This is a genomic window from Almyronema sp., from assembly GCF_052168255.1.
GTDB classification, from domain to species: Bacteria; Cyanobacteriota; Cyanobacteriia; order Phormidesmidales; family Phormidesmidaceae; genus Sphaerothrix; species Sphaerothrix epifaneia.
The window spans coordinates 13563-56398 of record NZ_JBQLZL010000099.1 but is presented as its reverse complement, the minus strand read 5'-3'; the positions used below and the strand labels follow the sequence as shown (position 1 = coordinate 56398).

General features: G+C 53.3%; 39 protein-coding genes. 24 read left to right on the top strand and 15 right to left on the bottom strand.

Annotation, left to right across the window (positions count from 1 at the left end; translation table 11 throughout):
* The coding region (locus tag ACTS3T_RS20705) for a hypothetical protein (RefSeq protein WP_462935545.1) at positions 1 to 320 on the top strand (320 nt) is incomplete at its 5' end.
* 177 nt (positions 321 to 497) lie between these two features.
* On the opposite strand, the gene ACTS3T_RS20700 is transcribed toward ACTS3T_RS20705, so the two are convergent.
* A complete protein-coding gene (locus ACTS3T_RS20700; protein ID WP_462935544.1) occupies positions 498 to 1301 on the bottom strand; it encodes an MIP/aquaporin family protein in 804 nt (267 codons plus the stop codon).
* Positions 1302 to 1485: 184 nt separating this feature from the next.
* Entirely contained in the window at positions 1486 to 2289 is an 804-nt protein-coding gene (locus ACTS3T_RS20695; protein ID WP_462935543.1) for an SDR family NAD(P)-dependent oxidoreductase, read from the bottom strand.
* A 591-nt stretch (positions 2290 to 2880) separates the two neighbouring features.
* Between ACTS3T_RS20695 and ACTS3T_RS20690 the strand changes: the two genes are divergently transcribed.
* The 5 genes from ACTS3T_RS20690 (at position 2881) to ACTS3T_RS20670 (ending at position 9930) form a co-directional block, all read left to right on the top strand.
* Positions 2881 to 4011 carry an ATP-binding protein gene (locus ACTS3T_RS20690; protein ID WP_462935542.1) on the top strand — a complete coding sequence of 377 codons (1131 nt, stop codon included), beginning with the start codon at positions 2881 to 2883 and terminating at the stop codon, positions 4009 to 4011.
* A 15-nt stretch (positions 4012 to 4026) separates the two neighbouring features.
* Positions 4027 to 6312, top strand: coding sequence for a DUF5682 family protein (locus tag ACTS3T_RS20685; protein ID WP_462935541.1), 2286 nt, complete (start codon positions 4027 to 4029; stop codon positions 6310 to 6312).
* A complete protein-coding gene (locus ACTS3T_RS20680) occupies positions 6309 to 7490 on the top strand; it encodes a VWA domain-containing protein (protein ID WP_462935540.1) in 1182 nt (393 codons plus the stop codon). Before ACTS3T_RS20685 ends, ACTS3T_RS20680 begins: the two co-directional genes overlap by 4 nt.
* A gap of 237 nt (positions 7491 to 7727) precedes the next feature.
* On the top strand, positions 7728 to 8672 hold the full coding sequence (locus ACTS3T_RS20675; RefSeq protein ID WP_462935539.1) for an MBL fold metallo-hydrolase: 945 nt from the start codon (positions 7728 to 7730) through the stop codon (positions 8670 to 8672).
* 52 nt (positions 8673 to 8724) lie between these two features.
* Positions 8725 to 9930 (top strand): BMP family ABC transporter substrate-binding protein, encoded by a 1206-nt coding sequence (locus ACTS3T_RS20670; protein WP_462935538.1) that lies wholly within the window; start codon positions 8725 to 8727, stop codon positions 9928 to 9930.
* An 88-nt stretch (positions 9931 to 10018) separates the two neighbouring features.
* On the opposite strand, the gene ACTS3T_RS20665 is transcribed toward ACTS3T_RS20670, so the two are convergent.
* Complete coding sequence (locus ACTS3T_RS20665; protein ID WP_462935537.1) at positions 10019 to 10153, bottom strand: hypothetical protein; 135 nt, start codon at positions 10151 to 10153, stop codon at positions 10019 to 10021.
* 57 nt (positions 10154 to 10210) lie between these two features.
* On the opposite strand from ACTS3T_RS20665, the gene ACTS3T_RS20660 reads away from it, so the two are divergent.
* From ACTS3T_RS20660 to ACTS3T_RS20650, 3 genes are all read left to right on the top strand, one after another.
* The gene (locus tag ACTS3T_RS20660) at positions 10211 to 10834 is read left to right on the top strand and encodes a CHRD domain-containing protein (RefSeq protein ID WP_462935536.1); all 624 of its coding nucleotides are present in this window, start codon (positions 10211 to 10213) and stop codon (positions 10832 to 10834) included.
* A gap of 70 nt (positions 10835 to 10904) precedes the next feature.
* Entirely contained in the window at positions 10905 to 11483 is a 579-nt protein-coding gene (locus ACTS3T_RS20655; RefSeq protein WP_462935535.1) for a sigma-70 family RNA polymerase sigma factor, read from the top strand.
* Positions 11484 to 11490: 7 nt separating this feature from the next.
* Positions 11491 to 12258 (top strand): anti-sigma factor domain-containing protein, encoded by a 768-nt coding sequence (locus ACTS3T_RS20650; protein ID WP_462935534.1) that lies wholly within the window; start codon positions 11491 to 11493, stop codon positions 12256 to 12258.
* Between the two features lie 406 nt (positions 12259 to 12664).
* Here ACTS3T_RS20650 and cas6 read toward each other — a convergent pair whose 3' ends face one another.
* Positions 12665 to 13804: a CRISPR-associated endoribonuclease Cas6 gene (gene cas6 / locus ACTS3T_RS20645; RefSeq protein WP_462935533.1), complete on the bottom strand. Its 1140-nt coding sequence runs from the start codon at positions 13802 to 13804 to the stop codon at positions 12665 to 12667.
* A 518-nt stretch (positions 13805 to 14322) separates the two neighbouring features.
* On the opposite strand from cas6, the gene ACTS3T_RS20640 reads away from it, so the two are divergent.
* The 7 genes from ACTS3T_RS20640 to ACTS3T_RS20610 all read left to right on the top strand — a co-directional run bounded on the left by ACTS3T_RS20640 (position 14323) and on the right by ACTS3T_RS20610 (position 23926).
* Positions 14323 to 15645, top strand: coding sequence for a glycosyltransferase family protein (locus ACTS3T_RS20640; RefSeq protein ID WP_462935532.1), 1323 nt, complete (start codon positions 14323 to 14325; stop codon positions 15643 to 15645).
* Between the two features lie 153 nt (positions 15646 to 15798).
* Entirely contained in the window at positions 15799 to 17046 is a 1248-nt protein-coding gene (locus ACTS3T_RS20635) for a glycosyltransferase (protein ID WP_462935547.1), read from the top strand.
* A gap of 3 nt (positions 17047 to 17049) precedes the next feature.
* The gene (locus tag ACTS3T_RS20630; protein ID WP_462935531.1) at positions 17050 to 18246 is read left to right on the top strand and encodes a glycosyltransferase family 4 protein; all 1197 of its coding nucleotides are present in this window, start codon (positions 17050 to 17052) and stop codon (positions 18244 to 18246) included.
* Between the two features lie 171 nt (positions 18247 to 18417).
* Positions 18418 to 20271 (top strand): ABC transporter ATP-binding protein, encoded by a 1854-nt coding sequence (locus ACTS3T_RS20625; protein WP_462935530.1) that lies wholly within the window; start codon positions 18418 to 18420, stop codon positions 20269 to 20271.
* A gap of 30 nt (positions 20272 to 20301) precedes the next feature.
* Positions 20302 to 21303, top strand: a complete 1002-nt coding sequence (locus ACTS3T_RS20620; protein WP_462935529.1) for a phosphotransferase — start codon at positions 20302 to 20304, stop codon at positions 21301 to 21303.
* A 473-nt stretch (positions 21304 to 21776) separates the two neighbouring features.
* Positions 21777 to 23240 (top strand): sensor histidine kinase, encoded by a 1464-nt coding sequence (locus ACTS3T_RS20615; RefSeq protein ID WP_462935528.1) that lies wholly within the window; start codon positions 21777 to 21779, stop codon positions 23238 to 23240.
* 11 nt (positions 23241 to 23251) lie between these two features.
* A complete protein-coding gene (locus tag ACTS3T_RS20610) occupies positions 23252 to 23926 on the top strand; it encodes a response regulator transcription factor (protein ID WP_462935527.1) in 675 nt (224 codons plus the stop codon).
* Between the two features lie 26 nt (positions 23927 to 23952).
* On the opposite strand, the gene ACTS3T_RS20605 is transcribed toward ACTS3T_RS20610, so the two are convergent.
* Together ACTS3T_RS20605 and ACTS3T_RS20600 are read right to left on the bottom strand one after the other, a co-directional pair.
* Positions 23953 to 24672, bottom strand: a complete 720-nt coding sequence (locus ACTS3T_RS20605; RefSeq protein WP_462935526.1) for a hypothetical protein — start codon at positions 24670 to 24672, stop codon at positions 23953 to 23955.
* A gap of 14 nt (positions 24673 to 24686) precedes the next feature.
* Positions 24687 to 24917, bottom strand: a complete 231-nt coding sequence (locus ACTS3T_RS20600; protein WP_462935525.1) for a hypothetical protein — start codon at positions 24915 to 24917, stop codon at positions 24687 to 24689.
* A gap of 200 nt (positions 24918 to 25117) precedes the next feature.
* Between ACTS3T_RS20600 and ACTS3T_RS20595 the strand changes: the two genes are divergently transcribed.
* From ACTS3T_RS20595 to ACTS3T_RS20570, 6 genes are all read left to right on the top strand, one after another.
* Positions 25118 to 26434, top strand: coding sequence for a sensor histidine kinase (locus ACTS3T_RS20595; protein ID WP_462935524.1), 1317 nt, complete (start codon positions 25118 to 25120; stop codon positions 26432 to 26434).
* A gap of 56 nt (positions 26435 to 26490) precedes the next feature.
* Positions 26491 to 27225 carry a Crp/Fnr family transcriptional regulator gene (locus tag ACTS3T_RS20590; protein ID WP_462935523.1) on the top strand — a complete coding sequence of 245 codons (735 nt, stop codon included), beginning with the start codon at positions 26491 to 26493 and terminating at the stop codon, positions 27223 to 27225.
* Positions 27226 to 27238: 13 nt separating this feature from the next.
* Positions 27239 to 27973: a Crp/Fnr family transcriptional regulator gene (locus tag ACTS3T_RS20585; RefSeq protein WP_462935522.1), complete on the top strand. Its 735-nt coding sequence runs from the start codon at positions 27239 to 27241 to the stop codon at positions 27971 to 27973.
* 181 nt (positions 27974 to 28154) lie between these two features.
* Positions 28155 to 28610, top strand: a complete 456-nt coding sequence (locus ACTS3T_RS20580; RefSeq protein ID WP_462935521.1) for a response regulator — start codon at positions 28155 to 28157, stop codon at positions 28608 to 28610.
* Between the two features lie 55 nt (positions 28611 to 28665).
* Entirely contained in the window at positions 28666 to 30171 is a 1506-nt protein-coding gene (locus tag ACTS3T_RS20575; RefSeq protein ID WP_462935546.1) for a sensor histidine kinase, read from the top strand.
* Positions 30172 to 30229: 58 nt separating this feature from the next.
* Positions 30230 to 32176, top strand: coding sequence for a hybrid sensor histidine kinase/response regulator (locus ACTS3T_RS20570; RefSeq protein ID WP_462935520.1), 1947 nt, complete (start codon positions 30230 to 30232; stop codon positions 32174 to 32176).
* A gap of 26 nt (positions 32177 to 32202) precedes the next feature.
* Here the strand turns inward: ACTS3T_RS20570 and ACTS3T_RS20565 are convergent, their stop codons facing one another.
* The 9 genes from ACTS3T_RS20565 to ACTS3T_RS20525 form a co-directional block, all read right to left on the bottom strand.
* Positions 32203 to 33645 (bottom strand): NAD(P)/FAD-dependent oxidoreductase, encoded by a 1443-nt coding sequence (locus ACTS3T_RS20565; protein WP_462935519.1) that lies wholly within the window; start codon positions 33643 to 33645, stop codon positions 32203 to 32205.
* A gap of 31 nt (positions 33646 to 33676) precedes the next feature.
* Positions 33677 to 33991: a hypothetical protein gene (locus ACTS3T_RS20560; RefSeq protein WP_462935518.1), complete on the bottom strand. Its 315-nt coding sequence runs from the start codon at positions 33989 to 33991 to the stop codon at positions 33677 to 33679.
* A 45-nt stretch (positions 33992 to 34036) separates the two neighbouring features.
* The gene (locus ACTS3T_RS20555) at positions 34037 to 34714 is read right to left on the bottom strand and encodes a cytochrome c oxidase subunit 3 (RefSeq protein WP_462935517.1); all 678 of its coding nucleotides are present in this window, start codon (positions 34712 to 34714) and stop codon (positions 34037 to 34039) included.
* Positions 34715 to 34746: 32 nt separating this feature from the next.
* Positions 34747 to 36399 (bottom strand): cytochrome c oxidase subunit I, encoded by a 1653-nt coding sequence (locus ACTS3T_RS20550; protein WP_462935516.1) that lies wholly within the window; start codon positions 36397 to 36399, stop codon positions 34747 to 34749.
* Positions 36400 to 36417: 18 nt separating this feature from the next.
* Positions 36418 to 37359 (bottom strand): cytochrome c oxidase subunit II, encoded by a 942-nt coding sequence (locus ACTS3T_RS20545; protein WP_462935515.1) that lies wholly within the window; start codon positions 37357 to 37359, stop codon positions 36418 to 36420.
* Between the two features lie 45 nt (positions 37360 to 37404).
* Complete coding sequence (locus tag ACTS3T_RS20540; RefSeq protein WP_462935514.1) at positions 37405 to 38013, bottom strand: DUF2231 domain-containing protein; 609 nt, start codon at positions 38011 to 38013, stop codon at positions 37405 to 37407.
* Complete coding sequence (locus ACTS3T_RS20535; protein WP_462935513.1) at positions 38010 to 38504, bottom strand: DUF2231 domain-containing protein; 495 nt, start codon at positions 38502 to 38504, stop codon at positions 38010 to 38012. Before ACTS3T_RS20535 ends, ACTS3T_RS20540 begins: the two co-directional genes overlap by 4 nt.
* 1001 nt (positions 38505 to 39505) lie before the next feature.
* Positions 39506 to 40366: an RNA polymerase sigma factor gene (locus ACTS3T_RS20530; protein ID WP_462935512.1), complete on the bottom strand. Its 861-nt coding sequence runs from the start codon at positions 40364 to 40366 to the stop codon at positions 39506 to 39508.
* Between the two features lie 5 nt (positions 40367 to 40371).
* Positions 40372 to 40947, bottom strand: a complete 576-nt coding sequence (locus tag ACTS3T_RS20525) for a peptidoglycan-binding domain-containing protein (RefSeq protein WP_462935511.1) — start codon at positions 40945 to 40947, stop codon at positions 40372 to 40374.
* A 269-nt stretch (positions 40948 to 41216) separates the two neighbouring features.
* Between ACTS3T_RS20525 and ACTS3T_RS20520 the strand changes: the two genes are divergently transcribed.
* Both ACTS3T_RS20520 and ACTS3T_RS20515 read left to right on the top strand, forming a co-directional pair.
* Entirely contained in the window at positions 41217 to 41708 is a 492-nt protein-coding gene (locus tag ACTS3T_RS20520) for a hypothetical protein (protein WP_462935510.1), read from the top strand.
* Between the two features lie 44 nt (positions 41709 to 41752).
* Complete coding sequence (locus ACTS3T_RS20515) at positions 41753 to 42028, top strand: NfeD family protein (protein WP_462935509.1); 276 nt, start codon at positions 41753 to 41755, stop codon at positions 42026 to 42028.
* Positions 42029 to 42836: the final 808 nt, after the last annotated feature.

The following is a 42836-nucleotide window of genomic DNA, read 5'->3' as shown; positions in this document are numbered from 1 at the left end:
GTCGCAACCCCCAATTACCCCGCAAGGGGATTGAAACAAAATCCAGTCGCTGTTTGCTGTTCGACAAAAACATCCGGTCGCAACCCTCAATTACCATGCAAGAAAGCAGCATTGAAAGCCGAGAAGCAGCAACCCAAGCCTTTCAAAAACTAGGCACTGGAAGCCTTGAAAGACTGCTAATTTACGTCCCTGCCAAACTCCCCATTACCGATGAGCAGAAGCAGGTTGACCCCTTTCTCCTTTACGCTGAATGCGGTGCCCCAGCTCTCAAATTCGTTAGCAGACAGCGACGAGTCTCCAAATTTGTGCCTGAAGGCTAAACCAAAATTCAGTGCTGAACGCCGGCAAACTTTTAAGGACGATCCCTCTGCTTTTGCGATCGCCAATGCAGTAGATGGCAAGCTAAACTTTCCTCAACTACAGGCAACCCTCAAAGCAGAATCTTCGATCGACAAGCTCCTGGCACTTGCCCCCTTGAAGATGACCTGGAAACCTGTCTACGCCTTTAAAGCTTCCATACAGGGGCAGGTGGTACAGAGGCAGGGAGTTTCGGTGTTAGGACATAGCTTGCCGCAGATATCGCGCGATCGCCGTCCTGTCACCCGTTGATAGACCTCAGCCGCCGCTACCATCGCTAACGGTGGTACAAAGTAGTAAATCCAAAAGGCCGTCCAAATATGAGCGGAAAACGCCGATGCAAACGTGCGGGCAGGATTGATGCTCATGCCTGAAATGGGTGCGGCAAACGTGACGAACAAAGCGACCAGAATGCCCGCAAAAATCCCCGTACGTTGGTACAGCTTGGGATGGTTGGACACCACCAACACCATCGACATCAGCCCAAACGCCAGCAGTGCTTCGGTGACGACGGCTCCGAACCAGCCCCAAATTCCAGGAACCGTGACAATGTAGTTTACCGGAAGATTCGTAAACGGTTCCCCAATGATGGCAGCTACCAGGGATATGCCGATTGCCCCGCCGATGAACTGAGCCAGGATATAAAACAGCGCGTCCCACGGGGTTAGCTTACCCAACCGAAAAAAGGCCAACGTGACGGCTGGGTTAAAGTGTGCCCCTGATCGTTTGCCCCAGGGAGAATAGACGATAGCGATCGCTGTTGTTCCCGCCGCTATCCCCATCAATGCGCCCCGAAGGAACAGACTCGGAATCCACGTTGATATCGGTAATGTAGGAGAGAACAAGACCGTCGCCAAGCTACCTACCACCAGCATAAAGATGCCGAGTTCAGCTCCCTCCATGAAATATTCAGGCCAATGCGACTTCAAAGATTTCAGCATCATGCTTCCTTTGCCGAAGGCCGGGAAAATGACAGAACTTATTTCGCCTGAGTAGAGCCATGCGCTCAACTGCATTGCAGCATTCTGGTGAGCCAAAGCAGCGCCGCCAAAAGCGCCCAAAACGGCCAGTATCGGTTGCCTGAGCCTCTGCTGTCAGCACCTCCGACTCGCCTATCCAATCATCGAGCTACTGTTCCTGGTAGTTCCAGGTCAAACCGCCATCAACGAAGAAGGTGGTGCCAGTAATGTAGCCAGCATCGTCGGAAGCCAAAAATTCCACCAGCCCCGCCACATCACCGGGTTGACCCAATCGCCCCAGGGGAATGTTCTTGAGCAAAGCACTGAGTTTGGTAGGGTCGTTCAGCAGTTGGGTGTTGATGGGTGTTTCGATCGCCCCTGGAGCCACGTTGTTGACAGTAATGCCGTAGGGCGCTAGCTCTACCGCCAGGTCGCGGGTTAGCATTTTCAAGCCTCCCTTGCTGGCACAGTAGGCAGCAAAGTTGGGAAAAGGCAAATCTTCGTGGACAGAGCTGATGTTGATAATTTTGCCGGGGCGCTGAGTTGCCATCAAATGCTTAACAACCGCCTGAGTTGCAAAGAAAACCCCTTTCAGGTTGACATTGATGACAGCATCAAAAGCCTTCTCCTCGACTTCCCAAAAGGGAGCATGTTTCTCAATTCCGGCGTTGTTGACCAGAATGTCAAGTTGGCCAAAGTGGTCGATGCTTGCCGCCACCAGACGACGGACATCATCCACCATGCCCAGGTCTGCACCCACGCTATAGCCGCGTTCGTTATTGCAGAAACCTTCGGCCATATGGCATTTGCCACCTAGGGCGTTCACCCGCTGGACGGTGGCTTCAGCGCCCTCTGGGTGAGAGCGATAGTTGATGACCACCTTGGCTCCGGCTTCTGCCAGTCGAATGGCGATCGCTTGTCCAATGCCCTGACTACTGCCTGTGACTAGAGCCACCTTACCCTCAAGTTTCATGCTCAACTCCCCTAGTTGCCAGTAACGACCGTTATGCCATCCAGATTAGGCAGACAGCCTCTCGTTGTCTGTATGGAAAAATCGTTTAATAGCATTCAAAAGAGCTAAGTTGATAGCTTTTGTGAAGCCAATGCCGCTTTTTATCGAAGCAGTCTTGTTTGACAGGGGTTGATCCGGTTGCTTCTGTTGCGGGTGAGGCGATGAAATAGATACTGTGTTTGCCCGGTTGCGAGCGGCAGAAACAGCAGCCCACAGGCTAAAGCATTGCCGACAAAACTCAAGGCGCTGCGGCAGCAGATTGACCCAGCCAGGTTTTCAAGGCATTGTAGAGGCGGGCGTTTTTCAGGGCATTCAGGGTTTTGTTCAGGGTTTTGAGGGGTATCTGAATTCTGAGGCGGCTGGCTCTCTTTAAGCTTTGTTAATGCTTCAAAACGTTTGCTAATCAGCCGCTCAGCTAATTGAATCTTGTTTTTTGTTAGTCAACCCGTAAAAATGAAGCATTTTGAACCCTGCTAGCGGTGCAAGCGCCTGTTGCTGCCTCTCTACAGAACCGCTTATTTGCCTATCTGCTCTCGTTCTGTCGCTAAATTTATGTCAGCCACTCAACCCAAATCCACCCGCTCGAAAGCAACCGCGCCCGATCCGATTAAAGCTATTTTGCGTCAGCACGCTGAAGACCAGTTTGCTAACGAACTCGCCGCCCTAGCCGCCGCTGACGATCGCCAAAGACCACCGAACTGGCAGTTGTCGCCTTGGGCTGTGGCCACTTACCTGATGGGCGGTACGGTGGGCGAGACTGAAATTTCACCCAAATATGTGGGGCAGCGACGGCTGATGGAAGTTGCGATCGCCACCTTAGCCACCGATCGCGCTCTATTGCTCTACGGCATTCCCGGTACGGGCAAATCCTGGGTATCAGAACATCTAGCCGCTGCCATTTCCGGTAATTCTACCCTGCTGATTCAAGGCACCGCTGGCACCAGTGAAGAAGCCATTCGCTATGGCTGGAACTACGCGCAGCTTTTAGCCAAAGGCCCCTCTCTGCAGGCGGTTGTGCAAAGTCCATTAATGAACGCGATGGCCGCAGGCAAAATTGCTCGGGTTGAAGAATTGACCCGCATCCCCGCTGATGTGCAAGACACCCTTATTACTGTGCTGTCTGAAAAGACGCTGCCAATTTCTGAATTGGGCACAGAAGTGCAGGCGGTTAAAGGCTTTAACCTGATTGCGACGGCCAACAACCGCGATAAAGGCGTCAACGAACTTTCTAGCGCCTTGAAGCGCCGTTTTAATACGGTGATTTTGCCCGTTCCCAGTCAAATTGAAGAAGAAGTGCATATTGTGCAAAAGCGGGTTGAAAGCTTAGGCCGTGCCTTAGAGCTACCTGCTGAAGCGCCTGCGCTGACTGAAATTCGCCGTATTGTCACCATTTTTCGAGAACTGCGCAGCGGCGTTACTGAAGACGGTAAAACTAAGCTTAAATCTCCTAGCGGGACGCTGAGTACGGCTGAGGCCATTTCTGTCGTCAGTAGTGGCATGGCCTTGGCGGCTCACTTTGGTGACGGTAGCCTCAGCGCTGAAGACCTCGCAGCAGGGGTATACGGGGCAGTGGTCAAAGACCCGGTGCAAGATGCTGTGGTGTGGAAAGAGTATTTAGAGACGGTGGTAAAAGAGCGGGATGGCTGGCGCGACATTTACCGCGCCTGTCGGCAGTTAGCCTAAGCGAGAGCCTAGACGATGAGCGTGACCGTTTTTGGCATTCGGCATCATGGGCCTGGATCAGCGAGAAGTTTGCTGCGATCGCTGCACTCGCTACAGCCTGATATTGTACTGGTTGAAGGCCCGCCAGACGCCAACGACGCTATTGCGCTGGTGGCTCACCCAGAGATTATCCCCCCAGTGGCGTTGCTCGTCTATGCTCCCGAACAGCTCAATCAAGCTGCTTTTTACCCCTTTGCCTGCTTTTCTCCTGAGTGGCAGGCGATGCGCTACGGCTTAGAACAGGGCATCCCCGTACGGTTTATGGATTTGCCGCAAGCCTGCAGGCTGGCCTTGAGCGCCGCAGAACCCAACCCCGAAAACAAAGACGTTGCCGAAACCGCCCCCGAAAGCCATCAGCCACAACGCGATCGCCCCACCGACCCGCTAGCCTGGTTGGCTGAGGCAGCAGGGTATAGCGACAGTGAGCGCTGGTGGGAACACCTCGTTGAGCAACGCCAAGACAGCACCGCCCTCTTCGACGCTATTTTGGCAGCGATGAGCGCTCTGCGGCAAGCCGTCGAACAAGCCCACCCCCCCAACTTAGAAAACTTTCAGGATTGGCAAGAAGCTCTGCGAGAAGCCGCGATGCGTCAGAGCATCAGGCAGGCACAAAAGCAGGGGTTTGCGACAATTGCTGTCGTCTGTGGAGCTTGGCACGCGCCCGCCCTGAGTGAACCGCTGCCTGCCTCAAAGGCTGATACTGCCCTGCTGAAAGGACTGCCCAAGCTCAGCGTAAAATCAACCTGGATTCCCTGGACCTACGGGCGGCTATCGAGCAGCAGTGGCTACGGCGCAGGCATTCCCTCGCCAGGATGGTATGAGCATTTGTGGCAGTCGGCGGCGGTGCCCCACCCCCCCAACCAAACCGTGATTCGATGGATGACTCAGGTAGCGCGACTGTTGCGCCAAGAAGACTTAGAGGCATCGTCGGCTAGCGTCATTGAGGCGGTGCGGCTGGCAGAGACGCTGGCTGCCCTGCGAGAATCGGCTATGCCCGGTTTAACGGAACTCAACGAGGCTGCCCAAACGATCTTTTGTGGGGGTGATGCCACGCCCATGCAGCTAATTCAGCGGCAACTGATTGTTAGCGATCGCTTGGGGCAGGTGCCCGTCGAAACGCCGCTCATACCGCTTCAGCAGGATCTCCAGCGGCTGCAAAAAAAGCTGCGGCTACAGCCTCAAGCGAATGAGAAATTGATCACGCTGGATCTGCGCAAACCGACAGACTTAGCGCGATCGCACCTGCTTTACCGCCTGCAACTGCTTAAGATTAACTGGGGCACCCTCAAGCCGATCAGCGGCAAAGGTACCTTCAAAGAAGCGTGGGAATTGCGGTGGTATCCAGAGCTAAGTTTGAACCTAATTGAGGCAGGCCACTGGGGCAACACGGTGGCAGACGCAGCAGCAGCCTGTGCCCAAAACCAAGCAAAAACAGCGACCAACCTGGCGGCTTTGACTGCTTTGCTCGACCAAGTGCTTTTGGCCTCGCTGCCTACCGGGGTGGCTTACCTGCTCACTCGGCTACAGTCAGTCGCAGCGGTGGCGCGGGACGTCACCCATCTGATGGCTGCGTTGCCGCCGCTGGTTAACGTGCTGCGCTACCGCGATGTCCGCCAAAGCGATCAATCAGTCGTCGCTCAGGTCGTAGACGGCCTGATTACTCGCATTTGCATTGGCCTACCGGGGGCTTGTGCCTCCCTCGATCAAGACGCCGCCGCCGCCATGCTCAAGGCGATTAATCAAACTGACAGCGCTATCCAACTGCTTCAGCAAGAAAGTCAGCTCAAAAGCTGGTTAGCCGTCCTGCTGCAACTGGCCGATCGCCCCACATTGCCCGGTTTAGTGGCGGGTCGATGCTGTCGGCTACTGCTGGATAACGGCAGTTTGTCGCCAGCAGAGGCCGCTACCCGTCTGGGGTTAGCCCTTTCGTTGGCGACCGAACCCGCCCAGGCCGCTGCCTGGATAGAAGGCTTTTTGCAAGGTAGCGCTTTGCTGCTCATTCACGATGACGCTATCTGGCCAGTGCTAGATGACTGGGTCACTCAGCTCACACCCGAGACGTTCACAGCCTTGCTGCCCCTACTGCGACGCACGTTTGCTTATTTCTCGGCGGCTGAGCGGCGACAGATGGGAGAGCGGGTACGGCTGGGGCGGCTAGAGCAAGCCCCAATGGCTAGCGAGTTTGATAGCGATCGCGCTGATAGCGTGCTCCCCCTGATTGCTCAACTTCTCGGCCTTGCAACTTCCCAGGTAGCGCCATGACCTCACTGAACAACCAGAACTGCGAACGACTGCGCCGCTGGCGTCTGATTCTAGGTGGCGGTGAGGCAGACGGCATCGGCGGCGAGGCTGACGGTAAGGGCGATGTCTTGCTAGGGGCTAATGAACTAGCCATGGATCAAGCGCTGGCTGCCCTCTACGACAATAGCCCAGAGCGGCAGGGTGGCTTAGGCAAATCAGCGCCGACTGTCGCCCGCTGGCTCGGCGATATTCGCACCTATTTTCCCAACTCGGTGGTGCGAATTATGCAGCAAGACGCCTTAGAACGGCTGAATCTACAGCAAATGCTGTTAGAGCCAGAGTTGTTGGCAGCCGTTGAAGCAGACGTGCATCTAGTCGCCAATTTAATGGCGCTGAGCAGAGTCATTCCTGAACGCACCCAAGAAACAGCTCGATTGGTTGTTCGCCAGGTGGTAGACGAACTTATGCGCCAGTTGCAAACGCCCCTGCAACAGGCTGTTATCGGTAGCCTCAACCGTAGCCAGCGGCACAATCGCCCTCGCCACGCTGAAATTGACTGGAACCGTACCCTTCGTGCTAACCTACGCCACTACCAGCCTGACTATCAAACCATCATTCCTCAGCGGCTAATTGGCTATGGCCGCAAACGATCTGCCCTCAAAGAAATTATTTTATGTATTGATCAAAGTGGCTCGATGGCGACCTCTGTGGTTTACGCCAGCATTTTTGCGGCGGTGCTGGCCTCCATCCCGGCTGTTAGCACACAAATGGTCGTGTTTGACACGGCTGTCGTTGACTTGAGCGATTTGTTGACAGACCCGGTGGCTGTGCTCTTTGGCACCCAACTCGGCGGCGGCACCGATATTAACCAGGCACTTTCCTACTGCCAGGGTTTGGTGCGTCAACCGCAGGAAACGATTTTAGTGCTGATTAGCGATCTCTATGAAGGCGGTAATCAAGCCGCGATGCTCAAACGCGTGGCGGCTCTGGTTGCCCTAGGTGTACAGATGGTGGCATTGCTGGCTCTTAATGACGAAGGGGCACCCAGCTTTGACCATGCCAATGCTGCCGCTTTCGCTAGCCTGGGTATCCCTGCTTTTGCCTGTACGCCTGACCAGTTCCCCAGCTTGATGGCTGCTGCCATTAGCCGCAGTGACATCGGTCAATGGGCTGCTCAGCAAGATATTGTCACCGCTTGAGCACCTTTTTCACCAATCAAGCCGAGGCTAAAATTAGCGGCTAGATCAGAATTTAACCTGCTCAATCGGGTCGGCATCGCTATAATCACGTCTTATACCGATTCTTCAAAAGAAAGGTACAGATGAGACTGACGAAACGGATGCAGAGCCAAGACTGTTCAATTCAAAATCGAAAATCCAAAATCGAGAATTGATACTATAGTCGTGCCCTGCCTTAAATTCAAGAGATAAGCGCTGATGGCCTCTTCTACAGCAATCAATCCAATCACGTTTGATCTGCCGACAGCAGCCCCCGGCAACCTGGATGTGTGCTGGATTCACGGTTCGGTTTCACCGAAGCACAACCTAGATCCCGACATTCAAGTGCACCTTTACAACGAACACACCATTATCTTGCGGCAGAACATGGCGGTGCATCCCGAAGCCCCCTTCATGTTTTTGCTATTTGGCAACGATCGCGCCATTTTGCTAGATACGGGTGCCACGCGATCGCCAGACTTCTTTCCCCTGCGGCAAACCGTAGATGAACTCATTGAGCAATGGTTAGCCCAGCATCCCCGTGAAAACTACGGCCTAGTTGTGGCCCACACCCACCTGCACCGCGACCACTTTGAAGCCGATTCGCAATTTTTAGATCGCCCCCATACGCTCATCGTTGACAAAACCCTAACCGCCACGCAAGAGTTTTACGGGTTTCAAGACTGGCCGCACGATCAGGTGAGGTTTGACTTGGGCGGGCGATCGCTGCAGGTACTGGCCACCCCCGGTCACGAAGAAGCCGAAGTCTCTATTTATGACCCTTACACCCAGCTTTTGTTCACAGGAGATTTGGTCTATCCCGGTCGGCTCTATATTCGAGATTGGGCCGCTTTTGTGGCCAGTATTGAGCGGCTGATTGCTTTTTGCGACAGCCATCCTATCAGCCATATCCTCGGCTGCCATATCGAAATGTCTATCTATCCCAAGCTTGACTACTTAATTCGTACCAGCTATCAGCCCTACGAACGCCCTCTCCAAATGACGGTGGCGCAGCTAACGTCAATGCGGCAGGCGATCGCGGAAATTGATGGCCGACCAGGGACGTATATTTTTGACGATTACATCATCTATAACGGCGTGCCCGATCGCTACTTTAGCTACGAAGTCATGCATCCTGAAGCTGAACCTGGCGATCTCTGTTGACCCCCATAGCTTAGCCCTAACCGCTGACCCACCCTAACCCAGGAAAAAACACATGCATCCTCAGCGTCCGTTTCATCTTCGTCGCCGCACCGTGGTCAGAGGTTTGCTATCGGTCGGCGCTTTTGGCCTCACGTCTCAGTTTTGGACAGCCTGTTCCCCAAGCGCCTCCGAATCTGCGAGTCCCTCTGAGGCGTCTAGCGCTGATGATGGCTCCCAGGCGATGGATACGCCCATTACAGTCGGTTTTATCTATGTCGGGCCTAAAGATGACTTTGGCTACAACCAGGCTCATGCTGAAGCAGCGGCGGCCATGGCGGCCAATTTCCCCAATATCAAGATTGTAGAAGAAGCCAGTATCCCTGAAACCACAGCGGTACAGGAAACGATGCGCAACATGATTGAGCAAGACGGCGCTACAATCATCTTCCCGACCTCCTGGGGCTATTTTGACCCTCACAGTTTGCAACTAGCCGCCGAATTTCCCGATGTCCAATTTTTTCACCCTAACCATCCCCTAGAAGAGAACCATCCGGCCAATGTGGGGTCTTATTTTAGCTCGTTAGTCGAACCTGCTTATCTAGCGGGTATTGTCGCCGGGAAGACAACCCAAAGCGGCAAACTCGGCTTGATTATTCCCAAGCCCATTCCGGTGGTGCTGCAAGAGATGAATAGCTTTGTGCTAGGAGCCCGCAGCGTCAATCCTGAAATTATCGCTCCGGCGGTGATTACCGGAGATTGGGCTTTGCCGATTAAAGAGGCCGAAGCGACCAATAGCTTAATTGACCAGGGCGCAGACGTGATCATTACGCGGGTGGACAGCCCTAAAGTGGTGATAACCACGGCTCAGGAACGGGGCGTCTACTGCTGTGGCTATCACGTTAATCAAGCCGCGATCGCCCCTGACTATTACCTAACCGGGGTGGAATGGAACTGGCTAAAAGCCTACTCGACCTACGCTGAAATGACCCAGGCGGGTAAAACCTTGATGAATGGCGGCATTCCCAAAGCTCTGGCAGGGGGGCTAAAAGAAGGGTTTTCTAAAAATTCACCTTACGGGGCGGCGGTTTCGGCAGAAGCGCAACAGGCAGTAGCAGAGGCCAGTGGCTTGTTGGCGACGGGTGAACGCGTCATTTTTGCCGGAGGGCTAAAAGATAACCAGGGCAATGTAGTGATTCCGGTAGGAGATGCCTTCAAGCTGGGAGATCCCCGGTTGAATACGCTTGACTGGTTGGTTGAAGGTATTCAAGCCAACTCCTGAGTCGGTGGCTAAGGGCAGAAGGAAGAGGGCTGAGGGCAGAAGGAAAGCTTTGGCCTCTTCCTTCAAGCCTTGCGGCTAGTTGAGGGTTTCAACGCGGGGGGCTACAGCGATCGCTTTTGACGGGGGGTGCCACCGATAAAAATTGAATTGCGGTGGAAAGCGATGCATCTAAATCAGTCAGCCAATCGTATAGCCAATAAGCGCTGACAACAGCGCTACTCAATCAGATTGTAATGACTGAATTCAAGAAGGAAGTTCTATGCACCCCCTGACAAAGACAATGCGACTTTTGCTGCTCGGTACGCTGAGCTGCTTGCTGTTAACTGGTTGGTTGAGTCCCCTTTGGGGAAAAGCCACAGCGGCTTTATCGTTGGCTTCGCCGCCGCTGGCTCAACAGGTAGAGGCTGATTTGTTTCTGGGTCAAACCCTGACGACTGATTTAGCCGCAGCGCGGACGACACTCTTAGCGCAAAGCGCCAGCCCGCTGCTGCAGTCTTACGTAGCCGTAATGAGCGAGGCCAACGTCGTCCCTGATGCGCCCGAAACAATGGCGCGGGGGGCGGTAGGGGCTGTGCTATCAGCCGATAATCGCTTGGTGGTTCGCGGCAGCTTCAAAAATCTGTCTAGCCCGATGCGTGATTATGCTACCGATCCCGTCAATCCCCCCAATCCCAACATCACCTCGGCGTTTCATATTCACCAAGGCAATCCGACTGAAAATGGCCCGTTTCAATATGCGCTGGATGTGATGCTAGATGAAACCGGGCGGGGCGGCAGCGCTAGTGGGGAATATACGCTAACGCCTGAGCAGGTACAAGCCTTGGCGGCTGGACGTTTGTATGTAGATATTCACACCACTCAAAACCGGGGCGGCGAACTGCGGGCTATCTTAATGCCCTACTAAATTGGGCGATCGCCTGTCAGTCAGCTTCGATTCCAGCGAATGATATCCAGTGTTGGTGTACGCTACATCTATGGATTCAACGCCAGCGAGTGTCAGTTCTGACCAACCGTTGTCTGATGCAGAGCTTTGGCTAGCTTTGCATCAGGGTGATACGGCTGCTTTAGGGCAGCTATACGATCGCCATGGCGGGTTGGTCTATGGCATTGCCTTGACTTTGCTGGGGCAGCAAGAGGCGGAAGATCTAACCCAGGATATTTTCTTGAAGCTGGCTGCAGGCGGTAGCTATGATCCGACGCGGGGATCGTTGCGAACGTATCTGGCTATTCTGACGCGATCGCGTGCTTATGATCGCTTGCGATCGCGGCGCAACCAGGCTCATTCTCTAGCGCGGTTGAAGCGCCACCATCCCGCTAGCCACCCTGAATTACCTGTCGATCATTTGTTTACAGCCGAGCAGTCAGCGGAGGTAAAGGCAGCCCTAGCTGAGCTTTCCGAGTCCCAGCAGGAGATTTTGCGGCTGGCTTATTATGAGGGGCTGACTCAAGCTGCCATTGCGGCTAAGCTCAATACGCCGTTGGGTACCGTCAAGGCTCGTGCCAGACGGGGTCTGCTAAAACTGCGAGCAGCGTTGCAAGACTATTGGGATTGAGACAGTTATGACCGGGTCGATGCCTTCTGAAGAACAGCAAATCTTGATAGCCGGATACGTTTTGGGTCACCTCGATGCTGAAGAAGCCGCCGCCTTTGCCCAACAGATGGCTGATAATCCAGCATTGCGGCAAGAAGTTCAGCGTCTGCAACTCGCTTTAGAAGCTGGGTTTGCGCCACCTGAGGTAAAGCCGCCTGCCCATTTACGTCAGGCTATTTTGCAGGCTGCCCAGTCACCAGTTGTCGCCCAGCTTAGTCCTGAGGCAATCAGCTTGCCGCCCCAAACGGTGCAACCTGCGGCGGTAAAAGCGTTAGGGGCGATCGCGGCTGTCGTCATTGCTGCACTCTCCCTCAGTAATTTTCTCCTCTGGCGCTCTTTGCAGAATTTACGCCTAGCGACAGCGCCACCACCGACACTCCAGCTTGACCTAGAACCCACAGAAGCCACCCTTTCTGCCAGCAGCGCTACTGTTCTTGTTGCCCTAGATAGCCTGCAAGCTACTTTAACCGTCGAAAATTTGCCGCCTTTGCCCGCCGATCAGGTGTACGTTCTCTGGACGGTGCTGGTGGCCGATGCAGCCTATACAACAGATGCTAAAAATGCCATTTTGACTCAAGTGTTTACGGTCAACGAAGCGGGCGATCTGTCTCAACCGATTGTGGTACCGCCAGCTTTTCGCGATCGCACGCTGATTCAAGCGGTAGCTATCACCGTCGAAGCCGCCGCCGCCCCACAGCGCCATCAGTCTGCCCCCATTCTCATCGAACGGCTTTAGCGAATTAATCGCGGCTGTTTACTCCCTTCGCTAGCGCTGCCGCCGCCCAAATAGCGCAGGGTGCTTTTCCTATTGACCTGCGATGACGCATAGGGACAGGTGTGCAGCGAGTTCGCTTTTGACTTGCTGGAATTTGCAACACTTGTAATACCGATTCTTTAAAAGAAAGGTACAGATGAGACTGACGAAACGTATGCAGAGCCAAGACTGTTCAATTCAAAATCGAAAATCCAAAATCGAGAACTGATATAACTGCGCCCATCAGCACAGAGAGAGCGACCTGCCTCGCAATATTGATCAACGAAGCCCATGGTCTGTTAGGCAAGGCGGCGTGTCGCTGTCGTTGGCTTAACCAGGCTGAAATCATCGTTTTGGGCCTGGTGTCAAATGGCGATCGCCCGCTTGCTCAAGCTTTAGCCGCTGAGGTATTGATTTCTCGCAGCGATCGCCGCGCCAGCTTACTGTAGGTTTTCACCGTTTCATAGGGCATTTCTAGATCCGCCGCAATTTCCTGAAGCGAATCGCCCAGTTCTCGTCGTGCCAGCACCGTCGCCCAGGTTTCTGCAATGTTTTGAGCGCGATCGCCCCCTTGTCGCTTCCGCTGAGCCGCAAAAGTTTCGGTTAGTTCAGCAATGCGCTCTGCTAGCAGCGCTTCGATGGAAGAAGTTTCTGGCAGAGTCAGGGTAGACTGCCAGCCCAGCCGGGTTTGCCCTAGCCCAAACGTGGTTTTGTGCCCGGTGCCACAGTAGGGCGCTAGCTGCGTCAGCGTATAAAATAGCGCTTCAAAATCGGGCTGATCTGCCGCTGGACGAGCCAAACTATAAGCGATCGCCCCCACAAATCCAGTGACCGAGCCGCGCTTGCCCGCAGCAACCTTTTGAGATTCTAGGTGGTGCCGCTGGACAATGACGTAGTTATCAATCCAGTCGAGAAAGGCGTCTTGATCGACACTCTGGCCGGAAAAGTGGTTCCAGCGGCGCAGATAGCTGTGGAAGACATTGGCAGGCCAAGGCAGCGGCAGGTGGTGCCCTTTGCGCCGAAAGCTGGTAGGACTGAGAAAGCTGAGGCTAACGCTGCCAGATTGGGCTTGCCCTTGCTGATCAAGCTGGGCGTAGGTCGTAGGGGGATGGGCAATTTGAATATTTTTAATTTGTAGCGGCGCGTTCTTAAGCGCCACCTCATCTGGGATTTGCCGCAGCCAGCGTTCTAGGCCAGCTACGGTACGAGCAGAGAGCGCATTGAGGTGCCACTGATAGGTTTTACCCTTTTGCAACTGTAGTTCGCGGCTGTGGGAGACAAACTGACCGCTCAGTCCTGAAAGGTTAAACGGCTTTTCTGATTCCCCGTCGTGCAGGTAAGCAGACAGTTCGGCGTCGAATTGCTGAATCTGCTGCAAAAACCAGGCGTGTAAGCCAATGGTGTATTGCGGGTAAAGGGCACTATCGGCGATCGCCTGTAGGTTAAACACCAGCCCGACCAGTTCGGTTTTTTGAGGCCAGAGCGTTTTAGCGGTGAGATCGAGGGCGGTTGATTTGGCGCGAGGCATAGGCGCAAGCAGGATAAGCTAGCAGAGTTGCCTATTGGCTGATAACCGTAGAAGCCAACAGTTTCCTCAGTATAGTCTTAGTCCCCCAGTGGGGATATCAAGAATGACATATTTCTTCAGCATCCGCCTGACAAAAATATAATTCTTCTCTAGCTAGACACCGCCCTTCAGCCAGGATATAGACGCTGCAAAAACCGCCTTTTGAAAGGCTTGTTTTATCTTCCTTAGCCCGCAAGCGGATGAAAACGATCTCAGGAGCTGATTCCCAGTAGAGCGGGAACCTAAACATGAAAACTTTCTCACGATAAGTTCACCCAAGCTTTAAACAGGGGCGTCACACTAGCAACTGTTAATCAAAGCTTAACCAAGTTAGCTGAGAGGCGATTTTTAGCAGCTTAAGAGGCTATCGTCGTTTTCTCAGATTAAGCCGAGGTTAAGCCATGAGCTGGCAACGATATTTCAAGCGACTTGAGCTGTCGGCGACCAGCTTTTTTGCGGATAAAAAGGCAGGAGTCCCCTTGTTCTCACTCAAACCCACAAAACCCGCTTTGCTAACCCGAAGGCGGTTGCCCCGACCTGACCAAGCCGCTGCTAGCAGCAGCCCTGGTCAACCCCGTACCTCACTCGGCAGCCCCACTAACCAACGTCGCTGGCGCGTGGCGCTGTATTCTCACGACACGATGGGATTAGGGCATAAACGCCGTAACCTATTGATTGCCCAAACGTTGGGTGTTTCCGCTTTAGAAGCCGATATTTTGTTGATCAGTGGTATGCGCGATGCCAGCGATTTGCCCACCCCCGACGGCATCGACAACCTAACGTTGCCTGCTTTGTATAAAAGGGCGGATGGTCAATACCAGTCTCGGCGGATGGCTTTGGCGCTAGAGGAAATGATTAGTTTGCGATCGCAGCTAATTTACACCGCGATCAAAAGCTTTCAGCCCGACGTGCTGATTGTAGACAACGTCCCTCGCGGCGCTGTGCGTGAACTCGACCCTACTTTAGCCTTTATTCAGTCGCAGCCTCAGATTCGCTGTGTTTTAGGACTGCGCGACGTGCTAGATACCCCTGCTGCTGTCCGGCGCGACTGGCAACAGGCCGATAACGAAGCCGCTATCCGCCGCTACTACGATGCTATTTGGGTTTACGGCGACCCCGCTATTTACGACCCCCGCCAAGAATACAATTTGCCTGCCGATATTGCTGCCAAAATGGTGCCCTTGGGCTATCTTGACCAGCGATCGCGGTTGTGCCATACCAGTTCTGCGGGGCGATCGAGTCTAGACGCACTAGCGCTACCGTCTGAAAGGTTAGCCCTTTGCCTGGTGGGGGGCGGGCAAGATGGGGCGGCGCTGGCCAGTGCCTTTGCCCAGGCGACCTTTCCTGCAGGTATGACGGGGGTGTTGTTGACCGGGCCGTTTATGCCTCCTCCGGTGCAGCAGCAACTTTACGATTGGGCTGCGACCCGACCTCAACTACGGGTGGTTGATTATTTAGAAGAACCGACGCTGCTGCTAGAACGTGCCAGCCGGGTGGTGGCAATGGCAGGCTACAACACCACCTGCGAAATTCTTTCTTTTCAAAAGCCAGCGCTGTTAGTTCCTCGCGTCACCCCGCGCCAGGAACAGTGGATTCGAGCTGAACGCTTGCAGCAAAAAGGGCTGGTTGACGTGCTGCATCCTGACGCAGTGAGGGCTGAAGCGCTAAGCCAGTGGTTGCAACAGCCGCTAGCGGCTCAACGACCCCGGCCTATGGTTAACCTAAACGGTTTAGACAATCTCTTATGGGAGCTACAGCAGCTTTTGGTCGCTACGGCTGTGACCACCCCCCAGGCTTCTTAGCGCTGGCGCTGGCAAGGGTGGTTAACGGCAAAAGGCAGCAGGCTTACTGTCAGCGACTTTCAGCCATTTAAGGGGTTCAATCCTGTTGGCTACCGCTATCAACCATTCACGGTCATTTTTCGTTTTCGACAACCTCATTTATACATGCAGAAAATGCGCCTGGCTTACATTGTTAAACGCTATCCTCGCTATTCAGAAACTTTTATTGTCAATGAAATTTTGGCTCACGAAGCCGCTGGCCTAGACCTGCATATTTTTGCCTTGCGCCCCCCCTCCGATACCCATTTTCAAGACAAAATCTCCCAGGTGCGGGCAGCGGTCACTTACCTCCGCAAGCCCTCTCAGGGGCGCTGCCACCCTCACCTCAATAGCTTAAACCCAACGGCGGCTAGCTATTTTTGGGCTGAGTTGCAGGCGGCGGCTCAAACGATTCCTAATTTTTGGCCTAAGTTGGCTGCTGCCACCACCGAGCGAGCCAGCGTCGTTTACCAGGCGGCTTGGTTGGCGCAAGAAATCCGGCAGCGGCAGATTACTCACCTGCACGCCCACTTTGGCAGCGTGGCGACCAGTGTGGCGCGGCTAGCCGCCTATTTTGCTGAGGTGCCCTATAGCTTTACAGCCCATGCTAAAGATATTTTTCACGCAGGCGTAGATCGGGCTGATTTGCAGCGCAAACTGCAAGATGCGGCAGCGGTGGTGACGGTGAGCGACTATAACGTAACGTATTTGCAGCAGCAGTTTGGCGCAGCAGCGCAGCGGCTACGGCGAATTTACAACGGTTTAGATTTGGCTGAACTGACCTATCAGCCGCCCCTCAGGCGATCGCCTTGTATTCTTTCTGTTTGTCGTTTGGTCGAGAAAAAAGGGTTGCCTTTTCTGGTTGAGGCTTGTGCTTGGCTGCGGCGGTGGGGGTGTGAGTTTACCTGCCAGATAGTCGGAACGGGGCCAATGGCGGCGGCGTTGCGATCGCAGATTGAAGCGTTGCAACTGAGCGACTTGGTGGAGCTAGTGGGGCCTTTGCCGCAAAAAGAAGTGTTTGCCCGCCTGCAGAGGACGGCTGTTTTTGCCGCTCCTTATGTGATTGGGGCAGATGGCAACCGCGACGGCTTGCCCACCGCTTTGCTAGAGGCCATGGCCTTAGGAACGCCCTGTGTCGCCACTGATGTGACAGGCATTCCTGAAATTATTCGCCCTGAAGAGACGGGGTTGTTAGTGGCTCAGCGGGATGCGTTGGGTTTAGCCCAAGCCCTGCAACGGTTGCTGCGATCGCCTGCATTAGGTCAGCGTCTTGCGGCTCAAGCGCGTCAGCTCATCGAAAGCGAGTTTGACAGTAGCTGCAATACGGCACAGTTGCGATCGCTGTTTCAGCCGCAGTTTGCCGTTGAGCTACAGGAGGTCTAGACCATGCGAGTGGCTTATGTCTGTGCCGATCCCGGCATTCCGGTATTTGGGCAAAAAGGGGGGTCTATCCATGTGCAAGAGGTGATTCGCGCTTTGCGGCACCAGGGAGCTACCGTAGAGCTGTTTGCCGTGCGCTTAGGCAACTTTCCCCCCGCCGATCTGATTGATTTAACCGTACATCGCCTACCGCCTGTTCCTAAAGGGGCGGCGGCGCTGCGAGAAAAAGTGGCGATCGCGATCAATCCTGACTTGCAGCGAGAGCTAGAACTAGCGGGTGCGTTTGACTGGGTTTATGAGCGCTATTCGCTCTGGAGCTACAGCGCCATGGAATTTGCTCAGCGAGTCGGCATTCCTGGTTTATTAGAAGTTAATGCCCCTTTGATTGAAGAACAGGCGCAGCACCGCAGCTTAGTGCATCGCGACCGGGCTGAACAGGTCGCTAAAAAAGCGTTTCAGGCGGCTCACGGACTGATTGCCGTTTCGCCAGCAATCAAAACCTATCTGAGCCAGTGGGTAGCGGCAGACAAAATTCAGGTCATTGCCAACGGTGTTAACCCCTGTCGCTTTAGCGCCTGTCGCCCGCCGCTGCCGCTGCCGCGCGATCGCCAGATGTTTACGGTGGGCTTTGTCGGTTCGCTGAAGCCCTGGCATGGTCTGACCCATCTGGTGAATGCTTTTGCTCGGCTCCATCAGCGCCTGCCCCAAACTCGGCTGCTCATTGTAGGAGACGGGCCGCAACGTCTAGAACTGCAAGCTGAGCTGGCTCAGCGCGGTTTGCGAAGCGTTACCCAGTTGACCGGAGCCGTACCGCCTGAGCAAATTCCTCGGCTGTTGGCTGCGATGGATGTTGCGGTGGCTCCTTATCCCGCCAGTGCTGATTTTTACTTCTCGCCATTAAAGGTAGTGGAATACATGGCCGCTGGACTGCCAGTGGTGGCTAGCCAAATCGGCCAGCTTAACCAACTGGTGCAAGACGGCACGACGGGGCTGCTTTGCCCACCGGGCGACGAAACGGCGCTGGCGCTGGCGCTAGAGCGGCTGTGGCACTCTGCCGACCTGCGGCACCGTCTGGGGCAGGCGGCGCGGCACTATGTTTTGACCCACCACACTTGGGAGGCGATCGCCCAACAAATTCTAGCGATCGCCCAATCTGCCCCTGCTGCGCCCCGCTCAGCCCAACGCTCAAGCCCAGGGGTCTAGCTTTTGGGTTCACGTTCTGCCTCAACGCTTTGCTTCTGCCCTCTGCATTCTGATTTCTGCCTTATATCAATTCTCGATTTTGGACTTTCGATTTTGAATTGAACAGTCTTGGCTCTGCATCCGTTTCGTCAGTCTCATCTGTACCTTTCTTTTGAAGAATCGGTATTACCCATGAACCGCTCCTCTCCCCTTGCTCAAACCGTCCCTGGTCTGGGGCGAGTTGTCCACGCCTTCTGGCCGACCATTCGCCCGCAGTGGCCTTTGCTTAGCGTTTCCGGTGTGGCTTTGCTGGCCGATGTGGGGCTACGGGTGCTAGAACCCTGGCCGCTCAAGCTGATTTTTGACTATGTGCTGGTTCCGGCGGCGGGCGATCGCCTGCAACCTCTGCCCGCGCTGGCGACGCTTGATCCAGTCGTGCTGTTGACAGCCGCCGCCATCAGTGGGGTGGTGATTACCGGATTGCGGGCGATCGCGGCCTATTGGAGTACGGTTAGTCTGGCGATGGTGGGTAGCCGCGTCATGACCCAGGTGCGCAATCAGCTTTATCGCCATTTGCAGCAGTTGTCATTGGGCTATCACCACCAAGCTCGTAGCGGCGACTTGATTGTGCGGGTCAGCAGCGATGCCAGCCGCCTGCAAGAAATTTTGTTAACGGCGGCGCTTCCCCTCGTGGTTAGCCTGTTAACCCTGGTCGGTATGGTCAGCGTCATGGCCTGGTTAGACCTCAGGCTGACGCTCTTATCGCTGGTGACTTTTCCTTTGTTTGGGTTAGCGGCTACCCGCTTGAGTCGGCAAATTCGGACCGCCTCTTTGCAGCAAAGACGGCAAGAGGGAGCCGTTGCCGCCACGGCTGCTGAGTCTTTAGCGGCGATCAAGCTGGTACAGGCTTTGTCTTTAGAAGCAGCCTTTGCCGATTTATTTGCCCAGCAAAACCAGCAGAGTCTAACAGAAAGCGTTGAAACCAAGCGGCTGGCGGCTCACCTGGAACGCACGGTAGATGTAGTGATTGCCCTGGGGACGGCGCTAGTACTGTGGTATGGGGCGCGGCTGGTGGTTAGTGATGCCCTTTCGGCAGGCGATATTCTGGTCTTTTTGACCTACTTAAAAACTGCGTTCAAACCCGTGCAAAATTTTGCCAAGTATACCGGACGCTTAGCCAAAGCCGCTGCCTCAGGGGAGCGCATTCTCAATGTGCTAGCGCAGACGCCAGCGGTTCGCGATCGCCCGCAAGCCTATCCAGCCCCGATCCTGAGTGGAGCAGTACGTCTAGAAAACCTGCACTTTGCCTACCAGAGCGGACACGAAGTGCTGCGCGGCATCAACCTCACCGTTTTGCCGGGAGAGCAAATAGCCCTGGTTGGCCCTTCGGGCAGCGGCAAATCAACGCTGATGAACCTGCTGCTGCGGCTATATGACCCCACCGTTGGACAGGTAATTATGGAGGGGCACGACATTCGTGACTACACGCTGGCCAGTCTGCGACCCCAGATCAGCGTCGTCCTCCAAGATAGCCTGTTGTTTGCCGCCAGCCTGCGGGAAAATATTGCCTACGGCGTTGCCGGAGCCAGTGAAGCCGACATTGAAGCGGCTGCCCGACTGGCTAATGCTCACGAGTTTATTACTGCCCTACCCCAGGGCTACGATACAGTCGTTGGCGAACGAGGAGCGACCCTCTCAGGCGGGCAACGACAGCGAGTGGCGATCGCCCGCGCTGCCCTGCGCCGGACACCTATTGTGATTCTCGACGAACCTACCAGCGGCCTAGACAAGGCCAACGAACAGGCCGTGATTGAGGCTCTACGGCGTCTGACCCGCGATCGCACCACTTTTTTAATTACTCACGATTTACACCTGGCAACGCCCGCCGATCAGATTCTTTACCTGGAACAAGGGCAAGTACTAGAGCAGGGCAGTCACCGCCAACTGATGCAGCGCAACGGGGCTTATGCCGCTTTGTTTCAAATGCAGTCTGCCGTTCGCGCTCCGGCGGCTCCGGCGGCTTCAACCCCAACGGCTCGCCCTTAGCGCCTCACCCCTGTTTCAAAACGCTTTGCCATGATAGACGCCAAAATGCCGTTTTTAGCCGCTGCCTTAGACTGTGACCAGGTTCAAACGCAACTGCGTCCTATTCGGCCTGATATTCAACGGGTCATGGCGGCGCTGCTGGTACGCCACAAACCGGGTCGCCGTGCCCTGATTGAATATCGGTTAGCAACCCCGACCGGGCCTTTAACCCTGTTGGGTAAAATTCGCGCTAAAGGGACTCACTGGGCGAGCTACCGTTTGCAGCAGGCTCTTTGGCAACAGGGGTTTGACGCCGCTAGCGCTGACGGCTACTCGGTGCCAGCGGTGGTAGGTTGTTTACCCGTCTGGCAAATGTGGCTACAGCAAAAAGTCTCCGGTATCCCGGCAACCGAAGTGTTGCCCACGGCTGCCGGGGTAGCGCTGGCGCAGCGAATTGCGGCTCTAGCCCACAAACTTCACCGTTGCGCCGTCATCCCCGAAAAAACGCATACGCTAGCTGACGAACTGCGGATTTTGCACCAGCGTTTGCTGCCGTTAGCGCAGGCTCATCCTCACTGGCAAAGCCGTTTGGCCTGGGTGCTAGAAAGCTGTGATGCCCTGGCCGCTAGCTTTCCGGCAGGGGCTGGGCAAACCAGCATTCACCGCGATTTTTACAGCGATCAGATTTTGGTCGATGGCGATCGCCTGTGGCTCGTCGATCTAGACTTAGCTTGCCAGGGTCATCCCAGTCTGGATATTGGCAACTTCATCGCCCACCTCAGCGAACAAAGTCTGCGACAGTTCGGCCATGCGGCGGCTCTAAGCCAGCAAGAAAAGGCTTTGCAAACAGCCTTTGTTGAAGTCTGTTGTGCGGCTGAGACGGGAACAGCCGTCGCTGGTTTAGCCGAGCGACTACACGCCGAAATTGAGATTTACAGCCTGCTATCGCTGGTACGTCATATTGCCATCAGTCAGCGTCTTCCGGCGCGTCGAGCCTATAGTGAAGCCATTTTGCAGTTGTGTGAAGCCCGTCTACAACTGCTGTCACTGTAGCCACCTGCGCTGAAACACTTCAATGGCTAAAAGCCGCTGACAGAAAAGCTTTCCTTCTGCCCTCAGCCCTCAGCCTTCTGCTTTTGGCTGTAGCTGTAGTAGCCCAGGGGGGCTTGCCGTAAGCGCCTGCCAATTAGCCATCAGACGGGAACGCTTCGTTTTGAGCTGTTTAGACGGCTGACATCAAGGCCAACCCGCCGCTAACGTTTGCTGTTAAAATGCTTCACAATTAAGCGACGCTTCCGTATTGCCAAGGGCAGAGGGCTAAAGGCAAAATGAAAGGCTTGCCGCTGTCTTTTGCTTCTGCCTTTCGCTGTCGCTCTATGGCCTGCTTGCCTAGGTTTTCTCGGTTCAGGCGAGCTGAGGCTCGCTATTGGCAACACACCGCTGCCAAGGCGAGAGCCAGAGAATATAAGGGCGTGAGGCCATGTTGCCAACCTGCCAGATTTGATGGCTAACCCAGAGAGAATATCTTGCACCCTCCTTCGCAGCAGTTTGAATCCAACAGTTGGCAACAGATGTTTGGTGAAGCCCGGACGCGGATCTTAATTTGCTATTTGGTGCTGATGTCAATTTCAACTTTGATGTCAGTTTTGGTGGTCAGACACATTTTGTTAGCGCGGCTCGACGAGCGAGTGCAGCAGTCCTTACGCCAAGAAGTTGAAGAGTTTCGCCAGTTACGCAACGGCAACAACCCCAATACAGGCCAACCCTTTGGCGACGACGTTGAAGCCATTTTTGATGTTTTTTTGTCGCGCAATATTCCTGAAGATGGCGAATTTTTGCTGGCGATCGCGGATGGTCAGTTTTACCGCGCCAGTTCTCTGGCTTTGCCGACAGCGCTGCAACCGGGTAGTTCGCTGATGCGGCGCTGGCAAAGGGTAACCCAGCCTCAGCACGGCTTTGAGATAACGGCTACAGATATGATTTTGTATCGGGCAGAGCCACTGCGCATTCATTACCGAGCCGAACCGCTCCCTACGGCCGGGGGCGCAGGCGGAGTTTTTGTTGTGGCGTATTTGACCACGGGAGAACGCTCTGAAGTCGATGAAGCTGTGCGGATTGTGGCTCAGGTGTCGCTGGCTGTGTTGGCGATCGCCTCGCTGCTGGCCTGGTTAGTGGCGGGTAAAGTGTTAGCGCCGCTGCGGCTGCTGAGCCAAACCGCCCGCTCAATTAGCGAATCTAACTTAACTGAGCGCATCCCGGTGCGGGGCAAAGGTGACATTGCCGAACTGGCGCTCACGTTTAACGACATGATGGATCGTCTAGAAGCTACTTTCAACAGCCAGCGTCAGCTGCTTAACGATGTGGGGCATGAACTGCGCACACCCATTACCATCATTCGCGGGCATTTAGAGCTAATGGGGTCAACCCCTGAAGAACAGCAAGAAACCCTGGATATCGTTTTAGATGAGCTAGATCGCATCAGTCGGTTTATCAACGAGCTAATGCTGCTGGCTAAAGCCGAGCGACCCGACTTTTTGCAACTCGAAACCCTTGAACTGACTCCTTTTACCACCGAACTCTACGCCAAAATTACGCCGCTGGCTAATCGTTGCTGGCAGCTAGAAGCCACCGGAACAGGTTGCTTCATTGCCGATCGCCAACGGCTGACAGAGGCTATTTTTAACCTGGCTCAAAATGCCGCTCAGCATACCGAAGTAGGCGACGTGATTGCCCTTGGCTCGGCTCAAAGGCAAGATCAGGTTTATCTGTGGGTGTGCGACACGGGGGCAGGCATCGCCCCTGGCGATCAACAGCGCATTTTTGAACGCTTTGTGCGCGGCAGTCAGGGGTATCGCCGTTCAGAAAATTTGGGCTTGGGGTTGTCGATTGTGCGGGCGATCGCGCAAGCCCACGGAGGCCGGGTAGATCTCTCTAGCTATCCGGCTCAAGGTTCTACCTTTACGCTGGTTTTGCCGCTGCAACCGCTTTAGCAGGTGTCGCCATGAATCGAATTTTAATCATTGAAGACGAACCTCGAATTGTCTCTTTTTTAGAAAAAGGCTTACAGGCCAATGGCTTTACCACAACCTATGCTAGTGATGGCCACAGCGCTCTCAACCTGGCATTGAGTAGCGAATTTGACCTGATTATTTTAGATTTGGGTTTACCCGACCAGGATGGCATGACGCTGCTGAGCGATTTGCGCGGTCAAGGACTCACCCAGCCCATTATTGTGTTGACTGCGCGAGATGACATTCACGACAAAGTAACAGGCTTTGAAGCGGGTGCTGACGATTATGTCACCAAACCCTTTCGCTTTCAGGAACTTTTGGCTCGTATTCGGGCTAGACTGCGCAGTTTTCAGCCCTCAACCAGCCCAGCCGACCCTATTCTCACCATTGGCCCCATTGCCCTTGATCTCTATACCCGTCAGGTGCAGGTGGCTGGTCAACTGATTGATTTGTCCGCCAGAGAATTTACCTTAACCGAAATTTTTATGCGCCACGCGGGGCAGGTGCTCAGCCGGGAACAGTTGCTAGATTTGGTTTGGGGCTATGACTATGATCCGGGATCCAATATTGTTGATGTTTATGTCGGCTATCTGCGTAAAAAGCTGGGCAGTCATTGCATTGAAACGGTGCGGGGCATGGGCTATCGCATGAGCGATGAGCTTTAGCGCTACTTTCTGCTCACCTGATAGGGCTAAATGCCAGCGATCGCCCGTAGCTCCTCCAACAGCAGCGGTTTGCCGGGGGGCAAATGGCCCGTTGTCGATTCCCAGGCCAGCACTTCGCCGCCTGCCAAAATATCTAGCGACCAGATAACCGCCTCATCGCGATAAACCCGAATCCACTGACCGTCAAAGTCTACGCTAACCTGGGGGCGAAAGCGGCCATTAGCCACGTCAATGCCCATGAAAAGGAGCTGATCTGGCCCATAAGGGCTAATCGGGTGGGCTTCACCCGTGAGCAAGTTAGGGTCAAACTGAGCATTGCCCAATTCGTCGGATAGCGGCTGGCCGCTGGGGGGGCAGCTCAGCGGATGACACCACCCCAACTTTTCGATCACCTGCAGCCCCCAAGCCCTGGCTCCAAACTCATCCGGCGTTGGATCTAGCTGGTAACGAGCGACATGATTAAAGCGAATAGACTGCTGGCGACCATCAGGCCAGCGCACCAGGGCATTAGCGGGCAGCAGCAGCACTTCGTCTGCATTAGGAATTGAGTGAACCGGAATTAAAGGGGCGTAAGGCTGAATTTTATCGAGGTAGCGATGGATGTAACCGGATGGCTTAACGGCCCAGTGAGCCAGTTCATGCAAAGCACTCGCCCAATCCAGCATTTGATGTACCCAAGCGGGCAAGGGAATGTTGATGTCGGCGGCAAGCTCAAAGACATCGTCGATGGTTGGCACAATGGGCATGAAAACCTCACGGGTCAGCAAAAAAGACGCTTAAAGCTCAAAATCATCTCACACAAAGGGCAACTTTGCCGCCAAAATTTGTCAACCGTAAAACGGAGCCAATGACAACGGGTAGAGCGGCGGCAAAGTTGCTCTCCAGAACGGCTACCGTGCGATCGCCCAGCGATCGGAAACTTAGCCGATTGGCTAGGGCGTCGGCTGAGATCGGGTGAAGGGAGTGTCTGCCAAGGCGCGGAATTCGGCATCAGAATCCCGCTGGCGGGGCAGGTGATGGGGCTGGCGATCGCCTGTTTCTGCCAAGTGATAGGGGTTCAAATCCCCCCAATGAACGAAGCTACTTGCGATTGGGCGGGTTATTCTGCAACTAAAGTCAGGGATCAGCCCTTGGGTAAAGCCCTTTGGGGCTGCCACAGGTGGGCTGAGCCAAACGTCGTTTAGAGATAACATGGTTGCGGATGTGACAGAGCAAGAGGCGGCAGAAGTTGCCTTGACCCATCAACTCAGGCAGCAGGCTGGCGTTGCTCAGCTCAGTCAGTCCGCTTTGCTGGGTTTGCCCCTGGCAGCTTTGTTTGATCAAACCACGCAACTGGTGGCCGAAAGCTTAGGGGTTGAGTACGGCAAAATTTTAGAACTGCTGCCCAGTGACCAATCGCTGCTGCTCGTTGCGGGTGTTGGCTGGCAAAGCGGTTGGGTCGGGCAGGCCATTGTCAGCGGCGATCGCCACTCTCAAGCTGGCTATACCTTACTGTCGCAGCAACCCGTCATTGTTCAAGACTTACGCACTGAAACGCGCTTTCAAAGCTCCCCCCTACTAACGCAGCACGGGGTCGTTAGCGGTATCAGTCTTCTCATTGCCGGTAAGGGCGATCGCCCCTTTGGAGTGCTAGGAGCCTATTCCCGCCAGCGCCACTCCTTTACCCCCGATGACGTTAACTTTTTACAGGCGATCGCCAATTTACTGGCCGCCGCCATAGAACGCAAACGCACCGAGCAAGCCCTTTATCAGCTCAATCTCACCCTAGAGCAGCGCGTACAAGAACGGACGCAAGCGCTGAACGAAGCTATGCATGAAATGGAAGCGTTTTCCTACTCAGTCGCCCACGATTTGCGGGCACCTTTACGCGCCATTCAAGGCTTTGCCCAGGTGCTAGAAGAAGACTACCAGGGCGCACTAGACGACTTGGGCCGAGACTATGTTCGTCGTATGGCGACCTCGGCTGAAAATCTAGACGTTTTGATTCAAGATTTACTAGCCTATAGTCGTCTGGGTCGAACTGAAATTCACCTGCAGCGAGTTAACGTTACCAACTTGATCCAAAAAGTGCTGGCTGATTTAGCTCCCCTGCTGCAAGCCAATCAGGCCAGCGTCGAGATTGCCCCCAACTTACCGAGCGTTTGTGCCCAGCGCAGCGTCCTCAGACAGGTCTTAAGCAACTTAATGGGCAACGCCCTCAAGTTTGTGCCGCCCAGTGGGCGACCGTGCATTCGGGTGTGGGCCGATACGAGCACCGTAGCAACAGCGCCCCCTCCTGCCCAGCGAGTGCGGCTTTGGGTAGAAGACAACGGTATTGGCATTGCACCCCGGCATCAAAAGCGCATCTTTAAGCCGTTTGAACGGCTGCATGGAGTAGAGACTTATCCCGGCACGGGGATTGGGCTAGCGATTGTCAAACGCGGGGTCGAGCGGATGGGCGGCCAGGTAGGGGTCGAGTCAGCCGTTAGCCAGGGCAGTCGGTTTTGGATTGAGCTAGCGAAGGCTTGACGCCTGACCTGGTACTGACGTGGATAAAACCGTTGATAAACCTCTGACCAGCAACTATGGCAACCAACTTACCGAGGCGCGATTTAGCTTTAGAAAATCGATTGCTGGCGGCTTTACCAACGGCAGACTACCAGCGTCTACGTCCCCATTTAGAGCTAGTCACTCTTTCGTTGGGTCAAATTCTTTATCGCGTTGGCGAACCCATTACCCACATTTACTTTCCGCTAGATGCGCTCGTTTCGCTGATTAGTGCGGCGCTAGAACGCTCTGAAGCCGAATTTGGACTCATTGGCAATGAAGGACTGGTGGGGCTACCCGCTTTGCTGGGGGGAGAGTCTACGATTAGTCAGGCGCTTGTTCAGGTCGCCAATCGAGCGATGAAGATTGAAGCTCCCGTGCTCAAAGCCGAGTTTGAGCGCGGCGGGGCGCTGCAAAAACAGATATTACTCTATCTCCAGCTTTCGTTGACCCAGACGGCGCAAAATGTAGCCTGCCGAGCGCACCACTCGGTTGAACCCCGGCTGGCTCGCTGGCTGCTATCGATTCAAGAGCGGTTGCGGTGTGACGAAATTCCCATGACGCAAAAATATATTGCCCTGCTGTTAGGGACGCGACGAGCCACCATTACCGAAGCAGCTGGTCATCTCCAGCAAGCGGGGCTAATTCGCTATCACCGGGGGCAAGTGACTATCCGCGATCGCGCTGCTCTAGAACAAGCAGCCTGTCAATGTTATGCTCTGTTGCAGACTGAGCAAGCCCGACTCCAGGCGATTAGCCAGACCCTTCGTTAAGCCCTGTTCACGCATGTCTTTGCGCCATAAATCAAACTTAGCCCAAGCCGAACAGCTTAACCGTTTGCTATTGGCCTTGCCGGAGGCTGATTATCAGCGGCTAGTGCCCCATTTGAGAACAGTGCAGTTTTCGCTGGGTCAGATCTTGTATGAACCAACCGAACCCGTGGCCACGGTTTACTTTCCCAATCAGGCCATGGTGTCGCTGGTGCAAATTATGGAAAATGGCGCGACGATTGAAGCGGGCATCATTGGTAATGATGGTATCGTCGGCTATGCTGCCTATCTGGGGGGAAGCTTTACCTCCAGTCGCGCCATTGTGCAAATTGCTGGCAGCGCTGTCGCCTTAGATGCTGCCGTCCTCAAAGCCGAGTTTCAGCGGGGCGGGGCTTTACAAGACCTCTTGCTGCGCTATACCCAGGCTCTACTGGCTCAGGTAAGCCAGACGGCGGCTTGCAATCGGTTTCATCCCACAGAAGAACGTCTAGCCCGCTGGCTTTTGCAGTCTCAAGACCTGGCTTGTTCGGCTGTTTTGGAGCTAACTCAAGATTTTCTCTCTAGTATGTTAGGGACGCGGCGAGCCAGTATTACGGTGGCGGCGGGCACGTTGCAAAAAGCCGGACTGATTGATTACAGTCGCGGCCAAATTCAAATTCTCAATCGAGCAGCGCTCAAGGGAGCGGCTTGTGAGTGTTATGACATTGTCAAGGCGGAGTATCAGCGGTTGCTTGACAGGCCAGCTCGATAGCTGAGAGGCTTAAATCGGTACTTAAGTACGCTATCGTACATAGCGATTTTAGCGGCTGTGACATAGTGAGAACGGAGAGCGAAAATTACTTAAAAATCCCTGGGGGAGGCAACAACTGAGCCTGTCGCAGTTGAACAAAAGACGAATGTGTAGGCAGTAAAGTGGGGGCTTGAGCGGAGGAATGGCCATCAATGGACATAGCATTCTCCTAGTCGAAGATGACTCGAATGATATTTTGTTTGTAGAGCGAGCTTTCCGTCAGGTAAATGCCGTCAATCCGATTCAAATTGTCAAAGATGGCGATGCAGCAGTAGATTATTTGGCCGGTGTCGGTGCGTATATTGATCGCGATCGCTATCCTCTGCCCGCCTTGATTTTGCTAGATTTGAAGCTGCCGCGCCGTTCGGGTGTCGAAGTTTTAGCCTGGATTAAACAGCAGCCAGGGTTGAAGCGGATTCCCGTGGTAATTTTGACTTCTTCGCGCGAAAATTTGGATGTTGAGCGCTCTTATGACTTAGGCGTCAGTTCTTATTTGGTAAAACCTGTTAGTTTTAAGGCGTTAGCTAAGATGATTGCTACCGTAGATGACTACTGGCTGCAACTGAACGAATATCCGTCTATTTCGGTTGCCAGCTAGCGCTAGAGTCGTCATGGCATCGCCAACTCTGCAGTCAGTTTGAGTCTTGAAAGTTATGGCGTTAGAGCGATCGCTGCAAACAGTGTTGCTGATTGATGACAATCCTAACGATCGGCTGCTGGCAGTACGAGAACTCAGCCGAGAGTTTCCTCATCTCCAAATCCAGGAAGCTTTTGATTGGGCTGCCATTGAGCGGGCTTTTGCGGCTGACGAATTTGATCTGGTGATTACCGACTATGAGCTGCACTGGGCGACGGGATTAGACGTTTTGCAGGCCGTCAAAGCCCACGACCCCAATCGGCCCATTATTATGTTTACCGATTCGGGCAGTCAGGAAGTAGCCGTAACCGCTATGAAAGCGGGCTTAGATGACTATGTGCTCAAATCGCCTAAGCACCTGATCCGTCTGAGTCAGGCTGTGCGATCGGTTTGGGAAAAAGCCCAGATTCGCTCTAAAGCTTCAGACTTAGAGTTACGACTACAATTTTTGCTCAACGAACTAGAGGTCGGTGCTTTTCGCTCATCGCTAGAGGGAAAGTTGCTAGAAGCCAGCGACGGTTTGCTGCGGCTGTTGGGACTGAGTTCGTTGGCGCAAGCGCAAGCTTTTTTTCAAACCCAGTTGGCGCTACAGGCCACCGATCGCCTAGATGACAAACGGTGGCAGCGAGAGGTAAAGCTGAAAAATGCGGCGGGTAAACCGCTGTGGCTGCAAGTGCGGGCAACGCTGATTCAGTTTAAGGGGCAGTCGGTGATTGAAGGGTTGGTTAGCAATGTTACTGAGCAAAAAGAAACCGCAGCGGCTTTGCGATCGCTCAATCAAACCCTAGAACAGCATGTTCAAGAACGAACGACGCGTCTAGAGCGACTCAACCACGAATTAGAGATGTTTGCCTTTTCGGTGTCTCACGATCTGCGATCGCCCATTCGCCAGATTGACGGCTTCGTTAGCTTTCTTAAACCTCAACTGCAATCCATCACCACCGACGAAACCCTGCTGCACTACCTGCAGCAAATCAGCGAACTGACTGAGCGCTCCGGCAAAATGATTGACGACTTGCTCCAGTTTTCTCGCACCGGACGGGTAGAAATGCAGTTCATTGCCGTGAATATGGAGCGGCTGGTGCAGGAGGTGAAGCGCCAAGTAGCACCTGCAGGGGCGGGTCGAGCCATTGACTGGCAGATTCAGCCGTTGCCTACTGTCCAAGGCGATCGCAATTTGCTGCGACAAGTCTGGCAAAACCTGATTGAAAATGCGGTTAAATACACTAGCCTGCAAGCGCAAGCTGAAATCGTGATTGGCAGCTATACGATACCTGGAGAAGTGGTCTTCTTTGTCGGCGACAACGGCATTGGTTTTGACATGAACCATGCCCAGCGCCTCTTTAGCATTTTTCAACGTTTGCCCAATGCCCAGGCGTTTAATGGCGTTGGTATTGGCTTAGCCAACGTGCAACGCGTCATTCACCGTCACGGCGGGCGGCTGTGGGCAGAAGCCCAGCTCAACCAAGGGGCTACTTTTTACTTTTCCTTACCTTTGGTAGATACTGACGCTATTGCCTAATATGGTTGAGTTAGGCAAATGTACCTCGTCAGCACCTCGCCCGTTCACCAATCTACCGATGCTTCAACTCCTTTTGCTAGAAGATGATCCGATAGACTGTGAATTAATTACCACCACCTTGCGCGAGGGGGGCATCTCGCTCAACCTCACCACGGTCACGCAGCGCCAACCGTTTCAAGCTTATTTAGCAACCACCGTTCCCGACTTGATCCTGGCAGACTATGTTTTGCCCAAGTTTGACGGCTTAGCCGCGTTAGCCCTGGCTCAAGAGATGTGTCCTCAGGTACCCTTTATTTTGGTTTCTGGGGTGCTAGGCGAAGAACAGGCGATCGAGTCTATGCGGCTAGGAGCCACTGACTATGTCTTAAAACAGCGTTTAGAACGTTTGGTGCCCGCTGTTCGGCGAGCCTTGCGCGAAAGCCAAGAGCGCCAAGAATGTCAGCGAGTGACCAAAGCCCTGCACCAAACCGACGATTTGCTGCGGGCAATTGTGGAGGCTTCTCCGGTCAGCATTATTACCCTCGATCGCTCACAGCAGGTCATCACCTGGAATCCGGCGGCTGAAAAGCTCTATGGCTGGGCGGCGGCGGCTGTCGTTGATCAGCCTTTGCCACTCATTCCGGCGGCCGAACGCCCAGCTTTCGATCGCTGCTTTGAACAAGTGCTTGAAAACCAAACCATTTTGCACCAGGAGTTTCAGCATCTCAAGCAAAATGGCAGTGGGGTGGATGTCAGTATTTCGTTAGCGCCGCTGCACGACGCCGACGACCATCTCTACGGCGTGGTTATGACCACGGTTGATATCACTGCCCGCAAGCGTTTAGAAACGCAGCGGCTAAACCTGCTGCGGCAAGAAAGCCTAGCGCGGGCGGCGGCTGAGTCGGCCAACCGTACGAAGGACGAGTTTTTAGCCGTACTGTCTCATGAGCTGCGCACACCGCTCAATGCGATTTTGGGCTGGATTAAACTGGTGCAGAAAGGCGATCTCAAGCCGTCTGTTTTGCAACAAGCCCTCAATACGATTGAGCGCAATGCGATTTTGCAGGCGCAGCTGATCGAAGATTTGCTAGACCTTTCGCGCATTATTCGGGGGCAGGTGAGCTTGTCAATGCAGCCTGTCGATATCCCTGTGCTGATGCAAACAATGGTCAATACGTTGCGTCCGGCAGCAGAAGCTAAATCTGTGCAAATAGACTTGTCCTTAGCGGACGCTTTAGAGCCGCTGTTGGCAGATCCACAGCGTTTACAACAGGTTTGCTGGAATTTACTTTCCAATGCGATCAAATTTACCCCCCAGCACGGCCAGGTTAGCGTGCGGGTAGCGCCCATCAATGCCCATTTGCAAATTCAGGTAGCTGACTCTGGCATTGGCATCGCCCCTGAATTTTTACCCCACGTATTTGAATATTTTCGGCAGGCCGATGGTTCTTCTACCCGCGCCCACGGCGGTTTAGGTCTGGGGCTGGCGATCACCCGTCGCCTGGTAGAACTGCACGGCGGCACGATTGAAGTGGAGAGTCCAGGCGTGGGGCAGGGGGCAACTTTTACTGTCTATTTGCCTTTGCGGGCTACGGCAGCGGTGTCTGAATCTGATCAATCGTTGCTGGCCAATGACGATTTGATTTTGCAGGGTATTAAAGCGATCGTGGTGGACGATGAGGCCGATGCCCGCGAGTTGCTGACCGTCATTTTGGAGCAGCAGGGGGCAGAGGTTGAAAGTACCCCGACCGTTGAAGAAGCTTTAAATCTGCTGGCAGGCTTTCAGCCCGATGTCATTATTAGCGACATTGGCATGCCTCAAGCAGATGGCTACAGCTTTTTAGAAACCGTACGGGCTTTGCCCGATCACCAGCTTTGCCAAATTCCGGCGATCGCCCTGACTGCTTATGCCCGCGACGAAGATCGGCAGCGGGCGCTGACGGTGGGCTATCAAATTCACCTAACCAAACCCTGCGATCCGGCAGAAGTCGTCAGCGCTATTCAACAATTGACCCATGCGCAATAAGCAACCAAACCCAGTGAGCAGACAGCTTAGCTATTGCCATCTACATCGCGCTGGGGAGTAACCTGGGGAGACGGCGCTGACGGCTGCGGCCACTGAGGCGATCGCTGGGCTAGTACAATTGCCAAAATCACGCCCGCAGCCACTGTGAAACCACCCACTAACCAAGGCCAAACTGCTTTTGCTGCTGATAGGTTCGCTGTCGATGCTTCAGCTTCTGGCCGATGATAGCGATCGAAAATTCGATCTTCTATCCACTCAGAGGTCACCTTAAAATTGTGCAGCGGCGTAGGCAGCATCTCCAGATAGGTGGTATTGCGAATTAAATCGCCCACTTCACCGTTAACCTGCACCCGGTTAAACAGGTTAGCCACCCCGTTGTGGATGCCCAGCTTCATTAATGTGCCTCTAAGGTTGACGGTAACGGGCTGCGGCGATCGCCCCTCTGAAAGCGCTATAAGGTTTTGGGCAACGCCTGCTCCTTGCTGGTAGGCAACTTGAGCAACGGCAGGCAACGACTTTGAGGCGACTGTGGCGCAGTCGCCAGCGGCAAATACGTTAGGAAAATCGGGAATTTGCAGCGTAGCTGAAACAATGGGCAAACCATGGCGATCGCGCTGCTGATCGGATAAAGCCAACGTCTGAAGTAGCGGATGGGTCGCAGTGCCCGCTGTCCACAGGGTCGTTGCTGTTGCTAGCGTTTGCGGCTCTGCGGCGTCACCAGCTTGATAAGTTAGCTGGTCAGCGCTAACCGACTTTACCCGCACACCCAACAACAGCTCTACCGCAAGGGTGCGCTGCTTGAGTGCCGCCAAAGCCATTTCCTGCAGATGGCTGTTAATATCGCCAGCGAGAATTTCTTTACCATGATTGATCAAAACCAAACGCAGGTCTTGGCGATCGCCCCCCAAAGCCGCGTACCACTGCGGCAGTAAATCCGCCAGCGTAGCGGCAGCTTCTACCCCGGCTGGCCCCGCCCCCACCACCGCTACCGTCAGCAACTTTTGCCGCTCCGCAGCCTCAGCGGTCTGGCGAGCTTTTTGTAAACAGTCATGCAAATGATGCTGGAGAGCCTCCGTGTCGGCCTGGGTGCGCCAAGCCAAGGCGTGGGCTTTGGCTCCCGGTGTGCCAAAATAGCCCTGCGTACTGCCGACAGCTAGCACTAGATAGCGGTAGTCAAAGTGCCGACCTGTGGCTGTTTCAACCTGCTGATTAGCCAAATCGACCTGAGTAACTTGATCTTGAACAAACGTAATGCCCCGGTCTGGCAACAGCTCTGTATAGCGGGGGAGCACTTGTTCAGGCTGCATTTCGCCCGTGAGGTACTCATAAAGTAACGGCTTGAACGCAAAGCGCGATTGCGGATCAATGAGTACAACCGGATGGGGGTACTGACGCTGGTTGAGATGAAGCGCTGTAAACAGCCCCGCAAAGCCGCCGCCGATAATGACGGTTGGATTAGAATTAGCCATAAGTATGATGAATCATCAGCAAAACAAACACTTAAAGAGTCAGCATCAGCAACATCAAAATTAGCGATAGCGTTATCGCAAACAACAGCAGATACTCAACCCGTTTGCTCAAAACTCGCAGAATAAGACCGACCATCAAAGCCAAAATGGCTATCCCAAAATAGATGATGAGCTCGCCGTTGCGGTCAATTAATGGGTCTTGGGTTGAGGTGTTGTCGGCAGCAGATGGAACTTGTGCCGTTTTTAAGGCCCAAGCAGGCTGATAGCCCCAAATAACCTGCGGTGCAGGCAGGCTCAAGTTTAGCTCTCTACTCACTAATCCATTCAATTCAGTGCTTAAATGCATGGAAAAAATCCTCAAGAAGCGAAATCGCAGCGTAGTTTCTCCAAGCTAGACTCGCCAGAGATACAGCAACGAAAACAAAACCAGCCAAATCCCGTCTACAAAGTGCCAAAACAGCGAACCTGCACTCACGCCAAAATGACCTGCTTGATAGTTTTTCGGTCGAAACGAGCGGCCTAGCATCACCATTTGCCAGCCAATGCCCACCCATACATGCAAGCCGTGAAAGCCCGTGAGTAGATAATAGGTGGCTCCCATTAGCCCTGTAGTCAGCCCAAAGTCGTTATTTGCCCACTCCTGAGCCTCACCCCAAAGGAAGAAAATTCCCATAGCTGACGTTAGCAGCCACCACCCTCGAAACTGAACCAGTTTGCCCTGTTGTAGCGATCGCTCAGCGAGATAAATGACAAAACTGCTGGCTAGCAAAACGCCTGTTTGCACTCCGGTTGCGGTGGATAGCGTTGGCCCGCTGACCCCGGCAGGTACCCAGTTTGCCGTAGCGCGACGCAGCACAATATAAGTGACAAAAAAGCTCACAAAGATCAGACTTTCGGAAATTAAAAATATGGTCAAGCCAAAAAGAGCCTTGCCATGATGATCGTGATGCTGACCCCCCCCACTGGGCAAAAACCGCTGCAGCCACCGGGGCAACCTTTGGCGAAGGCGTTCTAAATTGACCGGGCTTTCGTCCGGTGAGGCAGGATGGATAGGAGCAGGAGGAGCCATAAGGTGCCGTCTTGATGACAAGGAGAGGACGGTTAGTAAGGACTGTTGGGATCTTGAACGGCGTAGCGGGGATCACCATAGCTATAGGGAGGGAGGGAAACCACCGGAATATCGGCAAAGTTTTCTGGCGGCGGTGGCGAGGCTACGCTCCACTCTAAACCTGTAGCGTGCCAGGGGTTATGCGCAGCCGGATGACCCTGCAGCCACGAAACAATCACATTAGCTAGAAACGGCAAAATCGAAACACCCAGCAAAAATGAACCCAAACTGGCCAGCACATTCCAGCCAGCATACTCAGGGTCGTAAGAAGCGGCACGACGCACCATGCCCTGCAACCCCAACGGAAACATCGGAAAAAAGTTGAGATTAGCAGCAACAAACGTTAGGCCAAAATGCAGTTTGCCCCAGTTTTCGGCGTACAGGCGACCCGTTATTTTGGGGAACCAAAAGTAGATAGCGGCAAAAATTGCCATGGTGATCGTGTTATAGACCACATAGTGAAAGTGACCGACTACAAAATAGGTGTTGTTCACATGCAGGTCAAACGGCACCGAGCCGAGCATGATGCCCGTAATTCCGGCAATAACAAACATAACGACGCCGCCTAAAGCAAACAGCAACGGCGTATCTAGATGCAGTTTGCTTTTCCAGATAGTGGCTGTCCAGGCAAACACTTTAATGCCCGTAGGAACAGCCACCAGCATGGTGCTAAACATAAAAACAGTCCGCAGCCAACCCGGCGTACCGCTGGCAAACATATGATGCACCCAAACAGACATACTCACCGCTGCCAGCCCAATAGAGGCCACGGCTACCGAGCGATAGCCAAACAGCGGATTGCGGGTGAAGGCGGGAATGACTTCTGAAAAAATGCCAAACGACGGTAGCACCATCACATACACAGCCGGATGGGAATAAAACCAAAACAAATGCTGATACAGTATCGGATTGCCCTGGGCAAACGGTTGAAAAAAGTGAGTCCCTAAGTTGAGGTCAAAAAACAGCAAAATTAGCGCCCCGGTTAGCGCCGGCAGACAAAAAAGTTGCAGGAGTTGGGCACTCAAAACCGTCCAGACAAAAATGGGCAGGCGAAAAAAGGTCATCCCTGGGGCTCGCATCCAAACGATGGTGGCGATAAAGTTAACCGCTGCCATGATGGAAGACACCCCCAGCAAAAATAGGCTGATGAGCCAGAAGGTTTCACCGCTAACCCTCACCCCCGCCGGAACCTGAGTGCTAATGGGCGGATAAGACCACCAGCCAGCCTGAGCCGAACCTGCCGGAATAAACAAACTGGCCAGCAGCAGCAACCCTGCCAGCGGCAAAATCCAAAAGGCGATCGCATTGAGCTTAGGAAACGCCATATCTCTAGCGCCGATCATCAGCGGCACCAGATAGTTTGCCAAGCCGACTTGAACCGGAATCACCCACAAAAAGATCATCACGGTGCCGTGGAGGGTAAACAAGCCGTTATAGAGTGGACGGCTGACCAAGTTGAGCGACGGCGTTAGCAATTCGGCTCTTATCAACATTGCCATCAAGCCACCCACCAAAAAGAACAAAAAGGTGGTAACCAGGTATTGCAAACCAATGACTTTGTGATCGGTATTGAAGCTAAAGTAGCGTCGCCAGTTGATGGGTGGAATGGGGCTGTAGGTTTGAGCGCCTTGATCAGAATGGGTCATTAAAAGCGTCCTTGCAAATCAGGTTGGATTGGGGGCTAGCTCAGTTGCCTCAGGTGCTAGCGCCGATGCCTCAATAGCCGACTTGGCGTAGATTAAAGGGGGGGGTGCCGGGGCGATCGCGGGCCAGTGTTTTCCCAAGCGGGGTGCAGAAGCCTGGTGTTCTAAGGTTGCTGCGTTTTGCGCCAGTGTTGGCGAGTAGGCGGCAGTGGTGGCTAGCCACTGCTGGTATTTTTCGACAGGTTCGACGTAAACAGCCGCCTGCATTAAGGCAAAGTAGGTGCCGCTAAACTGCGAGTCTTGCAGCCGATAGCTGCCTGCCTGCCGCGGCGTTACGGTAAACCCAATTTTGTGGTTAGGAATAATGTCTTGCTTCACCCGAAAGGCTGGCACATAAAAGCCATGCAGCACGTCGCTAGAGGTTAGCACCAGCCGAACGGGCTGATTGACGGGCAGATGCAGTTCGTCGCTGGTGACGGCACCGGGATAGCGAAAAGTCCAAGCCCATTGCTGAGCTATGACTTCGATGGTAGGGATGGCTGCTGTGGGCGCGTTGTCTTCGACGGCTATCTCAACGGCTGATCCCGTCAGCGTATTCAAACCTTTAAGGTCAAGCAGTTGGTAAATATGCTGGCTTTGCCAGCCAATCCAAATGACCAAAAGGGTTGGCCCTACCGTCCAGAGCAGTTCTAAGCGGGTGCTGCCGCGAGCCGGGTGGCCTTCAGAAAAATCTCCCGGCTTGGCGCGACAGGTCAAGACTGCCCAGCCAATCATGCCTGCAATCCCCAAAAACACGAAGGTGCCCAGCGACACTAAAAAGCTAAACAGGCGATCGACCTGTTGAGCCTCTTGGGTTGCCTGAGGCGGCATCCAACCATAGGCTTGTTGCCCTAGCCAGTAGCTCATCACCAGCGCGATCGCCACTGCCATGCCCAAGATTAAACTGTTAAAAAGTTTGCTCATGACCGCTAAGGCTAAAAACTATCAAAAACCGTTGTGCCCTGTTGCCTAAGGTTGTAAAACCCGATTGGGATCGGCTCCTAGCCGCAATAAATGAGCGGCTGTATTGTGCAGTCCAAACTCGTCACCCATCTGTGCCCCCAGGGTGCCGTGTAGGTAAAACACGGCTAGCATTAGTCCACCCACCAGCAAATAGCTCCACTGCACCTGTTGCGGCTGTCGGGGTCGCCAGCGATAGCGCTGTAACCCTCGCCACAGGGTCATAGCGGCGATCGCGGCTAAAAGCAAAACGCCCCCAACGCCATGCAGCAGCATGATTGAGCCTGCCGTCAGTCCCCAACTGCTTTGCTGATCCACAGGTGGCGTCGCCAGCAAAAGTTCTAAAAAACCAGCCGCAACGGTGAAAAAAGTTACCCCCAGAGCGGCAACCAGGTTATACCAGCCCACATCATAAAAACCCGATCGCAGCGTTGGCAGTTGTAAAAACTTTAAAACGGGGCGCTCTAAAGCAAACACTGTACCTGCTATATCAAACAGCACCGCTACAATAAACAGCCCCAAGGTTAAATGCACCAGCAGCGGATGCAAAGGGAGGGCATAGGGTAAGCCATTGGCTCCTAACGTTAACCCCCAATCATCCCTGATTTGTGGATTCATGGCAGCGCCCCGGCTCTGAGCGCTTCGACTACAGGTTCAACATGCAAACCATACACCCAAACTAACTGACTACCCAAGTAGGTTTGAAACGCCACCAAACACACTAAGGCTGTGGCAAAGCCCAAATAAGGCGCAGGCATTTGCGTAGGATAGCGTCGCCGCATAACGAACCGTAGCGCTGTCAGCGCCACAATAGCAACAGCCAGTCCCCAGCCTAAAAAAGTATGGGCTGTGAGAGTCGGTTGAACAGCAGCATAAGTTGGCGCGATCGCCGCTTCAAACTGCCCCAGCAAAACCGCCCCAAAAACCGCTAGCGAAGCCACCCAAAGATTCCACCAGCTCACTTCAAACAGGCGTACGTTGTGGGTAAAGTAGCCGATCAAATCACAGACAAAGGAAAACAACACCATGGCAATGACAAAATGCACCACAATGGGATGAATAGGATCCGGATAGGGTAGCGCCTTTGAATTGAGCGGCAGTGAAAACATAAGGCTAAAAACAAAGCTTTGGTTATTTTACCGAGATCAAACTGCAACGCTTGCGACTATAGAATTCAACGCTAGATGAATACGTAAATCAGATCTTCCTTCTTGAGATAGATGACGCTGTTCAATTTCAAAAGCGGCATTCAAGCTATATTGGTGAGCCTTAATGTCATTGACTTGTCACCCAACTGACACAGCTTTGACAAACCTATTTGATAAAGTTTTGATCCGATAGTAAATTAAGCTAAAAAAATAAATAAGAAGCCTGAAGCCTTCAGCCGTGCGCTCTTGAGGTCAATATTTTTTTAGCCTATCGAGGTCAAAAAAAGCGATAAAGTCATTATCTAGGGCGGCTTTATCTCTCCCGTTTTTGATAGCTCTAGCTACTAGCGTTAAGTTCCTTTAATCGCTCAAAAATGGCTCAAAGCCCTAGACAAAAAACTCGTTTTGCCTAGCTTTCGGTTTGCTTTTGCCTATAGCCACACCCGGTTTTTTAGCTTGACTAAGCGTACAATTTTTAGCCGTAATGAACCGCCTTTTGAGCAGTTGTGCCCAGCTATCAACAGAGTTTTAGCGCTATTTTAGGATACGGGCTATTCTGCATTTTCTCTAGCTTAGTCGCGTTAGAGTAGCTGCGGCTGGATCTGAGAATTCTGAAATTCTCACTGATTTAGAGTTGATGGCGATCGCCGTTGAACCGCAAACGCCAGCGTTTGATAATTCTGCCCTCTATAGCTATAGCCACAGCCTATAGCCACCCGCGTCAAAACACTTCAACGGCTGCAACTGCTGCCAGCAAAGCTTTTTGTCCGCTCTTTGTCCTCAACTTTCTGAGTTTAGCTATATAGTCTGCATGGCTTCTCTGATCAACCTGCTGCCAATCCCTACGAGAGAGCAATTGACAACATAAATGCTACTCCAGTCAAACAGGCGCTTACCAAATCTGTAAGCGCCTGTCCACTAGGCGCTCTCCGCAAATGAAAAGAGGGCGCTCAGGGGTTGGGCTAATCCCAATCCCATCCGGTTTTCCACTGCCAGATTGAGTGTATTTCTCCCTCTGGCATTTGCACCGTTTCTCGAATCAATTCATAGTGCTGGCGTAGCTTTTTCAGGGCACGCGCTCCCCGCTGACGAGCCGTTCCGGGTTTTAAGGGAAGGTCTTGTTCGTCGCACAAGGATTCGCCAATTTCTTGCCAAGACAAATGCCGAAAGATTCTGGCACAGATAAGCTGCTGTTCTGCGGGATTGAGGTGCTGAACCGCAATTTGAATAGACAAAATATCTTCCCGCAAAACCAGAGCCGAAAAAGCCGTATCGCCGGGTGACCAAGCTTCGCCATCAAACTTAGGGTTGTTCAATTTTCCCTGTTCTCGCTTAAAGTCACGCACAACGTTTAAGCAGGTTGTGCGCAGCCATGCTAAGGGAACCTGAATGGGTTCGCCTGCATCAATTTTGCTAACCCCACGGGTATAAGCCTCAGTAATAATTTCTCGGACTTCATAGACCCCGCTTAGCCGAAACTGGTAGAGCAAACGTTTGATACTGGCACAAAAAGCCAACGCGTCTGGATTGGTGTTGTCAAACAAAGCTTTGACAGCCCGATCAAACTTCTGGCGGTGGTAAGCATAGCTCAGTCCTTGAATGATTTCGATGCATTTGGTTTTGAGCCAAGCTGTTTGAATTTCAGTTATCGACCCGACTGTGTTGGCTTGGCTGTGGTGATGACAGGCTTCAGAGATGATAATTTCGGCGCTGTAATGTTCTGCAATTCGATGTTGCTCAAGCGAACTTTGAATATAGGATTCTAGCGCGCTGATATCTGGATATTCAGCATCGAAGCAAATTTGGTAGTTGTGCTGTGGCATGATATTCACCCCAGTTTGAGTTCTTGATAAGTCTTTCTGCCAGGTACTCCATCATCTTTAAGCGCTTTAGATTTCTGAAACTGTTTAACGGCAGTGACGGAGTGTTCTCCGAAAATGCCATCAATGGATTTGTTGTAGAAACCCCGTTCTGCCAGCATTTGCTGAATCCGGCGATGAAAGGTTTCTATCGCTTCTTTGGATCGTTTGCCGAAGACACCATCAATCGGGCCGTCATAAACCCCTTCTTCACTCAGAAGCTGCTGCATTTGCTTGCGATATTCAAAGTCAAAAGGCATTTCTTCTAGGTGCTCTCGGAGAAAAGCTTGTTGATCTTTGTATTCACTGGCTAACGGCTCATTGAGCAGTCCGAGCCGACGGTTCAAAATATAGTCAAGCTCGTTGATCAAAAAGTTTAGCAAAGGGTCGGTTTCGGCGGCGGTGTAAATCGCTGCTAACTGAGCGGCAGCCTCATCGGTGAGTTCACTTGCGGTGGCTAGTTGGCTGTAGCTAGCGAGGGTGTCAGTGTTGATTTGGCAGGCTAGCGTCAGTGCTTCGATTAAATCGTTTTTAGCAGAGTCCATTATCCGTTCTCCTTGCGGATGCCGCTTTTCCGTCGGTCATGTTGGGGGAAAGAGCCTAACTGAAGCAGATTTCTCAGCCGCTCTGTAGGGTTGTGTGGTTCACCCCAGCCGTGTTACCCAAAAAGCTATTCATTTACAGAAATTTATATTTTGACTGTGCGGCTCTGAAATAGGCTGAATTTTGCGATCGCCTTGTAACATTGCGACCTGCACTGCACTAACAGACAAAAGCGCAATCAAGCGACTCAGCTAGTGCCCAGGAGAGAAACATGAATACAAACCCAGTTTTGATCGATGCTCGATGGCTATCGACTGATAGGGTCGATTCATTGGCCGAAGATCAGCAAGATTGGATTTGTTGGCTAAATCCCGATCGCGAAATTCAGCTATACAACTTTAGTTTACTGGGCGTTGAGGCTGCCAATCAGCCCTCACAAGGCTCTCTCACAACAGTGGCTCATTTAATTGCCCTCACACGTCCGGCTTGCGGCCACCGGGTTGCGCTGTCGCAACGGACTTACTGGAGCTATAGCTGTTGTTTGCAGACCATTGGCTGGGGACGCGTGCGGCTTGTGGTTTGTACCGATCAGTCTCAGCCGAGCGGCGCTTCAGCCGCCTTTGCCACCAACCGCTTAGACTGGTCTCCCCGCAACGTGCTAACTCAGTGGAACCAGCATTATCCCTTAATCAACTGCTTTGGCCATCAAATTGATTTAAAGGCTTATCACAACCATACTGCTCGACTGGTCGTTCTGAGTTAGCTCAATTGGTTTGGGTTGAGTTCTATATAGTTAAGGAGAATGTCATGATGCGTAACGGCTTGCAAAACTGGCTATCTAACTGGAGTGAATGGCTGCAACCAACCTTAGAAATGGGGGCTAAAGAAAACTTGGCGGAGTGGGAAGGCACCATCGATGAAATTGTCGAACCTGGTAAACTCTGGCGGGTGAAATATCAGGCCACGCTGTGGTTGGCGCGCTCTCATCAGCTAGGGAATTTTCGCCCAGGTGAGTGGGTTAAGGTTGTCGATCGCAAAGGGTTGGTTCTATTTATTGAACCTTTGAACGGTTGCAACCACTAGATTGGGGCTAGGGACACTTGCGGAGTAGGGGAGAGCAGTGAAAGCTGCTTTCCTTTTTTTTCTGGGTTTATCCTGCTGCCCGCTGCCTTTAGCGATAACGCAGAATCCGATTGATGACGGCGAGGCCATTGCTGGGTTAAAAGCTCAAACCACAGCCACGACAACGGCTTTAACCGCAAAAATACGGTCACTTCATTCTGGCTTTTCAGAGCCTCTGACTGAACCTAGTAAAAATACGGAGATATCATCCCTTGGCTAGCGATCGCCAGTGGTTGTGGCATCAGCCGACAAACCTCGGTACCCCTCACCCAAGATCGGGTCAGCCTCGCTCAAGGTGGTAACTGCTCAACCTGTATCGGCAGCTATAGGCGATCGCTGCTCAGAGAATTGACATCAATCTATGTGCTGCTCGGCACAAACAAGCATTCCTTGACGTCAGTAATTTCTGGTGGGTGCTTGCGCCGATTGATTGGCGCTTAATCAGTCTAAGCTAACGAAAGCTAAGGCTAAAAAGGCGCATCCAAGCGATCGCTGCTGAAATTAACCCGCTAAAAACCAAGTGTCACAAAGCACTATCCCGGGTCAATTGACAGCGGGAATTTTTGCTTGGCTGAGGCAGACTATGGCTAATCAATCGATGAATAAATTAAAGCCATGAAACCCTTCAGGCTGAACCCAAAAGCGAACTAAGAAAAAATCTACCCCAGGGAAGATGAAAATTTCAAAAGCTAGCAAATCCACTCAAAACTAGCGGCGAGTAGCAATATACACGGATAAATTAGATAGCTAAAAAGCCCTATTCAATTTA

What these genes read in the sequence shown, in the direction of transcription:
- ACTS3T_RS20530 (WP_462935512.1), bottom strand. Translation starts at nt 40,366, where the DNA reads ATGCCACAGCACAACTACCAAATTTGCTTCGATGCTGAATATCCAGAT.
- ACTS3T_RS20635 (WP_462935547.1), top strand. Translation starts at nt 15,799, where the DNA reads ATGCGCCTGGCTTACATTGTTAAACGCTATCCTCGCTATTCAGAAACT.
- ACTS3T_RS20695 (WP_462935543.1), bottom strand. Translation starts at nt 2,289, where the DNA reads ATGAAACTTGAGGGTAAGGTGGCTCTAGTCACAGGCAGTAGTCAGGGC.
- ACTS3T_RS20685 (WP_462935541.1), top strand. Translation starts at nt 4,027, where the DNA reads ATGAGCGTGACCGTTTTTGGCATTCGGCATCATGGGCCTGGATCAGCG.
- ACTS3T_RS20555 (WP_462935517.1), bottom strand. Translation starts at nt 34,714, where the DNA reads ATGGCTCCTCCTGCTCCTATCCATCCTGCCTCACCGGACGAAAGCCCG.
- ACTS3T_RS20520 (WP_462935510.1), top strand. Translation starts at nt 41,217, where the DNA reads ATGAATACAAACCCAGTTTTGATCGATGCTCGATGGCTATCGACTGAT.
- ACTS3T_RS20655 (WP_462935535.1), top strand. Translation starts at nt 10,905, where the DNA reads ATGGATTCAACGCCAGCGAGTGTCAGTTCTGACCAACCGTTGTCTGAT.
- ACTS3T_RS20605 (WP_462935526.1), bottom strand. Translation starts at nt 24,672, where the DNA reads ATGCCCATTGTGCCAACCATCGACGATGTCTTTGAGCTTGCCGCCGAC.
- ACTS3T_RS20535 (WP_462935513.1), bottom strand. Translation starts at nt 38,504, where the DNA reads ATGTTTTCACTGCCGCTCAATTCAAAGGCGCTACCCTATCCGGATCCT.
- ACTS3T_RS20550 (WP_462935516.1), bottom strand. Translation starts at nt 36,399, where the DNA reads ATGACCCATTCTGATCAAGGCGCTCAAACCTACAGCCCCATTCCACCC.
- ACTS3T_RS20675 (WP_462935539.1), top strand. Translation starts at nt 7,728, where the DNA reads ATGGCCTCTTCTACAGCAATCAATCCAATCACGTTTGATCTGCCGACA.
- ACTS3T_RS20575 (WP_462935546.1), top strand. Translation starts at nt 28,666, where the DNA reads ATGGCGTTAGAGCGATCGCTGCAAACAGTGTTGCTGATTGATGACAAT.
- ACTS3T_RS20525 (WP_462935511.1), bottom strand. Translation starts at nt 40,947, where the DNA reads ATGGACTCTGCTAAAAACGATTTAATCGAAGCACTGACGCTAGCCTGC.
- ACTS3T_RS20610 (WP_462935527.1), top strand. Translation starts at nt 23,252, where the DNA reads ATGAATCGAATTTTAATCATTGAAGACGAACCTCGAATTGTCTCTTTT.
- ACTS3T_RS20515 (WP_462935509.1), top strand. Translation starts at nt 41,753, where the DNA reads ATGATGCGTAACGGCTTGCAAAACTGGCTATCTAACTGGAGTGAATGG.
- ACTS3T_RS20595 (WP_462935524.1), top strand. Translation starts at nt 25,118, where the DNA reads ATGGTTGCGGATGTGACAGAGCAAGAGGCGGCAGAAGTTGCCTTGACC.
- ACTS3T_RS20625 (WP_462935530.1), top strand. Translation starts at nt 18,418, where the DNA reads ATGAACCGCTCCTCTCCCCTTGCTCAAACCGTCCCTGGTCTGGGGCGA.
- ACTS3T_RS20690 (WP_462935542.1), top strand. Translation starts at nt 2,881, where the DNA reads ATGTCAGCCACTCAACCCAAATCCACCCGCTCGAAAGCAACCGCGCCC.
- ACTS3T_RS20700 (WP_462935544.1), bottom strand. Translation starts at nt 1,301, where the DNA reads ATGATGCTGAAATCTTTGAAGTCGCATTGGCCTGAATATTTCATGGAG.
- ACTS3T_RS20580 (WP_462935521.1), top strand. Translation starts at nt 28,155, where the DNA reads ATGGCCATCAATGGACATAGCATTCTCCTAGTCGAAGATGACTCGAAT.
- ACTS3T_RS20540 (WP_462935514.1), bottom strand. Translation starts at nt 38,013, where the DNA reads ATGAATCCACAAATCAGGGATGATTGGGGGTTAACGTTAGGAGCCAAT.
- ACTS3T_RS20650 (WP_462935534.1), top strand. Translation starts at nt 11,491, where the DNA reads ATGACCGGGTCGATGCCTTCTGAAGAACAGCAAATCTTGATAGCCGGA.
- ACTS3T_RS20680 (WP_462935540.1), top strand. Translation starts at nt 6,309, where the DNA reads ATGACCTCACTGAACAACCAGAACTGCGAACGACTGCGCCGCTGGCGT.
- ACTS3T_RS20565 (WP_462935519.1), bottom strand. Translation starts at nt 33,645, where the DNA reads ATGGCTAATTCTAATCCAACCGTCATTATCGGCGGCGGCTTTGCGGGG.
- ACTS3T_RS20620 (WP_462935529.1), top strand. Translation starts at nt 20,302, where the DNA reads ATGATAGACGCCAAAATGCCGTTTTTAGCCGCTGCCTTAGACTGTGAC.
- ACTS3T_RS20630 (WP_462935531.1), top strand. Translation starts at nt 17,050, where the DNA reads ATGCGAGTGGCTTATGTCTGTGCCGATCCCGGCATTCCGGTATTTGGG.
- ACTS3T_RS20670 (WP_462935538.1), top strand. Translation starts at nt 8,725, where the DNA reads ATGCATCCTCAGCGTCCGTTTCATCTTCGTCGCCGCACCGTGGTCAGA.
- ACTS3T_RS20600 (WP_462935525.1), bottom strand. Translation starts at nt 24,917, where the DNA reads ATGCCGAATTCCGCGCCTTGGCAGACACTCCCTTCACCCGATCTCAGC.
- ACTS3T_RS20545 (WP_462935515.1), bottom strand. Translation starts at nt 37,359, where the DNA reads ATGAGCAAACTTTTTAACAGTTTAATCTTGGGCATGGCAGTGGCGATC.
- ACTS3T_RS20560 (WP_462935518.1), bottom strand. Translation starts at nt 33,991, where the DNA reads ATGCATTTAAGCACTGAATTGAATGGATTAGTGAGTAGAGAGCTAAAC.
- ACTS3T_RS20590 (WP_462935523.1), top strand. Translation starts at nt 26,491, where the DNA reads ATGGCAACCAACTTACCGAGGCGCGATTTAGCTTTAGAAAATCGATTG.
- cas6 (WP_462935533.1), bottom strand. Translation starts at nt 13,804, where the DNA reads ATGCCTCGCGCCAAATCAACCGCCCTCGATCTCACCGCTAAAACGCTC.
- ACTS3T_RS20660 (WP_462935536.1), top strand. Translation starts at nt 10,211, where the DNA reads ATGCGACTTTTGCTGCTCGGTACGCTGAGCTGCTTGCTGTTAACTGGT.
- ACTS3T_RS20570 (WP_462935520.1), top strand. Translation starts at nt 30,230, where the DNA reads ATGCTTCAACTCCTTTTGCTAGAAGATGATCCGATAGACTGTGAATTA.
- ACTS3T_RS20585 (WP_462935522.1), top strand. Translation starts at nt 27,239, where the DNA reads ATGTCTTTGCGCCATAAATCAAACTTAGCCCAAGCCGAACAGCTTAAC.